We start from the raw sequence: 57,671 nt of genomic DNA, 5'->3' as shown, positions 1-57,671 counted from the left end.
AGCTACACTCTGGGTGAAACCTCGGGAGACCCAGGGGGCTTACCTTATCGCTGGATCATCAAGGCGATGATCCCAGTGTCGTTTATTTGCATGTTTATTAGTGGGATTGGTTTGATATTACACTCTATCAACCGCATTGTTCACCCACACCTCACTCATCACCACAGCAACTTTGGCAAGCAATAAGAGGGCAAGGGAATGATTGGAATTGTGATGTTTTTCGTTGCCCTGTTTGCGCTGTTGCTCGGCTTTCCTGTGGCATTTACCTTTGGTGGCATCGCCCTGATCTTTGGCGTTTGGGCCGAGGGTATGGATATGTTTGCGTTTATGCCCTATCGCATTCAGTCCATCATGGAAAATACGGTGCTGATGGCGGTGCCCTTATTCGTGTTTATGGGCTTGGTATTACAAAAAACGCGCCTTGCTGAGCAGTTATTGGAGTCAATGGGGCGCCTATTTGGCGGTGTGCGCGGAGGCATAGCGGTTTCGACGGTCTTGGTGGGAGCCTTGCTTGCTGCGTCAACTGGGGTGGTGGGGGCATCGGTTGTCGCGATGGGACTGATCTCTTTACCTGTTATGCTTAAGTACAATTATGACAAAGGGTTAGCATGCGGCACCATTTGCGCCTCGGGCACGTTGGGGCAGATTATTCCACCTTCTATCGTCCTGATTTTACTTGGCGATGTGCTAGGGGTGCCTGTAGGGGATTTATTTAAGGCGGCGGTTTGGCCAGGGCTGGCTTTGGTTGCGGCTTACGTTATCTACATACTGATCTATGCCAAGTTCTACCCTGAGTCCGCTCGAGCACTAGAGCGTGACCCATCAATCAGTCGCAAACAAGAGGTGATTAATGCGCTTAAGGCCGTTATCCCGCCATTAGTGTTGATTGTATTGGTATTAGGTTCGATATTTGCCGGTATCGCGACACCAACCGAATCTGCTGCCTTGGGCGGTGCGGGTGCTATCTTGCTTGCCTTAATTTATCGCCAGTTTAGCTGGGCTATGGTCTATGACTCCGCCAAAGAAACCGTCAAAGTCACCGCGATGGTGTTTGCGATTTTGCTTGGCGCGACCGCCTTCTCAATGGCGTTTACCTACACAGGCGGTGACTACTTGGTCGAGGAGTGGATGCTGCAGATCCCGGGTGAAAAATGGGGCTTTTTGATCATCACCATGCTGGTGATCTTGCTGCTGGGCTTCTTTATCGATTTTGTTGAGATCTGTTTTATTATCGTACCAATCATTGCACCGGTTGCTGAGTTGATGGGGCTCAATATGACTTGGTTCGCCATTCTTATCGCAATGAACCTGCAAACCTCATTTCTGACGCCGCCGTTTGGTTTTAGCTTGTTCTATCTAAAAGGCGTCACACCTCAAGGGGTGACCACTGGTGATATCTATCGTGGTGTGGTGCCGTTTATCCTGATTCAAATCGTTGTACTCGTCTCTTTGCTAGTGTTTCCGCAGCTGTATGGGATGGCATAAAGCAGTTTGATGGATCTATCAAAATATGACCTACATAACCTCATGATTTAATGATATACCCAAGTGACCTCAAGATGCAGACTTCAGAGTCAATATACGGGCTCATATCAAGGAAAATGGCTGCAGAAATGGTTATCCCTTTCAAAGTCATTTGACGCGGAGATGAGCCCGTATATTGACTCCCTTTGGGCGAGTTTGCTTGGCTGGCCGCCCGCGGCTCGCAGCCTGCGTTGGTCACTTTCGATTTAGCACCACTAAATCTTCAAGTGACCGCCTTGGCTGCAAACCAAGCAAGTCTCGCTGAAACTGTATCTTGAGGTCACTTGGGTATAACTGCTAAATTTAAATTGCCTAGCTTGCTAGGCAATTTTTGATTGGAGGAGGTCTATGCCGTTAAAAGCTAAGCTGATCTTGTTAACTCTTATCCCTTTGGTACTGGTCACCTTGAGTGTCGGTTGGATATCGATTCATCAGACCAAACGCCTTGGACAAAAAGAGGTTGAGATCTTTCGCGACAGTTTAATCAAATCGCGTGAAAGCGCACTCAAAGACAGTCTCGACCTAGCCTTTGATGCGATAGCTCACGTCTATAACGACCCGAATCAAGACGAAAGTGAGGCCAAAGCCGAGGTCAAAGCGATCTTGACTGGGCTGCGTTACGGCGCTGATGGTTACTTCTTTGCTTACGACCAAAACGGTGTCAATCTGGTTCACCCTGTTATGCCAGAGTTGGTGGGGCAAAACCTGCTTAGCTTAACCGACTCAAACGGTGACTCCCTGATCGAGGCCTTGTTGTTTCAGGCGCAATCGGGTGGTGGCTTTCATCAGTATTTGTGGCAAAAGCCCTCGACTGGAGAGACAGTGCCTAAACTCAGCTATGCCGCGTGGTTGGATAAGTGGGACTGGATGGTGGGTACCGGGCTGTATATTGAAGATGTCAGTCAGGAAGTTGAGACAATGCATGCGGCGATTAATCGCAATATAGAGACGACCTTCTTTTCGGTGATGGTGATTTTGATTGTTACGGTAGCGGTGATCATCGTTTTGACCCTGGCGATTAACCTACATGAGCATCGCCTTGCAGATCGTAACCTCAAGGAGTTAGCGTTTAAAACCGTGATGTTTCAAGAGGATGAAAAGAAACATTTAGCCCGAGAGCTGCATGATGGGATTAATCAACTCTTGGTTTCAAGCAAATGCCACCTAGAATTATTCAAAGATAGTATCAACGAAACGGGTCATTTTGATCATCTGTCAAAAGCTCAGCATTCGCTGTTGATGGCGATTAACGAAGTACGACATATCTCGCATCAGCTTAGGCCTAGTGCGTTGGATGACATTGGTCTTGAGGCCGCACTGAGCACCTTGCTTGAAGACTTTCAATCTCATTCGGGCATCGAAGTGCAGGTGTCACTGGATACCCAAGCAGCACGATTAAGCTCGGAAATTGTGACCACCTTGTATCGTGTGGTTCAGGAGTCACTGAACAATGTCGAGAAACACTCAGGAGCAAGCCGCGTGACAGTGATGCTGTCTAAAATTGGCCCTCGTCTACAATTAATGGTTCGCGATGATGGGGTTGGTTTTAATACCAGTATAGGGCTTAGCCGAGGGGGGATTGGTTTGCGCAATATGCGAGAGCGTGTCGAGTTTATTGGTGGTGAATTTGAATTGCATAGCGAGGTGGGCCTAGGGACTGAGGTTACGGTTTTGATCGGTATAGAGGAGGCGAGATGAGTGACAAGATTCGTGTAGTGATTGTTGATGACCATCAAGTGGTCCTCGATGGGTTTGTTGCGCGTCTAGAACATGAGCCTGAGATCGATGTGATTGGCAGTGCAAGTAATGGTCTTGAGGGGGTCGAACTGGTCGGGCAGCTGCGCCCTGATGTCGTGCTGATGGACGTGAGTATGCCGATCATGAATGGCATTGATGCGACGCGACTTATCTGCGAGCAGTATCCACAAATCAAGGTGTTGATGCTCACTATGCATGATAACCGTGAGTACATTATGAAGGTGATGCAAGCCGGGGCGGTGGGCTATATGCTCAAGGAGATCTGCGCTAATAAAATGGTTCAGGCAATAAAAACAGTCAACCAAGGCTCGACCTATTTTTGTGAATCTGTGACGCAAACCCTGTTTACCCAAGAGGTGGTGCCTGCCGCGCAAAGGGTGAACCCATTAAGTCGTAGGGAAGAAGCTGTGCTCAAGCTGGTTGCTGAGGGGCATAGCAGCAAGAAAGTAGCAATGTTACTTGGGATAAGCTATCGAACGGTTGAGACACACCGACAAAACATCAAGCACAAACTGGATCTTCACTCGACGGCCGAGCTGGCCAAGTATGCGTTTGAACGAGGACTCGTCAGCTAGGTTAAAAAACGCAGTCTACGTAGCTTTGGGTCTGGTTGCGCCCAAGGCGTTTGGCGCGATAGAGGGCTTCGTCAGCGCAGTTTAGCCAGTCGACATGGCTGTTAAAGCGGGGATGGAAAGTACATATACCCAGACTGATGGTAAAGGTGACCGGCTGACCATCATGCATAACGATGCTCTGTGCCGCTTTCTTTCTTAATCGCTCCGAGAAAAACATCGCCTGACTGCTGTCGGTATCGGGCAACAGAACCGTAAACTCCTCTCCGCCATAGCGTCCACAGATATCTTTGCTGCGGACGGATTTGGCTAAGGTTGTCGCGAGGTTGCGGATCACCTCATCACCGATGTGGTGCCCATAGTTATCGTTGATCGATTTGAAGCGATCAATATCGAGCATCACTAAGGTGCAGGGCTGCTCGGTGCGGGTCATGCGCTCAAACTGCTCAGCAAACGCCTGCTCCCAATAAACCCGATTAAATAGATTGGTTAAGCCATCTCTTCGATTGAGCTCTTCGAGTTGTTGATTAGTCTCATCCAGATAAATTTTATTGTGTGCGGTCTCTGACACGTCATTGATCTGAATCGCGATGTGACTGACCTCGCCTGTCAGTGACTTGAGCGGTGTCAGCACAATATCCTGGTACATAAACTGACTGCCATGGGACGCGGGAGAGAAATTTTTAAATTTAAATAAGTACGAGCGGTTCTCCCAACTTGAGAAACAGCGGGTTTCAAGCAATGTCGCGTTGGTGATTTTCGCCTCAAGCCAGGCTTTGGGTAGCTCCTGGAAGCATTCAAACAGGTTTTTCCCCAGAATCGATTGAGAGGGGACACCACTGTAGGATTGCATAAAGCTGTTCCAGATAACGACGCGATTCTTTCGGTCGAGTACCACTAGACCCGAGTCCATATTGTCGAGGATCTGCATCATCCAATGAAACTCTTTCATTTCGATAGTGATAGCCGACATTATATGTTCTCCATGATATCGAAAATGATCGCCACCGACGGCTGATCAACCATAAACAGGACCTCACATTCAAAGTCCATGTCCTCAGCAAAACAGGTGTACTCGATTGCAAACAGTGGTTGATTGGGTTTGAGCTGATTAAAATGACTCGCCGAACGTGACAGCAGTGCAGGTTGACGGAGTGAGAAAGGGCGATCGAGTAACTCGCCGAAAGAGAGTAAAAATGATGAGACTAATAGGTTGGCAATATTCTGGAATACCTCGTTTTCATCGGTAAGTTGTGAATGATAGCCAAGCTTGATGCCTATGTCCAAAACATCCTCACCGCGCAGACAGACCAGCGCTTCTCCGTGGATGCCACCACCAACAAATCTTTGCGTCACGGCCGTTGCATGGGGTTGGTTGAGGACATCTGCCATTGCCATGCTCACTTCGCCATAGGTGAGATAGCCAACATGGGGAATGGGCAATTCAATAAAATGATTAAGGTGGTTAGCCATAATCGCAGCCCCTTTGCCCAGTGCAATATTGACTGTCTCGTTTAATTTTTGCTGAGGTGTATAATGATTCGCTAGTTCGGAATTTTTATTCTGCTCAGTATTGGTATATGGAATGGACAACTGATTATAAATTGGGATCAGTTCAGCGTGTTCAAAAGGTTTAGAAATGAAAAAATGTGCTCCTTGGTTACGACAACGTGTTTTTGCTTGCTGCTGTACATCAGCTGAATAAACCACGATAGTGGTTGGATGGCTATTGACTGGCAGGGTATTAAGCACTTCAAATCCATCCATTACTGGCATGGTAAGATCAAGAAATAGTGCATCGATATTTTTGCTTTTCAATAAGCTAATCGCTTGAACACCATCATCTGCCTCATATATCTTGATATGTGGCTGAGGTTCTATTGAGCGAATAATGGACTTTCTAGCGACGATTGAGTCATCACAAACAAGAATATTCATCTACCAACTTTGGAAGCAAGATCAAATTATTATAGTAATACCTGTAATTTAAGCACACTAGTAGAAATAAGCAAAAGTATTAATTACATACAGATGCATTTCACAAAATGACATAAATAATAATTGCGATTAAGTATTGAGAATATTATCACTACTTGATGCACTAATTGCTAGTTAACTCGTCTGTAGCTCGGTAGATTAGTGGCTTACCTTTCCAGGAGATATTATTGACCAATTAATCAATAATAAGCTGATTGAATTTATCAATAATACTTGTAGAAAAATCATTAATTTATTCTAAATTGCTTAGATCTCAGTGAAAAATAAGCACCTAAGATCTGACTGTAGTTTAAGGGTATAGCATGCGGCGAGTTGCGAAAAGTATTTTTAGCTCTTCACTATTGGGCAGAATGCAAAAAGTATTCGTGCCTATCACCTGTATGTTGTTTGTTGTGCTTGGCACCTGTCTCTATCTGTATACCTCGAGCCAGCTTAAACAAGCGTTTGCCACTCGCTGGGCAGTTCAGGTGGAGTTGATGATGCAACAAGTTCCACGAGCCATCCGCAGAGTGGATGCGCATATCGATGCGGCGCTGCTACAAGAGAAGCAGCTTACCCGACTGTTACCAGACAGAGACAGCCGCCAGGTATTGCGTTCGTTTACCATGCATCTTCAACAGCTATTTGTGCCCGAGGATGTGTCGAGTCAGGCACAATTTACACTCGCCTTGATTGATGCCTCTGGAAATATCATTACTGAAAATCAGTATACCCAGCCAAGCTTACTGTCAGTGTTGCTGGCGGAGGCGCAAAAGACCCAGCTGAGCCTCAACCGGCGTTATCATCGTCTGATGCAGCAAGGTGATGATCTGCTGTTGATCACGTCGATTACCTTACCGACGCAGCAGCTATTGTTGGTCATTCATCCACTGACGATATTCTCCGACCTCACCCGCCAGTTGCAGCGAGAGTTTGGTCCGCTGCAGCAGTATAAAGTCAGTTTGGCAGCGAAGCCTGTCGAGCAATATGAGGGGGTGTTGCTTGGTCCTATGTGGGAGCATTCAGCATCTGAACGACTCATCACGGCAGGAGAAGAGTATCAAATAGAGCATACTTCGCCTTGGTTTGGACATCAGATTAACCTGTCTGTCAGTGGGCCTCTATTCAATCTGTCTGTTGAACTCGACAGTGAGGTCTTGGCGACAGAGTTAACCTATCAGCGTTTTGGTATTGTCGGTATCATGCTCGGGCTCACCTTACTCATTTTGGCTATTTTCTACGCTTTGGTGATCAAGTTTGTCATTGCTCCACTCGATAAATACGCCCAGCAACTGGATGCCAAAGAAGGTGTGGTGCACGCGTCAGATATTGAGATTTCTGAGCTACGCGACTCCTATCTTATGATGCGTAAAAACATGCGTTCTTTGGTCGAGAAAGACGAGCTCACCGGCCTGCAAAGTCGGCGTTACTTTGTTGCCGAGCTCAAGCGTTTGATTGTTCTTCAACAGGGAAGCGTGCCCGCTTATCTGGTTTACCTTGATATCGATAACTTCAAATGGCTTAACGATCACATCAGTAGAGCGGCAGCCGATCGGTTTTTGGTTGAATTTGCCGCTAAGCTACGTCGATTGGTCACGGAGTATGTCGAATCATCGAGCCATGTTGCGATTGCACGTTTGACATCGGATCAATTTGGCCTTTACGTCGATGGAACGGGCAGTTTTTCGCGTTTATTGCAACTTGTGAATGCGATCCAGGAGCTGTTTTCTAACGGCTATCAATTCGAATTTCATGCGTTGCCACTGTCTGTTAGCCTCGGGATCGTTGAGATAGAACAGACGGGCTCGACGGTCGGCATTGAGGCGTTACAGACACAGGCGGAAAGGGCGCTAGAAGCTGCCAAGCAGGTCGATGGTAATCATTACCAATTTTACAATGTGGATATCGCGCAGCAGATAAGAAGCAGTGAGATCGTAGAGAGAGCCCTAGTTTCGTCGCTTATTCATGATGGATTTAGGCTGATGTTTATGCCGATTGTTGAGGCAAAAAATCAACATACCCGAGGTTATGAAGTCTTGCTGCGTTGCCCTGAGCTTGAAGAGCAAGGGTTCTCAGCAGAAGAGTACGTGACGCAAGCGGAAAAATTGGGTTTGATAGAAGACGTTGACCTCTGGGTGCTGCGCAATAGCTTTACCATGATCAAGCGCATCAGCCAAAGTCAAAGCACGGTGCCGATTTTTTCAATTAACATTTCAGCACTCGAGTTGTCCAACGAGCGATTTGTGAGTCAAGTAACGACACTGGTTGAGCAGTATCAGATTGACACATCAAAAGTGGAGCTCGAAATCACAGAAACCGCCTTTGTTCCCAATCAAGACGATGGTGGTGTTACGCTCAATGCCCTGAAAGACCTCGGTTTCCGCTTGGCACTGGATGATTTCGGCTCAGGCTATACCTCATTTTACCAATTGGCGCATTACCCCTTTGATGTCTTGAAGATTGATAAAGTGTTTATTGAGATGCTCAATGATGCGATTGGAGCTGAGCCTTCAATGGCAAAAGTTATCTATTCACTGGCGAAAACGCATAACTTGGAATTGGTCGCAGAGGGGGTAGAGAATGCCTCGCAGGTTGATTATCTAACCCAGTTGGGCTGCGAGATGCTACAAGGCTACTATTTTTCAAAGCCCATCTCGCAAGAGCAAGCTTATTCGGCAATCATCAGGCAGCCTCTTTCGGCAAATTCCCATCTGTCATTGGTCACCAAAAACGCCCTCTAAGCGTCAGTTTACAGTGTGAATTGCTGCAATGCTGGGCCGCAATTGGCCTGATGCAGCCGGTTGCTTTGACTCAGGTTAATAAGCATGGCTTGATCCTGACCAGCGAAATCGATAAGTTGATGTTAATTTTTGCTATTCACGGAAGAGCTACAGAGCTATGAGCAGTATTTTAGAGTGCATTCGTACAGTAGGACGCGGAGAACGGGGTCGAAAGCCGCTTGATTTTGACCAGGCCTATCGGGTAATGGATGAATACCTTGACGGGCAAGTTGGTGACGATCAGATGGCGATGTTGCTTATGTTGATCCGAGTACAGAATGAGACTAAGCAGGAGATTGCGGGTTTTGTCAGTGCATTTCAATCGCGGATGCCGGAGATTGGCGCCGATATAGATTGGCCATGCTACGCCGGTAAGCGTCATGCTGCAGGACCACCGTGGCAACTGCTAGCCGCGAAAATCCTTGCAAGCAATGGTTACAAAGTCGTACTACACGGGTTTAAAGACCCGACTTTAGATCGCCTCCATGTTGAAGATTATCTCGATAAAGTGGGAGTGCCGATTGCTCAAGATGCGATTGAGGCGCAGAAGTTGATTGAAGAGCAGGGAATTGTTTATCTGCCACTAGCTAACTTCGCCCCTCAAGCAGAAAAAATGATCGCTTGGAAGCAGCGCTATGGGCTAAGGACACCAATCAATACCGTGGTTCGAGCGTTAAATCCAGGCAAGGCCCGTTTAGGGCTTCGAGGCAGTTTTCACCCAGGCTTTCAACAGCTGCATGCCGAGGTTGAACATGAGATTGGCTTATCCTCAGCGATTATCTCATTTAAGGGACAATCAGGGGAGTCAGAATACAACCCAAGGGTGAGTCAGACCGTCTGGCTCAGCACCGAACAAGGCGTTGAATCTCACTACTGGGCGGAGCGTCAATTAGAGCAAGTCGACCAGAAATTCGTCTGCCCCCTTGGCACACCAAGAGAGCTGCGCCACTTAATGGTCAACACGGTGATAGAGACCATGGCTTCAATACTATTTACCGAAAGCGGAGATCGAGAACGCGCGATCGCGATCGCTGATCGGTATTGGCATGAATATATTAAATAAAGGTGCGGGGTTCGAGTACGGGCTTTGCCCTACGGGGAGCGGGGTGTCTGTCGCTCGCTGAAGATTGTTCGTGTTCTAAAATGAGACGTCCTTGCGGCACGAAACGAAGTGTCCTGTATTTTTTCGCGAGGAGCTTGTCACACGCAGTGAACTACTCGCTCCTCGCAGTGAAACGTCCTCGCTCCTCGGAACGAAGTGTCCCTTATTTATTTTTTACCTTGCGTCGAAGCCTTGTCTTCTTCGGTTAGTTCGCGGATGCGGCGGCTGATGTCGCGGCGCGCTTTTGAGATCTCTGCGCTTTTGATGATGTGGTCGTCAACGCGATCTTCGTAGTCTGCCTTCATGTTTTTCACGATGGCGATCACTTCTTCTGTTGGCATGTCTGGGCGGATGTAGTCCAGCAGGTTTTCTAGCAGATCGACACGCTTGCGGTTGTCGCGGATTTTCTTTTCATTGTCTAGCAGCTCACGCTTCAGTTTGTTTTTACGACGAGCTTGGCTAACGATTTCAAATACGCTACTCATAACTTTTTCCCCAAAATCTATTCTAAAATGGCGCCGCACAAAGTGTGCAGCAACTGGCAGTGATTAAAGCACAGTTCACTCGAGGTGCTCAAGGTGTTCTCGACTACCGTGCGGGCAGAGTTTGCAGCACTTAACATAAATGTGAGTTAAAAAGGTCTTGGCAAAGCACGAGTTTGTCCGCGAGCTTGTGACTTCAGATCAAATAAATATTAATTATTAACCCTACTTTGTGTCTAAATATTGACTTTTTATTCTGAATGTATGACATTTCATGCTCTTTTTGATTTCACACTTTAGCCAAAGTTAAACTAGCCATGTCGCACACAGATATTGAGTCACCTGCAGTGACCACAGAGAACAAAACCTGGCAGATGCCAGACACCCTAATCCTGATTTTTGTTGTCGGTATTCTTGCCAGTATCCTGACCTATTTTGTCCCAGCAGGTCAGTTTGATAGCCAGCAAGTTTCTTACATCGCTGATGGTGTCGAGAAGAGCCGCACGGTGATCGATCCGACGTCTTTTAGCTATGCGACCGACGAGAATGGTGACCTTCAGTATAACAAGGTCGGCCTGTTTGCTTCTGGTGGCGGCATTGGTCTGATGAACTTCCCGTTTGAAGGACTGGTTTCGGGCTCTAAGTGGGGCAGTGCGATCGGCGTGATTATGTTTATGCTGGTGATCGGTGGTGCCTTTGGTGTTGTGATGCGCACCGGTACCATCGATAACGGTATTTTGCGCCTAATTGACAAAACCAAGGGCAGTGAATCGCTGTTTATTCCGGTTCTATTTGTGTTGTTCTCGCTTGGCGGCGCCGTATTCGGTATGGGCGAAGAGGCTGTGGCGTTTGCGATCATCATCGCGCCTTTGATGGTGCGCCTTGGTTACGATGGTATTACCACCGTGATGGTGACCTACGTGGCGACACAAATCGGCTTTGCCACCTCATGGATGAACCCATTCTCAGTCGCTATTGCCCAGGGTATTGCCGGCGTTCCAGTTCTTTCAGGTATGCAGATGCGTATGGTGATGTGGGTGGTGTTTACCCTGATCGGTATTGCGTTCACCATGCTGTATGCGGCTAAGATCAAAGCCAAGCCAACCTTGTCATACAGCTACCAAAGTGACGCGCATTTCCGTGCACAAGAAGCGGGTGACCAAGAGTCTCGCTGGAATCTAGGTGATACTCTGGTGATCCTGACGGTGACGGCAACCACAGTTTGGGTGGTTTGGGGAGTGGTCGCACACGCTTGGTATATCCCGGAAATCGCATCGCAATTTTTCACTATGGGCTTTGTTGCCGGTATCATTGGCGTTGTGTTCCGTCTTAACGGCATGACAATGAACGATGTCGCGGCCTCGTTCAAAGAAGGCGCGAGCGTGATGCTAGCTCCAGCGTTGCTAGTAGGTTGCGCCAAAGGTGTGCTGCTTATTTTGGGTGGCGGCTCAACCGATGAAGCAAGCGTACTTAACTCGATTCTTAATAGCGCGGGCGGTGTGATCAGTGGTCTTCCTGAAGCTGGCGCAGCGTGGTTGATGTATGTCTTCCAGTCGGTGTTCAACTTCTTCGTCACCTCGGGCTCTGGCCAAGCAGCCTTGACTATGCCGCTACTGGCTCCTCTGGCCGATATTGCTGGCGTAACTCGTCAAGTAGCCGTACTTGCATTCCAGTTAGGTGATGGCTTTACCAACATTATTGTACCTACTTCGGCTTCACTGATGGCAACTCTGGGCGTATGTCGTATCGATTGGGGCAACTGGGCTAAATTCTGCTGGCGTTTCATCGTATTGTTGTTCACACTATCGAGCATTGTCGTGGTCGGAGCACATCTGATGGGCTTTGCGTAAAACACACAAACATAAATGTTTTAGGGGGCGGGGAGCGAGTTACACTTCGTTCCGAGGTGCGAGGACTTCCAGTGTGTTGGTATGTCTTCGCTACTTTAGGGGCAGTACCCGTCCACTAAATCGCCCAATTTACTTTGGGTGTCAGTCACATATCTTTCCGAGGCACGAGCAACTCACCAAGAGTGTTAAACTCCTCGCACCCCGTAGGGCAACGCCCGTCCCCGTCCCTCGAACCTTTGTTACTCGAACCTGTTTATTAAGAGAGAAATATTATGCCAACGGTACACCTTGCCGATGTTATTCAAGGGACCGCTGTGATTGAGCAGCTTGATGTGAAAGACCTTGCCCCCGGGCATCATCAATTTTGGTTTCAAGCTGGAACGAATGCGCTTGCTCAGCCGCAACTGCTGCCGGTCAGTGTGCTTAAAGGAGACATTCCTGGCCCGCGGGTGATGATCACAGCAGGCGTTCATGGCGATGAGTTGAATGGGGTGTTAGCTGCTCATGAGATGATTCGAAGCCTGGAGGCAAAAAGTATCAAAGGGACCATTACGGTCGTTTCGATGATCAATATCACGGGCATGTTACGTCATAGTCGTGACTTCTTTAGCTCAGACCCTGATGCATCACCGGCCAACCTGAATCGCTTCTTCCCAGGTAACCCACAGGGTGATGCCGCGCATCGCTTTATTGATTGTGTCTGGACTAAGTTACTTAGACCGAATGCAGATTGTGCGATTGACCTGCACACGCAAACCAGTGGCGCAGTCTATCCACTGTATGTCTTTGCAGATTTCCGTTTGCCAGAAGCGCTGCAAATGGCGCGCTTGATGAATGCAGATTGCATTCTTGACGATCCAGGTGATGCTGGTGTGCTGGAAACGGTGTGGAACAATAGCGGTATTCCGAGTATCACCGTTGAGGTTGGTATGGGTAAAATCACCCAGCCAGATCTGATCAGTCGAGCGGTTGAAGGGATGCAAAATATCCTCAAGTTCGTCGGTATGCTGGAGGGTGAACCACAGGCAGCGAGTGCCGAGTGTATGGAAGGCCACTCTGTTGTGAGTATCCGTGCTCGCCAAGGCGGTTTAGTGCTGCCACAAGTCGAGCTGCTAACTGAAGTCACAGAGGGGACGGTTGTGGCTAAACAATACAATGCCTTTGGTGATCTTATCGATACTTACACTGCACCACAAGCTGGTAAAGTATTGAGTTATAACGTGGATGCCATGCGCGAACCAGGAGCTCTCGTGGTTCGGTTATTGTGTAAATAGCCGTAACAATGTTGTTGATAGGCGCAAAGCACAGCTTGAGCGCCTATTTTTTTATCGAGATGTTGGATCTTTAGGCAACTGTTATCATGACCGTTGTCGCTAAGGACTTCTCTAGCTATGATGAGGGCAAGATTGGATTCGATACCGTTTGCTTATGCTAATTACCAAACACTTAAAACACCAAATCGAATACACAGTGCCACAGTCTACATCGGCACCAGTAGAGCCAAGTGCAACCAATAAAGGGGACTGCCTTAAGCTCGGCCAAGCCTATCAAGGGGCTCGTAAGTATATCGAGGCCACAGAGGTTGAGTTACAGCGCTCGCGCATCATGATGATGGATGCCGAGGGTAACTTACGTCCACTCAATCTCTACCCAGAACACTAGAAAAGGATAACTACAATGACAATCGTACTCTCACCTATTGAAGCTCGGATTATTGGTTGCTTGATTGAGAAAGAGGTCACCACGCCAGACTATTACCCTTTAACACTCAATAGCCTGACCTCTGCGTGCAATCAAAAAAGCAACCGAGAGCCTGTGATGTCACTTACTGCAGAAGAGGTAAAGTCTGCGGTGGATGGCTTGATTGCCAAGCGCTTGGTCAGTGATGAGAGTGGTTTTAACAGCCGAGCTAACAAGTACCAACACCGCTTCTGTAATACCGAGTTTGGTGATTTGCAGTTAAGCGCGCAGGAGAAAGGCATCGCATGTTGTATGTTGCTGCGCGGCGCGCAGACACCTGGGGAGTTGCGCACTCGTACCAGTCGCTTGTGTGAGTTTGGCGATGTGAAAGAGGTAGAGCAACTACTCACTGCCATGTCACAGCGTGAGAGTGGCGCTTTGGTGGTTAAGCTGCCACGTGAAGCCGGTAAACGCGAGTCTCGCTACCAGCACCTGTTCTGTGGTGAGGTGGACATCAGTGCACTTGAAGCTGCCGCGCCAACCATGGCCAGCAGTAAAGATGCTCGTATCGCGGAGCTTGAACAAGAGGTGGCCGCTCTTAAGGCCAAGATTGCCGAGCTAGAGTCTCAGCGCAGTTAAGTCAATAAAGGATTTTTTGGTGCTATCTTGTTGGTTTATTTATCTTATTCGAACTAAAGATAATGCTCTATACTGTGGAGTAACGACCGATGTTACGCGTCGCTTTGAGCAGCATAGGACCGGCAAGGGTGCCAAAGCATTAAGAGGCAAGGGACCGCTGATATTGGTTTGGTCCTCCCCGGCAGGAAAGAGCCGGAGCGAGGCCCAGCAATGGGAACACAAGCTAAAAAAGCTGCCTAAATCGCGCAAAGAGTCGTTGATCAAAGGGGAATGGTGTCTTGAACAGATGTAGTCGCTACAGGCACCTGCTGCAATCAAGGACTAAAAAAGACCATAACATGAAAAATTTACTACCCTCCATTGCGCTATGCCTCACCGCCTTTTGTGCATCGGCGTTAGAAGACCCTCATTCTCACCAAGTGCTCGCTGAATACTGGAAATACGATGAGTTTCTCAATGCGTTTCCTGAGCAACGCAGTCTGACCAAGCAGTTGTCTGATACTGTGCAAAGTCCGGCAATCCCCTTAAGCGCAGAGCAGGTGGAGCCTGTGACTATTTCGGTGGTGTATCCTGGTCAACAGGTGTCTGACTATTGGGTGCGTAATATCAGTGCCTTCGAGCGACGCATGGACGAGCTTGGGATTGATTATGAGATTAACCAAGTGTTTACTCGGCCGAATGTTGATTTAAGGCAGCAGAGTTTATCCTTGATGGAAGCACTCAAGAATAAGTCGGATTATTTAGTCTTTACCCTCGACACAACCCGCCATCGCAAGTTTATCGAGCATGTGCTTAGCAGTGCTCAAACCAAGATTATTTTGCAAAATATCACTACCCCGCTGCGAGATTGGGGAGAGCGTCAGCCTTTTATGTATGTCGGCTTTGACCATATTAAGGGGACAGAGTTGTTGGTCGATCATTTTAAGAAGACCTTCCCCCAACCTGATGTGAACTATTCAGTGATTTACTTTTCAGAGGGCTATGTGAGTGAGGCTCGTGGCACCACCTTTATCGACAAGATGACGAATCATGACAATTACCGCCTAGCCTCGTCATTCTACACCGATGCCAGTCGTGCCTCGGGCTATCAAGCGGCCAAGAATATTCTGCGCCAAGAGCCAGATATCGACTTTATCTATGCGTGTTCGACCGATGTTGCACTGGGTGCAGTCGATGCCCTTAGAGAGGCTGGGCGTGAAGATATCTTTATCAATGGCTGGGGCGGTGGAACGGCTGAGCTTAATGCCCTTGCCAATCAAGAGCTGGATGTCACTGTGATGCGGATGAATGACGACACGGGCATCGCCATGGCTGAAGCCATCAAGTGGGATCTGGAAGGAAAAGCGGTACCGACTGTGTATTCCGGCAGCTTTCAAGTATTGACGTCTTTGACAGAGCCGCAAGATGTGCAGGCGTTAAAGCAGCAAGCGTTTCGCTACTCGAACCCTTAATCGTTAACCTTGGTACCCATACCCCATGCATTCGGCTAAGAAGACCAGACGCCCATTAACGACACTGATCACCCACTCGGTGTTTCTGATGATCGCCGTGTTTGCCGCCCTAGTTCTGTTTCAAAACTATTATGTATCCACCCAAATTATTGGTCGAGAGGCCGATAGGGCCAGCGAGCAGACCTCTGCCTTGATCCAGAGTATTTTCAACTATCACCTTGATGCTCTAGAAATACAGCAAGACACCATTGGCCGCAGTGATTCATTGATTTCGACCATCCGTGGCAATCGCTCTGGTGAGCTGGACCGCTTGTTTGCTGGGCTTGATAATATCAATTCGGATATGGTGCCTGATATCCGGATTATTACCCGTGAGAATCAGGTTTATTGGAACGATGGTAACCATGGCTTTTACGGGATCTCTGACCGCTCCTTGCAAAATTTGACCGAGAATCTCACCCTAGGCAAGCATTGGTACCTGGTGCAAACGCCCTCACAATTGGGGACACGATATATCCTGATGCGTCGCTCACCAGTGCTCGATAGCGCTTCTGGTGAGGTGCTAGCGATGCTCAATGTCGGAGTAGTGCTGAACAATAACCTGCCTTTAATGCTCAAGCTTCGTGATGGGAGTAACTCTCAAGATACGATGCTCGCGGTGGGTTCGACCGTGATTGCCTCGAGCTTTTCCCTAAACCCTGAGTACGACCAACTTGATATTCTGTTGGAGCATTCGAAGAGCCAAAATCACTATAAGCTCACCAGTCATTTGATGGTGCGTAAAACCGACCTGATCTTAAACGACAGTGCGACTTTCCTCAGCATTTACACTATTCGCACTGCCCCCACCTCCTCGTTATTGATTCGTAGCCACATGATAGGCATCGTGGGGCTGTTCTGTATTCTGATCGGGATTACCATTTGGGGGCGTCGTTGGCTAAAGCAAAAGATTGCCATCGAGCTCGAAAGATTGATGAGTTATACCAGTGCACGGGTTGAGCAACGCGACGTGAAAGAGTACACCGGCTCGGCGATTATTGAGTTTGACCGGCTCGGGCATGTGATAGAGAGTGCCTTTTCACGTCTGAGTGAGCAGGAAAAACTGTTTGAGGATTTGTTCAACTTCTCCCTCTCGCCGAGTATTGTTTGGAATGCCAATGGCCAAGTGGTCAGCATGAACCCAGTGGCAAAGCAGCAGTTCGGTAGTGGGATAGAGTCGACCTCGACCTATGCAGAGCTGGTGGAAAGCCTACTCCCTTATGTGCTAAAAGTGGTTGAGGGAGAGGCGGTCGTAGGGATTAATACCGTCGTTGAGGGCAACACCTATCGCTGGAATATCTCTTCTATCTCTTTAGAAAATGGTACTCAGCAAATCATCGCTCAGGCGCAGGACATCTCTTCGCTGGTGGAGGCAGAAAGGCAGACCCAGCGAGCGAAAGAAGCTGCGGAGGAGACCGCGCGTTTGCGGGCCGATTTCCTTGCCAAGATGAGCCACGAGCTTAGAACCCCGCTTAACGGGATCATCGGTGTGTCACAGCTGCTTCACCATGGGCTTAGCCAAGAGCAACATCAAAAGTACGTCGATATCCTTTGTCAAAGCGGTGAGCACCTGCTGGCGGTACTCAACGATATCCTCGATTTCTCCAAGATTGAGCAGGGGCAGTTTACCATTCAGCCGAAGGTGTTTAAGTTGCTTGAAAGCTGCAGGGCGGTAGAGCAGATCTACTCACCATTGTGTGTCGAAAAAGGTGTCGAGCTACACGTACGCATGAATGCGGCGCCGGACTTGAGGATTGTCACCGACCAGGTGCGGCTCAATCAGATCTTGTTTAATTTGGTAAGCAACGCGGTAAAGTTCACTGAACACGGCAGTATCTCGGTAGTGGTTCAGGTGCTCAACCATGATCACATGACCATTGAGGTTCGAGACTCTGGGATCGGGATCTCGGAGTCCGAGCTAGAGATGATCTTTGAGCCGTTTGTTCAGTTGGAGTCCCCTCAAACCCGTCAGCATGGCGGGAGTGGCTTAGGGCTATCGATTGTACGCAGCTTAGTTGACCTGTTGGGGGGCACGATTGATGTTAAAAGTACTAAGGGTCAAGGTACCGACTTTATTTTGACGATACCGATTAAAATCCACAGTAAACATGGCGGTGTTACGCGTTTACCACACACGCCACATAAACCGATTAATTTTGACCATCAAGTGACGGTGCTGCTGGTTGAGGACAATGCCACCAATGCCTTTATTGCTCAGGCGTTTTGTGAGAAGTTTGGCCTCAAGGTTGAGTGGGTGGATGATGGCGCCAAAGCCATTGATGCGATGAAGACCCGTGAATTTGATCTGGTACTGATGGATAATCAGCTGCCAGAGATCAACGGCATCGATGCCACCAAGCTTATCCGCGAGCAACTCAAGCTGACGACACCGATTTTCGCCTGTACCGCCGATGGTCTAGACGAGACGCGCCAAGCTTTCTTGCAGGCTGGGGCAAACTATGTGTTGATCAAGCCCCTTAAAGAGCGCGCGCTGGTTGATGCGCTTAAGTTCTTTCAGCAACACTACTATCAACCGGCTTAATCATGACTCGCTGGTCTGACCGTTTGGGCTCGTTGCTAGCGTGGTAAAACGACTGGCAAGTGTATGCATCTCCGGCATCATGCGATAGATAAGGTGCATCTGCTCGAGTAGCATTCTTGCTGAGCTCTCATCTTCAGTATGCCACTCAGAGAGGCGTCGCTCGATAGAAGCGTCATAGCTTTCACTGCATGTTGTAGACGAAGGCTGCGCAGTCAATTCTGCGCTCACACGCTCTAGCTGTTGATGAATAAAGCGGTGCGCCTCAACCACTAAGCGATGGGTCTCTTCGTTCTCAATCGTCTTGCGATGGGCGCCCATCGCTGAGATGTAGCTGAGCAGGGCATGATTAAGCGTCAGGAAACGATAGCTGTCGTCAATATTCTCTTGATAACGACCGGGCTCGACCAGCATGTTGTTAATGGTGGTGTTGAGTGCCGCGTCTTGGTTGTGCGCTTCACGACGAGAGATGCGATAGTTTAGCGTGTCTCGTTTACCCACACGGTACTGACCGATAACTTGCGTTAAGTAGTCATTGTTCGCATGCAGTGCGTCCGCCATCACCTGAGCCAGTCGCTTAGACTGCCAATCAGGCAGGATAAATCGCACCGCCCCAACGGCGAGTATACAGCCAATTAAGGTATCCGAGAGGCGCGGAAGGACCACAGCGTAGCCCTCACCGAGTTGATGAAAGCTAAACAGCACCAGTAGGGTGATAAACGTGGTGGCGTAGCTGTAATTGTTGATCCGAAAAGCAAAAAACAGCAGCCCGCTGAGTACGATAAACACCAACTGGCTCTCTTGAGAGGGAAACATGGCTAATAGGGGGACACCTATTAGCAGACCTGCAATGGTACCAATCACCCGCGAGGTTAGCTTTTGCCGAGTGGCGCTGTAGTTTGGCTGGCAAACGAACAGCGTGGTGAGCATGATCCAGTAGCCACGCTCTAAATCAAGCAGTTGGATAATCCCATAGCCAAGCGAAAGGGCGACGGAGAGTCGCACCGCGTGACGGAAAAGGATCGAGTCGCGATTCAGATTAGCCTTGAGGCGCTGCCACATCGCTTTGAGCGTATGCGGGTTGGTGTCGTTGAGCTCCTCATCATCTCGCACCTCAGAGCCGCTGTGTTCAATGCTACTAAACTGCTTCTCAACCATCGCTAAGTTGTTGAACAGGTAGCCGAGCTGGGCAAGGGCGATCGGTGAGATACTTGGATGTGGCTGCTTGAGATTGGCATTGCGTAAATACTCAATGGAATTTTGTAGCTCGTCTAACGCGATAACGGACTCGTTAGAGTGTTGATAGCGCGCGTTAAGCTGGATAGCGTCACCCAGTTGGCGACACGCTCGGGCTTGCGTCTCAAGCAGATATTTAAACCGAAACATCACATCTGAGCGCTCAAACTCTTTGGCTAACTCCTGGTAGCGTGAGTGGCTGGAGCTGACTCGCTCATGGATATCTTGTGCTTGGAAATAGATATTGAGTAAGCGCTGATGACGGCGCGGAATATGGCCATGGCGGGTGCGAGAAAGCAGGGTGTTTTTACACTGATTAAGTGCCTCAACTGTGGCAGCATTGAGTTTCGCCTCAGCCAAGCGGTAGGGTTGAGGGGTAAGGTTTGAGACTGGCTGAAATAACTGACTTTTGACCTCGAGATAGTCGGCAAGACAGAAAAACACCTTGGCTGTGCTGTTTTGCACCGGCTGAGAGGGCGCGAGGCCTTGCCACAGGGTAGACATAAGAAAATACCAAGCGGCCCCTGCGAGCAGCCAAGTCGGCTGTGAGCCGAACTCTGGGCTATTGTAGGCACTAAGCATAGTGTAGATCGCCATCAAGATGGAGCCAAAAGCGATACTGGCATAGCGCGGGCCAATCGCCCCTAACATGATGAACATAAAGCAAGAGGTCGCAAGGCCGACAACAAACAGTGGCGGATAGGGAAACAGCCACTCGACGGAGAGGGAAGCCATGCTAAAGCAGATTAGGGTGAGCACAATCGCTCTCATTCGGCGAGAAAAGCGGTCGTCACTGTCTGAGAGCGCGGCGGCGATCACGCCAAGTATCAAAGGGATGGTTAGGTGCCGCTGATCTAGGTACCAGCACGGTAAGACAGCACCCAGCAGGGTGATCAGCATTAAGATACTGTAGTTAAATGTCTTATTCGTCCAACGCCGCTGAAGCTGCTGGGATAAATTAGAGGTTGATGCGGGCACAAGTCATCCGTTGTCTTTGCTCAAGAGGGGGCTATTGTACCGATCATTTTGCGCAGGACTCAACAAAATTACACACTCTTTACCCAATCAAATAGGAGAGATTTTGTTTGTGTAATTACAACGTTATATACTCGGGCTATACCCATTCGATAACCATTATTGCGACCAGCCACCATGCAGCTCAGTGCCAATAAAACCGCGCGATTTTTCGCTCAAAATGAATATCATCATGTTGCTATCTCGGATGCACAGCTGGTGATCTCCTCGCCGATGCTTGAGGAGCGGATCCCTTTTCATGTCTGGAATGGTCAGATAGAGGTCAAGCGCGGTTTTGTTTGGGGGGCGTTGACCTTCTATTCCCATCCAGAGCAGGGTGAGCAGTTGGCTTGGTGCGTTCAGGGGCTGCCTTGGGCGAGCTGCCGTCAATTTGCTCAGCAAGCGGTCACTGTGTACCAAGACTGGCACAATCAGCAATGCGAGCAGTTGAACCAGTGCTTACCCAAGTGGGAAGCGGAGCTACATCGCTTGCGCCATTTACCTGAATTTTTGCCTCATTCACTGGTCGATGACTGGTGTCAACAGGTGACAGCGGATCTGGAAGCGATGAACATGTCATTGCTAGAGGCACAGCATCACAAGGCGCAGCGCATTCAGGCATTGTCGCCATGGCTTCTAGAGTCTGACCCCGAGGTGGCGGCGCGCAATCAGGCTTGGATTGACAAGGAGCGTGACAATTGGGAGGTGCTGTTTAAGCAAATCGAGTCATCGCCACTCAATTTATCGCAGCAGCATGCGGTGCTGCTGAATGACAACCATAATTTGGTTCTTGCGGGAGCAGGGTCGGGCAAGACCAGTGTGCTAACCGCGCGCGTGGCGTATCTACTGCAAAGCCACTTGGCCAGTGCTGAGGATATTTTGCTTATGGCGTTCGGTCGTGATGCGGTCAACGAGATGTCTGAGCGCTTGGGGCAGAAAGTGGGTCTAGCAGCCGATAGTGTCACGGTCAGTACCTTTCATCAGTTGGGCATGCAGATCCTGCGAGAGGTAGAAGGCAAGCCGCCTGAGATCAGCCCAATCGCCACCGATGATAAGTTACGTCAGGCATGGTGTGTCGATTGGTTGAAGAAGCACTGGCTGACAAAAACCAATTTCAAACGTTGGCAAAAACATCTTTCACAGTGGCCGATCGCCTACTTGGCCGGTGATGATGAGCTGGGTTCGAACGTTGAGAACCCACAATTGATCGCTTGGTTGGATAAGCAGCGCAGTCAGCTGGCCGCGATGGCCAAGAGTAAAAAAGATATCCAGCAGTCGTTGGTCTCACATCCAGAGTACTCACGCTTGAACAGCGAGTTAGCACTGGTGTGGCCGTGCTATCAAGCGTGGAAACAGATGCTCAAAGAGACAGGGCAGATTGATTTTAATCTGATGATCAGCCGAGCAACCCAATACGCACAGAAGGGGCGGTTTAAATCCCGTTGGCGACATATCATGGTCGATGAGTATCAAGATACCTCGCCAGAGCGCCTGGCTTTGATTGAGGCACTTTGCCAGTCAAAACACGTTGATGCGGTGCGTCTGTTTGCCGTGGGTGACGATTGGCAGTCGATTTATCAGTTTACTGGCTCAGATGTCAATTTGACTACCGGCTTTGCCGAGCGATTCACCCATTCGACGGTCCACCACCTTGATACCACTTATCGGTTTAACCAAAAGATTGGTGATGTGGCCAATCGCTTTATTCAGGCCAATCCAGCTCAAATTAAGAAGACTCTTAACAGTGCTAAGCAGGTCAAGCGCGCTAGCGTGTTTGTTGCGCCGCAAAGCCGTATTGAGCATCTGCTCGATGAGCTTGACCGTCGCAGCAAGACGCGCAAAAGTGTGCTGCTGCTTGGACGAAACCACTACCATAAACCTGAGCACCTGGACAGTTGGTGTCAAGCCTTCAGCAATCTCGATATTCGCTTTATGACCTGTCACGCCAGTAAGGGTCGAGAAGCTGACTACGTGTTTGTGGTCAATGTCGACAAGGGGCAGTTTCCAACCAAAGATAAGACGGTGCATCTTGATAGTGCGGTATTGCAAGTCGATGACAGCTTTGCCTTTGCAGAAGAGCGGCGTTTGTTCTATGTCGCCTTAACCCGAGCCAAAGAGAAGGTGTGGGTGATGTACAAGACCAGCCCATCGGTGTTTATAGACGAGCTTACCGAGCAGGACTACCCGGTTGAGGTAGTAAAAGGCCGCAATTAAGCGGCCTGTGATTCGTTCAAGGTAGCTAGCTTCAAGGTAATTAGCGTTAAGGTAACTCACTTCAAGCTAACGTTTCTCAAGCCAGTGTCTTAAGGCTGTGCATCGAGGTTATGCATCCACTTAAGACCGATTTCTTGATACTAAGTACGCTTGGCCAGGTAGGCTTCGTAGTCAGGGATCTCGATCACCACCTCTGATTCAAGTAGATTCGATGACACCAAGAAATTGGCCGTAGCGCGGTTGGTGGCCACAGGAATGTTCCAAACACTGGCGATACGCAATAGGGCTTTAACATCTGGGTCGTGCGGAACGGCGTTGAGTGGATCCCAGAAGAAAATCATCATGTCGATCTTGCCCTCAGAGATCAGGGCACCAAGTTGTTGGTCCCCACCCATTGGTCCGCTGATAAAGGTCTTGATCGCGAGCTTTGTTTCTTTGCTTAATAAATGACCAGTCGTGCCTGTCGCGTACAGAAAGTGGCGCTGAAGTTTGTCTTTTTGCTCCGTTACCCAACGAAGCAGCTCTGGTTTGTAGTTGTCGTGTGCAACAAGCGCGATGTGCTTGTGCGCCGGCATGGTGCGAGTGGTTTTTTCCATCGAATTTGACGTCCTAGTTCTTTTTTTGTAGATACCCGATTATGCGCAAAGTCAGTGACATTTTCATTAGCTAAGTTGCATAGATTTGCCAATCAGCTCAAATAGTTGGCAAATTCCAATCAATTGGGATAAACGTCTGTGCTCAAAGAATGACCAGTGCGCCGAATTGGAGTACGAATGGATGGAAAGTGCAGTTACAGTTGCATGGTTGCAGGGGATGAGGGCTAAACGCCCTCAACATAGGATCAGTTTTCTTGCTCTTGGCCTTGGCGATAGTACTGCCATTGCTCAGTCATTTGACCATCTTCTTGTTTGCAATAGGTGACGCGCTTGCCCGCCTCTGATTGGATGACTAATTCACCATTTTGCTCAACACAGTACACAGAAGCTGGGTTTGACACCGCCGTGTACTCACCAACATCGTACTTTTCTTCGAGTTCTGCACAGCCGCTAACCATAAAGCCTACGGCGATTACCATCATGGCCAATTGTGTTTTCATTTATAGGTATCCTCTGTGGTGGACGAGACATGGCTACCATTTAAGTGTAGAAGATGACTGCTAAATCATAGCGATAAACCGTTAGGATATGTTCAGTCGGTCACGTCACTGCATGTTTTTGTCTTCAGCCGGCTAAGTCGCATAGACGATAGGGCTGATAGGGTATTTATTAAATTGGGGGCGAAGCTTAATAAAAGGCGTTGGGATCAATGTCAAAATAGTGCAAGGCAGCGGCTTTGATTTGCAACACAAACGCAGCTCACTGTTAATTTGGGCAAGCGGCTGGAGTTTGATACAATTCGCGCCCTTTAGAGATAATGAGATAGCAGCAGATGAAATTCTCCCAACTAGGCTTAAATGATTTACTGGCACAGCAATTAAGCCAACTTGGCTTTGTCGAGCCGACTGAGGTTCAGCAACAGGCGATACCGCATGTCCTAGCTGGGAAAGATGTACTGGCTGCCGCGCAAACGGGTACTGGCAAAACTGCCGCCTTTGCCTTGCCTATCTTGCATCAGTTACTGGTGTCAGAGCAGGCACTAGAGGAAGGTCGTCAGCCAAGAGTGCTAGTGTTAGTGCCGACTCGAGAGCTTGCCCAGCAGGTATTAGAGAGCATCCAATCGCTGGCGGAGCAAACACACCTTACTTGTGTTGCCCTCTATGGTGGTACCAGCATGGGTGTGCAAACCAATAAGTTAAAAAACGGCTGTGATGTCGTGATTGCGACACCGGGGCGCCTGCTTGATCATCTGTATTGCAAAAACCTCAATCTGAAGTCAATCAGTCATTTTGTCCTCGATGAGGCCGATCGCATGTTGGATATGGGCTTTAAGCCGGATATTCAGCGCCTATTGCGCCTTCTTGGCCAGCAGCCAAGACAGACACTGCTGTTTTCAGCTACCTTCCACCAAGGCATCAAGAATTTTGCCTATCGCCTACTCGATGAGCCTATCGAAGTAGAAGTTTCACCGGCCAACACCACGGCTGAGCTGGTGGAGCAGATTGTTTATCCAGTCGACAAGTCACGCAAAAGTGAGCTACTGGCCTATCTGATTGGCTCCAAAAACTGGCAGCAGGTGTTGGTGTTCACCAAAACCAAACAAGGCAGCGATGCTCTCGCCAAAGAGCTTAAACTGGACGGAATTGAGGCCGTATCGATTAACGGTGATAAGAGCCAGGGTGCCCGTCAGCGCGCACTGGATGAGTTCAAACAGGGCAAGGTGCGAGCACTGATCGCCACGGATGTGGCCGCGCGTGGACTGGATATTCCCCAGCTTGAGCAGGTGGTGAACTACGAGATGCCGTTTAAAGCCGAGGACTATGTACACCGCATCGGCCGCACTGGCAGAGCAGGGCATAAGGGCTTAGCCGTCTCTTTGATGAGCCACGACGAGCAGCGTCTAGTCGATGCAATAGAGCGTCTGCTGGATACCCGCTTGCCACAAGAGTGGCTCGCAGGCTACGAGCCAAAACCTGAGTCAGAGCTCACCCCCGACAAGCCGAAAAAACGCCTAAGCAAAGCCGCGCAGAAAAAAGCCCTCAAAGCACGCCTCGGCTACTCTAACAAACGATAAAAAAGGTGCGAGGAGCGGGTTACACTTCGTTCCGAGGTGCGAGTACTCCCCGTGCGTGGTGAGCTCCGCGCCTCTCGAAGGGCTATGCCCGTACTCGTTTCTCGTAACTGTATTTTAGGTGCGAGTACTCTTCACGCGTTGTGAACCACTCGCTCCTCGAAGGGCAACGCCCGTACCCGCCCCTCGAACCTGTGTTTTAGACCCTGCCTTGCAAAGGGATGATAGTGACAAACTCGCCGGGTTTGACGCTATCGACGCTTGGGGCGACTTCTATCAGACAGTTTGCCTCGCTCATTGAGCGTAAAATTCCTGAGCCTTGAGAGCCGGTAGTGCGCACGGTCAATTGGCCTTGCTGATTAAGCTGGTAGATTCCGCGGCTAAACTCGGTTCTGCCAAGGCGTGAGCGTAGCGATTCGCTTGCAATGGCGGGCACCTTGAGTGGTGTCCAGTCTACCTGACCCTGCATATGGCGAATAGCAGGCTCAACAAAGTTGATAAACGACACCATTACCGCGACCGGGTTGCCGGGCAGACCAAAAAAGGGCTTGTTATTGATTTTGCCAAACGCCAGCGGCCGGCCAGGGCGCATGCTGATGCGCCAAAAATCGATCTGTCCTAGGCGTTTAAGAGCAAGTTTAATGAAGTCGGCATCGCCAACTGAGACACCGCCAGAGGTCAGTACCATATCGGCACTTTGGGCAGCTCCCTCAAGGGCTTGTACCATGAGCGCTTCATCATCCGCGATGATCCCAAGGTCAATCACCTCACAGCCAAGCGTCTGTAAAAGGCCGATCAAGGTAAAGCGATTTGAATCATAGATGGTATTGGTTTTTTGCTCGGAGCCTGGAGCCTGAACCTCATCGCCGGTTGAAAAAATCGCCACTTTCAATTGTCGATGGACTTGGCACTGGTTAAGGCCTAGCGAGGCCAGCATGCCCATCTCGGCAGACTCGATTCGAGTGCCAGCTGAGAACACTTGAGCACCTTGCGCGAGGTCTTCGCCAGCTTGGCGAACATTTTGCCCAGCTTTTATCTTGGCGTTAAACCGCACCTGATCATCGTGCGTTTGTGCTTGCTCACGCATCACCACGGTATCCGCACCTTGTGGTACAGGCGCACCAGTCATGATCTTGACCGCCTCACCCGTTTTCAACGGGAGATCATGGCTATAGCCCGCCATCACCTCAGCGACTACGCGGTAGCTCTCTTGCTCAAGGTCATCGCCGCGGATAGCAAAGCCATCCATCGCTGAATTCGTGTATTGAGGAACATCAATCGGCGAGTGGACGGCTTGGCTCAGTACTCGACCGTAGCTATGCTCAATGTGAATCGCCTCATCACCTGAGATCACGTCAATGGCGTCGAGGATTTTCTCGCGTCCCTCAGTCACTGAGAGAAAGGCAGGCGAGAGTGCATCACAGCTAACTACATTTGATGGCTTGTTTTGAGAGGAGTAGCTTTGTGAGGCGTTGCTTATGTAGTTTTGGACAAATTGACCGATCGCATCAAGGTCGTTGATATCGAGTTGCGGCAGGGGCGAATCTACCTTGGTATCGGCCGCAATGGCGATAATGTTGCTATCGCTTGGGTGTAGCCAGGGTTTGCCGAGCGTCTCGCGGTGAAGCTCGATCTTGGCAAAATCGACCTGTTTGAAGCCCTCGACCAAAATGACATCGAGTTTTTGCGGGTCAAAGCGGCTCAACAGATAGTCAAACTGCGCCTCGCACTCAGGCGTTTCAGTCATTAGGGCGTGGCGATTGCGCGAGGCGACGAGCATCTGTGTTGCCCCAGCCTTGCGCAGGCGATAGCTGTCTTTACCCGGTTTGTCGACATCAAACTCGTGGTGCGCGTGCTTGAGTAGGCCAATGCGCAGTCCTGCTTGGGTTAATTTGGGCAATAGCGCCTCGAGTAAGGTGGTTTTCCCGGTGCCCGAGTAAGCGGCAAACCCCAATATCGGTAGGTTAGGTCTCTGTGTTGTCATTATTTTATGATTCCAAATTGCGCCAATTCCTGTGGCGTATTGAGGTTAACAAAGCAGTTCGGTGAGTCGCTAAAATCGACCGTTTTGGTGTGACACTCTTGGTAGAGGAGGATGATTTTTCGATCGCCCCTTTCAAGAAAGGCCGTCAGTTTTGGCAGTACGCGGCGATGAAACATGGTAAAAACCGGCTGTTGGTGTTCACCGTCATGCGCGACTAAGATATCGCTATCTGGTTCAACGGCTTGGCAAAAGCGTGCAACTATATCGCGATTGATATCGGGGCTGTCACAAGGGACAAAGCCAACCCAATCGGTCTTACTGTTGGATAAACCGGCGTGAATACCGCCTAACGGGCCTGGATAATCAGGGAAGTGATCGCCGACCACCGGAGCAAGCGCAGCATAGCGCTGTTGATTGCGGTTGGCGTTGATGGTGATCCGCTCGGTTTGTGGTTTGAGGCGTTCGATAACAAAGTGAATCAAGGGCTTGCCGTTAAGCTCAATCAGTCCCTTGTCCGTCCCACCCATGCGGCTAGCCTGACCGCCAGCGAGTATTACCCAGCTAGTTTCCTTTGGCTGAAGCATATGTATGGTCCCTTTTTGATTGCTTAACGACTTGCAGTAATGGCGACTCGATTAGGGTGGTGTCCTTTATCCACCACTGTTTGCTGCATAACGCAGTTAGGGCATTGGTTTGGTGACTGGTGATCACCAGACTTGCCCCTCGTTGTAGCAGGTCTTGCGCCATGCTCACCAAGCGGTCGATAGACTCCTTATCCAGAGAGGCACTGGGTTCATCCATCAGTAGGATTGAGGGTTTGAGTATCCAAGCACGCGCCATTGCCACGCGCTGCTTTTCCCCTCCTGACAGCACTGAGATGTGCTCATCGGCGAGGGTTTCTAAACCAACCAGGCGCAGGGCGTGGATCACCTGAGCCCGCTTATCATGTGAGGGCATCGCGTGGAAGCGGATACCGTACACTACGTTTTGATAGACGCTGCCATCAAACAAGTACGGGGACTGGTGAAGGTAGATGATATCGTGAGTACCTGGGCGGCGGCGCAGGCGCTGATACCAACGACTATCACTGCCGTTGATGGTGCCTGTGGTTGGCTTTTGCAGCCCGGATAAGATCTTAAGCAGGGTTGTCTTGCCAACGCCGTTGGCACCTCTCAAATAGACCGCTTCATTGGGACCAATAGACAGCTCAGGAATATGAAACAAAACACGCTCTTTAAAGCGCATCTCGAGTTGCTGTGCAGTTATTTTTATCGTCATACAGCATCCTTAGGTGCGAAGATAGCCACGCCCGCTCATGCTTGAGAGCAGAAAGTTGAGGATTAAGGCGAGCGAGAGTAAAACAATGCCCAAAGCCACCCCTTGAGCAAAGGCGCCTTTGTGGCTCTCCATCGCAATTGCGGTGGGGATATTACGGGTTGAGCCCATAATATTACCCCCGACCATCATCGAGCAACCGACTTCGGTGACGATGCGAGAAAACGCCGCAATCGCAGCGGCAAGCAGTGGGAAGCGATGCTCCCAGACCATGGTGGATGCGATACGCATTGGCGATGCCCCCAGAGTTCTTGCTGTCTCAATAGCGCGTCGATCACTCGATTGCAGCGCGCCATACATCATCGATACCAGTACGGGAAAACAGATCAGCATCTGACCCAGTATCATCGCCTTTTGGGTAAACAGCATCTGCCAATCACCCAAGGGGCCGGCACGTGAAAGCATCATGTAAAGCAGCAAGCCGATCACCACAGTGGGGATCGACTGCATGGTATTAACAATGGACAGTAAAAACCACTTACCCCAAAAGTTGGTATAAGCCAGCACGAACGACAACAGGGTGGCTGGAATGATGACCAACAAGATCGCAGACAGAGAAACGCTGAACGAAACCGCAACAATCTCCCACAGCGGTTGGTCAAAACGGACCAACAGCGCCAGTGCGTCGAGTGTGGTTTGCCAAATATCCATGATCTAATACTAACTACTTTTCTTCTGTTGTCGCAGCGTTTGCCATAAACAGCTGCTGGCCATTAAGCTGGAATGAGTTGATTAACTGCTGACCTCTATCGTTGACCAACCAATCGCTAAAGGCTTTGGCTCCCGTATGGTTCAAATCTGGGTAGCGTTGTGGGTTGACCAAAATAACTTGATAGGGATTAAACAACAGTTTATCACCTTCTAGCACGATAGCTAGGTCAAGGTTGTTATGATACGCCAGCCAAGTGCCGCGATCAGTGAGGGTATAGGCTTGCATCTCAGATGACATGTTAAGGGTAGGTCCCATTCCCTGGCCAACAGAGCGATAGGCAGAAAACTCTGGGGTGACACCGGCAATTGACCAAAGCGTCAGCTCTTTTTTATGTGTGCCAGAGTCGTCACCACGCGAGACAAACAACTCATTACGCTCGGCAATCTGAGCAAAGGCGGTAGTGACCTGCTCGACCTTTTGCAGTTGTGCGGGATCGGTTTTTGGGCCAACGACCACAAAGTCATTGTACATTAGCGCTTTCGGCTCAATGCCATAACCGGCTTCCACGAATGCCTGCTCGGCTTGAGGCGCATGCGTCATCAAGATATCCACATCACCGTTTTCGCCCATTTTTAGCGCTTTGCCAGTCCCTGCTGCAATGACGTCAACATGATAGCCAGTCTCTTTTTTGAACTCTGGTATTAGGTAATCAAGTAGCCCGGAGTGATAGGTGCTGGTGGTAGTCGCAAGGCGAACTCGTGGCAGTTCATCGGCAAAAGTGCTTGGGGCCGTGACGAAAACCAGTGAGGTAACCACTAGCGAGAAAAGCGTGCTCTTCATTGAAATATCCTTTTTCTGCATGTTTTGATTGGTGGGGAAGAAAGTCAAACGGTTAACCGATGCATTCGGTATTGTTTTAACGTCAACAAACAGTTACATCATGATTTGTATGACAATTACTCCATTCTACCTAGGAATTCAAACAACTCAAATTTAAACCTAATTCCTAGTTAAAATTTGAAGTGGGACAAAATGTCGTAGCGCACACGTTAGCCTAAGCGCGTATCGCTGATACACTTTGTCTCATGAGTTAGAAAATACAGCATGGAAGTTATGCCACAATCATTTACGGTTGACTCAAACCCACCTCACAAGTTCGAAGCCTTTTCGGTTTTGGTGGTGGATGACGAGCAAGGAATGCAGGCCATACTGCGTAAAGCGTTGGGAAAATGGTTCTCTAAGGTCGATACTGCCTCCAGTGTCGAACAGGCAGAGGGCTTGCGTGGTGACAATCACTACGACCTTATCATTCTTGATATTAATCTGCCCGGCCGCTCAGGTATTGAGTGGGAAGAGGCGTTCAACGATGAAGGCAAGCGTGCCGATGTGATCTTTATGACCGGGTATGCCGACCTAGAGACCGCAATCTCAGCGCTTAAGTTAGGGGCGAGTGACTTTATCCTCAAGCCCTTTAATCTCAGTCAAATGCTCCAAGCGGTGCAACGTTGCATGGACAAGCGCCTAGAGGAGCGCTATCAATATGCACTCAAGCGTGACCTAGAGCGACGCATCACCTCAGATATCATTGGTCAATCGAGCAGTACTCAAGAGCTGAAACAGCGGATCAGCCAGTTTGCTCCTTCGCGTGCGTCGGTATTGATCGAGGGGGAGTCTGGGGTGGGCAAAGAGCTGGTGGCAAGAGGCATCCACGCTGCCAGTGAACGCGCTGGTCCTTTTGTTCCGGTCAATTGCGGTGCGATCGCCCCAGAGTTGCTAGAGAGTGAGCTGTTTGGGCATACCTCAGGCGCCTTTACCGGGGCCAAGAAAAACCGTGAGGGACTGTTTCGCGTCGCCAATAACGGCACACTATTTCTCGATGAAATTGGTGAAATGCCACTCAATATGCAGACTGCGTTGCTGAGAGTTCTCGAGCAACGCAGTATTCGACCCGTAGGTGGGGAAAAGGAGATTGGAGTTGATGTGCGTGTCGTTGCGGCAACCAATCGCGATCTCAAGCAGCGGGTTGATCAAGGCGAGTTTCGCGCCGACCTCTATTACCGGCTGAATGTGCTGAAGATAGATGTCACGCCACTGCGTGAACGTAAGCAAGACCTGGATGAACTTGTGCCTCACTTCGTCAAGCAATTAGCCAGCGAGCTGGGCGTTCGCGAGCCCAATTGGGCTCATGAGGATATGATGGCATTGCACGCTTATCATTGGCCGGGAAATGTGCGCGAGCTGAAAAATATTATCGAGCGCTGCCTGCTTCTGTCGATGCCTCCAGCGCACCATTGGGACGGGGAAGTGAGGCCGAGCAAACCCGATGAGAGTCGCGTTTGTGAGCAGCGCTCTGAGCCAGAGAACAGCGGGGTGGGCGGCTATCCTAACCAGTGGAGTCTCAAACAGGTCGAGCGGGCACATATTGAGCAGTTGGTTGCTTATCATGCCGGGAATAAGTCGGCGGCGGCACGCTCGCTTGGCGTGGCGCGAAAAACTCTTGAGAGAAAATTCAAAGAGTGGGATTTGGATCAGTATGATGACTAAGTCACCCGAGTCTCATCGTCAAAATCCCATGGCTAAGTGGCTTGCTAAGTGGCGCTTTCACTTTAAAACCATGGTGCGCTATCGGTTGCTGGTGCTGACCTCTGCGCCAATCATTCTTACCCTGATAGCCCTGATTGGTATCACCATCTATTGGTCGATTCACTACACCTGGAACAGTGCGCTGACCGATGTCTCTGAGCGGTTGGGCGCGGCGAGACAAAGCCTTCAGGTCCTGCAAAATGCGCAGAGTCAGCGCTTGGATGCCTTTACCCACTCCTATGCGTTTCAAACCAAGCTTCGTGAGTCTCAATCTCAGCAGCAACTGGCACAATGGGTGACAGAGCAACAGCGTGACTATCCACTTGATTATCTGCGCTACTATCCTGCGTTAAATGCCACTGGGTTGCACGCTCAGGCTGAGGCGCGCGATGACGGGGCATTTTTTGACCTGCTCTCAAGTGAGCAACTGACCGCCATCGATCCTCAACTTGCACTTAGGGCGAGGATAAAATCGATAGAGGGCGAGGTCATTGAAACGCGCGGCTTAGTCAGTCGTGTTGTTCAAACCGTGTATAGGCCGGGTAGTACTGAAGTGATTGGCGTGCTTGAGGCAGGTTTGCTGCTCAACAACAGCACCCAATTGGTTGATCAACTGCGCAGTGTTCTTTATCCGCTTCAATCTGAGCAGGGGCGTCCACTGGGTACTCTGACCCTGTTTCTTGAGGATCTTCGGGTTAGCACCAATGTGCCTTTGGATAGTGAGCGTCAAGTAGGGCGTGCGATTGGTACTGAGGTGTCTGAGCAGGTTAGGCAAGCGGTGCTGATCAATGGTGAAAGCTGGGTGGATCGCGCTTTTGTCTATGATGCATGGTATATCAGTGCCTATCAGCCTATTTTCGACCAAGATCGCCAAGTAGTCGGGATGCTCTATACCGGTTATCTGTTGTGGCCGTTTGTCAAAACCTATTTCACCACTCTGGTTGAGATAGGGCTTGTCACTCTGTTGCTACTGCTAGGTTCTGGCTTTTTAGTCTACCGTGGTTCGCGCGATCTATTTCGCCCTATCGAGCGCATCCATCGCGTGGTTAAGCTTGTTCAGTTGGGCAAGATTAAACGCATTGGTGAGTTGGGGTTAGACCCACGCCACGAACTGGCACAATTAGCCAAACAGTTCGATAACATGCTTGATTTGCTTGAAAAACGTCAGGCACAGATTGAGGCCGCGGCGCAGGGCTTAGAAGAGAAGGTGATGCAGCGCACCGCCAGTCTCAAAGAAAAAACCGAGCAGCTAGAATTTCATATCGCCCTGCTGAACCAAACTCGAGACAAGCTGGTGACCAGTGAAAAACTCGCTGCGCTCGGTGGACTGACGGCAGGGATCGCCCATGAGATCAATAATCCGACCGCGGTGATCCTCGGCAATGTGGAGCTGATCAAGTTTGAGTTGGGAGACGATGCTAAGCAGATAGATGAAGAGATCTCAGCGATCATGTTGCAGATAGATAGGATCCGCAACATCACCAAAAGTCTGCTGCAGTATAGTCGTCAGGGGGGTATCCAAGATGAGATAACCTGGCAGTACGTCAACCCAATCATCGATGAGAGTATCACCTTAGTCAAGGCGGGGGCTAAGCGCAAAGATATTGTGTTTGTGCGCCAACTGGAGGCACAGGCATCGGTGGAGGTGAATCGCCACCAGTTACTGCAGGTGCTGGTTAACTTGCAGGTCAATGCGATTCATGCGATGCAAGGCAAGGGGCAATTGACGATTCGCAGTCGCGATTGGCAAGAGGGTGGTCAAGCACTCGGTGCGATTATCGATATCGAGGATCAAGGCTGCGGGATCAAACCGGAGCAACTCAAGCGAATCTTTGACCCCTTTTACACCACCAAACGCGAGGGCACAGGGCTGGGCTTATCGGTTTCACAGAGTATTTTAAGCCAGACTGGGGGTGAGATCCGCGTCAGCTCAGAGTTTGGCGTGGGAAGCTGTTTTAGCGTCTATTTGCCAAAGAAATCCGGCGCGGAGCTCGCGGTTAACTTGCTTGAGTAAGCCAATTAATAAAGCGTATTTCTACGGTTTCTTGAGTAGTTGGCGTGGATTAAATCCAGTCACCATCATGGTTCCGGATAAGATTAGAATAGTACCGGCAATGGTGTTAAACCCAATAGGCTCGTCGAGAAATAGATAGCCCCATAAGATGCCGAAAATGGGGATCAAGAAGGTTACCGAGAGTGCTGAAGCCGGCCCCTCGTCACTGACCAAGCGGAAAAACAGCAGATACGCATAACCCGTGCAGATGATGCCAAGCAGAGTCACAGAGGTCCACTCGATTGGGCTTGGCGCTCCACGCATTGGCATAAACAGTAGCAGTGGCAGCATCCAAAAGGTGGCGGCCCACATGCTGCCATGCGCATTACTGAACGACTCAATCGTCGGGGCTTTCTTGGTATAGTTGGTGGCAAGTCCATAGCTAAAGGCAGCCATGACACCGGCCATAATCGGTATAATTGACTCTGAGCCAATCCGAGCGCCATCAACCCCGACTAAGATAGCCACCCCGCTGATACCAAGCAGTAAGCCAATCATACCTTGCTTATGAATTTTTGCCCCAAACCAGAAAAAGGCGATGATCGCCCCCCAAATGGCGGCGGTTGAGTTGAGAATTGACAGTGTCGAGGCATTAAGGGTCTGTGCAGCATAGGCAAACAGAGTAAACGGCAGGGCGGTATTTAATAGTCCCAAGGTGAAAAAGTGTCTGCGATGTTGCTTAAAGGCCAGTTGCTTTTTCAAGCAGCGCGCGGCAATGATCAGAAACAGCAGGCCAAAGCCAACCCGGAATTCGATGAGAAACGCCGGACCAAACGTATTGGCCGCAATACGCGTAAACAAAAACGAGCCACCCCAAATAGCCGCTAGTAACACCAACCTCAGAAAGCTATTGATTGACATAATAATCCCAACACTCTGATTAAAAAGACGAAATATACCCAAGTTCACTTTAAATGTCATTGAGTGAAATGGAGTGGCCTGAAACGAAAAAAGCACGCCAGTCGACTGGCGTGCTTTTGAGTTCAAGATTGAGCTAGTTCAATTACAGCTTCTTAGAGAACAACGCTGCAATGGCAATGATCACTAGGCCAACCACCATGATAGCACCTTTGCCATCATCGAAGCCGCTCATGACACCTGCAATCGCTACGATAGCAATCGCTACAGGGATAACGAACTTAACTAGATTGTACCACAGACCAAATAGTGGGAATGATACCTCACCGTCGTTAGTGATCTCTTTCTCTAGGTCTTCACGGTTTAGTCTCCAGCCCGCGAAGATACAGATGAACATACCGCCAACCGCTAGGAAGATCTTATCAGTCAGTAGGTCGAAGATGTCGAACGCACCCGTGTCGAATAGTGTTGGACCTACACCACCTAGTGATAGTGACGCGAACACACATAGGAACGCCATTACCGCTGACGCTGATACTACCGCTGTTGAGCGTTTTAGACCCTTCTCATCGATTAGGTAAGAAACCACAACCTCAAGTAGAGACACTGAAGAGGTCAGTGCAGCAACACTTAGGCCAACAAAGAACAGTAGCGCAAGCAATAGACCAACGATGCCACCCATTTCAGCAAATAGCTGAGGGACAACCACGAAGACTAGACCTGGGCCTGCAGCAGGCTCCATACCGAAGGCAAACATGGCAGGGAACATTGCAACACCTGCTAGGATAGCAACACCAGTATCCATCGCAGTAACCATTGCGGTGTTTTGTACTAGGTTTTCTTTCTTCTTCAGGTAAGAGCCGTAAGTGATCATCGCACCCATACCAAGGCTGAGTGAGAAGAACGCTTGGCCAAGCGCCGCTAGAACAACGTTGCTGTCAACTTTTGAGAAGTCAGGGTTGAATAGGAATTTCAGACCTTCACTTGAGCCTGGTAGTGTCAGACCTTTCACCGAAACGATGATCAATACGAAGAATAGCAGTGGCATCAGAACTTTACCTGCTTTCTCGATACCGCCAGAAATACCACGGATAACGATCAGAATGTTCAGGAATAGGTAAACAGCCATCCACATTAGTGGTTGAATTGGGTTTGAGATAAAGCCACCAAAGCTATCACCAATTGCCTCTGGTGCACTTAGTAGACCGCTCGCGATCTTATACACGTAAGCAATGGCCCAGCCGCCAACAACCGGGTAGAAACCCATGATCAATAGGCCGCTAAGCACACCCATGATACCGACGAAACTCCAACGACGGTCAGTCGACTTAAATGCGCCCACAGCCGAAAGACCCGTCTTACGACCGATCGCGAACTCAGTCAGCATCACACTGAAACCGATGACGATTACGAAGAATAGATAGATGGCAACAAATGCACCACCACCGCTTTCGCCGGCGGTGTAAGGAAACTTCCAGATGTTACCAAGACCAACAGCTGATCCTGCTGCTGCCATAATAAAGCCTAATCGTGAGCCCCAGGCGTCACGTGGCTTTGCGTTTGTATTGTTCACCACTAGTTCTCCAAAATTTAGTGTTCTTGCAATCAAAGAGCGCCTAAAAATAGTGTGTAATTTTGTGTACACAGCAAGAAAAAGAGTTATTCGCGCTTCTTATTGACTAAGTAAACCAGCTTGTGGCTTGTCAATAAACCTTTTTTTGACCTTTTTCGCACTTTTCTTTGTTTTTTGCTGTCAACTGCGGTTTTTTTAAACATAAAAAGTGTTTCTTAACGCATTTTTTACTTTTTAATTGAAAAAAATACACACAAAGAGGCCAGTGCTGGTCGAAATAAATTTACTCATTTTGACTCGACATAAATAGTTACACCTCAGGGAAAGAGGGAAAGTAAAGGCTAAAAAATAGGCATTTTTGGCGTGATTATCAGCCTCTGGATGTTACCCAGCATCAAATTTGGCAACAAAGTGTGCCTATCAAGCCTGAAAGGAAATGCTAGAAATTGCTGAGGCGACTGGTGTTTTTGTAGTGCCTAGTGCTGCGAATTGAATGTTTTGCAGTGATATGTGTTGGTTAAATCTCTTATTGCCAACTCATGCACTGCCTAATGTGTATTATGTAACTTATACTACTGATGCGATAAGCAAGGCCATCTATTACCACTAAAGTTGTACACATATATGTACACTTTTATTGACCTTTACGGTTCTCTCTGCTGCCCGACACTTTGGACTCAACTCTCCCCCTCAATTCAACGTGGTGAAGTTAGACGATAACTATTTAAATTCAACATCTACGCATGAATATTCCATCAGTGGCATTTTTGTACAACTTTCGCACAGTGATAAGTGTGAACATTAGCGTATTTTAATCATGCATTTGCGCTAAATGTTTATTCAGGATAACGTAATTGCAACATGTAGCTGAGTGATTACTTTATAAATGTTAATGTTATTATAAAAAATAACTTGATTTTTTTTTGAAATGTACTAAACAATAATAAAAGAGCAATGATTATATAAATCAATAACTTATAATGATAAATCTCATTGGTCTTACCTTCTGCGGTAAGCCTAAAAGTGTTTTGACTTGTAAATCGAATTGTATTCTAATTGTAACATTGCTTGGGTAACTTGAATTTGTAGTTTGTTATTGGTTTTTTGAAAGTGTGCTTGAATGATTATCCATCGGTTAGGCTGTACTTTGGACTACCAAGGAGTTGGGCAAGCACACACTTTGCTGTGTAGAAATGGAGTTCAATTATGACGAAAATCGCTTTGATCACCGGATCAAAAGGGGGCATCGGCTCAGCTATTTCAACCAAGTTGGTTGAGGATGGCTTCCGAGTTATCGCTGCATACTTTACGGGTAATCACGAATGTGCCCTTGAGTGGTTCAATGAGCGAGGCTTTACCGAGGAGCAAGTACGCTTGTTCGAGCTTGACGTAACAAACACCCAAGAGTGTTCTGAGCGTCTGGCTAAGCTTCTCGAAGAGGAAGGTACGATTGACGTCATCGTGAACAACGCAGGTATTACTCGTGATGGTCAATTCAAGAAAATGACGGCAGATGCTTGGTTCTCAGTTATTGAAACCAACCTCAACAGCTGTTTCAACGTCACTCAACCTCTGTTCGCCGCGATGTGCGAAAAAGGTGGTGGTCGCGTGGTCAACATCTCATCTGTGAATGGCCTTAAAGGTCAGTTCGGTCAAACTAACTACTCTGCAGCGAAAGCGGGCATGATTGGTTTCACTAAAGCTTTAGCATTTGAAGGTGCGCGCTCTGGCGTAACGGCAAACGTTGTCGCACCAGGCTACACTGGCACGCCAATGGTTGAGCAAATGAAACCTGAAGTACTCGACGCTATCAAATCAACGATTCCTATGCAGCGCCTAGCGACTCCTGAAGAGATCGCTGAGTCTGTGAGCTTCTTAGTCAGTGACGCTGGTGCCTATATCACAGGGGAAACACTCTCTGTGAACGGCGGCTTGTACATGAACTAAGGAGAAAGTAGTAATGGAAAAGGTATTTGTAGTTGCGGCAAAACGTACGCCGTTAGGTAGCTTCTGTGGTTCTCTTAAAGATCAATCAGCAGGCAAATTAGGTGCAGTAGCGATTAAAGGTGCGCTTGAGGCATCGGGTCTGGCTGGCGATCAGGTTGATGAAGTGATTGTCGGTAACGTTGTGGGCGCAGGTCAGGGAATGAGTGTTGGTCGTCAGGCTGCAGTGTTCGCCGGCGTCCCTGAGAGTGTACCTGCTTACACCCTCAACATGGTGTGTGGTAGTGGCATGAAAACAGTCATGGATGCAGTTTCTCACATCCGTGCTGGTGATGCTCGAGTTGTTATCGCTGCTGGCGTTGAAGTCATGTCGCAAATTCCTTTTGCACTTCCTGGTTCAATTCGTACCGGCGCAAGAATGGGTGATGTTGCGGCCAAGGATCTGCTAGTAAGCGATGGTCTAACGGATGTTTTCAACCAGTACCACATGGGCGTGACTGCTGAAAATGTTGCCAAAAAATACGAGTTAACTCGTGAGCAGCAAGACAGCTATGCATTGGCAAGCCAACAAAAAGCCGTTGCAGCAATCGAAGCGGGCAAATTCAGCGATGAGATTGTACCGGTCGAGGTTAAGCAGCGTCGCGAAACGGTGGTTTTCGATACGGATGAGTATCCAAAAGCGAACGCAACGCTTGAAGGCTTGGCGAAACTGCGTCCGGCATTTGATCGCGAAGGTACCGTCACTGCAGGTAATGCATCCGGCATCAACGATGGTGCGAGTGCCATTATCCTTGCCTCTGAAAGTGCGGTTGCAGAGTACGGTTTAACGCCGCTTGCTGAAGTTGCCTCATACGCGCAATCTGGTCTTGATCCAAAAATCATGGGTTTAGGTCCAGTTGAGTCTGTGACCAAGGCACTGGCTAAAGCTGAGCTGTCTATCGATGACGTTGATGTTTTCGAACTTAACGAAGCATTTGCAGCACAGGCACTTGGCGTTATTCACGGTCTGGCTGATGAGCACAAAGTGTCAGTTGACAGCATCAAAGATAAAGCGAATTTCAATGGCGGCGCAATTGCGCTCGGCCACCCGCTTGGTGCATCGGGTAACCGCATCTTAGTTACTTTGATCCACGAGCTTAAGAAACAGAACGGTCAATTTGGCGTGGCTTCTCTCTGCGTAGGCGGTGGAATGGGCACGGCTGTGATTGTAAAAGCAGTGTAGTAAAAAACGGATAAATCAAAACCTCGTAAAGGAGAATTACCATGTATACAGATCTATTTAAGACTTTCACAGATCAAACTGAAAAAACGCTAGAACCTTACTTCAAGTTCAACCAGCTAATGACTAAGAACGTTGAAGTAGTGACTGAGCTTCAGCTAAATGCAGTACGTGCATACAGCGATCTGGGTCTAGAGCAAATGAAAGCTGCAGCAAACGTGAAAGACGTTGCTTCTCTGACTGCATTCAGCAGCCAACAGCTTACAACGCTAACTAAGTTCTCTCAGCAACTGATGGATGACAGCGCTAAGCTGCAATCTATCGCGAAAGAATTTAAAGAAGACGTAGAAAAACTAACTTCTGAAAATCTTAAGACAGTAACGCCTGCTTAAGTTGTTCATCCTGTGCCGCCGTCCAGGCAGTGCTGGTTGTATTGACCATTAAGTTGCTTTCAGTTTATGAGAGCAGAGAGTGGGGGCAACCCCACTCTGAATCGTTTGTAACGACAGGTTAATGAGGTCACACAATCTATTGCATATGACTGTTTTGAGGCGGACTTTTATCCGAACATAGGAGTTATAACATGTTTCCACATCTCCTTTCGGACTACCTTGTGAAGCTTCAAGAAACCAATCAGCAGTGGTGGGAAGACTTTGAACAAAACAAGGCAGCCGTACAATCACCGCTAAATAAAGCGCTGCAACAAGTGAACTTCGAGGACTCGACTAAGCTCTTCGAACAAGCGGTTAATCAGCCAGCGTCAATGCTTCAGCTTCAGTCAGAGTGGTGGGAACAACAACTGCAGATCTGGCAAAATGTTGTTCTAGGGAATGGAACTGAAGTAGTCCAAGCTGAGAGAGGCGACAAGCGTTTCTCAGATCCTTCATGGCAAAACGAAGCCATGTTTAATTTCATCAAGCAGTCGTATCTACTGTTTAGCAAAACGTACCTTGATACCATCGAGTCGATTGAAGGCTTAGATGAAAAATCAAAAGAGCGTATTGCCTTTTTCTCACGCCAAGCGATCAACGCGCTATCACCCTCGAACTTCATTGCAACCAACCCAGAGCTGCTCAAGCTTACACTGGAATCAAATGGTGAAAACCTGATTTCTGGTATGAATCAGTTGCAAGAAGACCTCGAGTCCAGTGCCGACGTGTTGAAAGTACGCATGACCAATAACAACGCATTCCGTGTTGGTGAAGATGTTGCGGTTACCGAAGGCGATGTGGTGTTTAAAAATGAGTTGTTCGAACTGATCCAATACCGTCCGTTAACTGAGCAGGTTAACTCGACGCCGTTGCTGATCGTTCCTCCTTTCATCAACAAATACTACATTCTTGACCTAACAGCACGTAACTCTTTGGTTAAGTGGCTACTTGAGCAAGGGCATAGTGTGTTCTTGATGTCATGGCGCAACCCGGGTAAAGAGCAAGCTCAGGTTGAGTTTGGCGATTACGTCACGGAAGGTGTTGCCAAAGCGGTGACTGCAATTGAAGACATTACCGGTCAAGAGCAGATCAATGCTGCGGGCTATTGTATAGGTGGTACTGTACTGGCGACAACGATTGCGTACTACGCTGCTAAGCGTATGAAAAAGCGCATTAAGTCAGCAACATTCTTCACCACCTTACTCGACTTCTCACAACCTGGTGAAGTAGGTGCCTACATCAATGATCCGGTTGTCACGGCCGTTGAGGCTCAAAACAACGCCAGAGGATACATGGATGGTCGCTCAATCAGTGTGACGTTCAGCTTGCTACGTGAAAACAGCCTGTACTGGAATTACTACGTTGATAACTACCTCAAAGGTGGCGCTCCAGTCGACTTCGATTTGTTGTATTGGAACAGCGACAGTACCAACGTTTCTGCCGCGACACACAACTTCTTGTTGCGTGAGCTTTACCTAGAGAACAAGTTGGTGCAAGACAAGGGTGTCAAGGTTGGTGGTGTGTGGATCGATCTGAATAAGATTAAGATCCCGACTTACTTTATCTCGACTAAAGACGACCACATTGCTCTCTGGCAAGGGACTTACCGCGGTGCACTAAACACCGGTGGTAATAAGACCTTCGTTTTGGGTGAATCAGGTCACATCGCAGGTATCGTCAACCATCCGGCGAAGAACAAATACGGTTTCTACGTCAATGACAACCTCGATGATTCTGCCGATGAGTGGTTCAGTAATGCCGACCGTAAAGAGGGGTCATGGTGGCCTCACTGGGATAACTGGCTGAAGCAGTTCAACGCAGAAGAAAAAGTCGCTCCATTCAAAGTGGGCTCAGAGAACTTCCCAGTTCTAGGCAATGCACCTGGCGATTACGTCAAGCAAACCCTCCCGATCGTTGAGTAATGCGATTTAATTTACCGAAAGTGAAAAAGTGGCGAAAGCCACTTTTTTTTTTACGCGCTGATCTAGGTTCGAGGAGCTGGTTACACTTCGTTCCGAGGAGCGAGGAATTTGACGCGTGCGTTGACCTCCTCGAACCCCGAAGGGCAGCGCCCGTACCCGAGCCTCGTTACTGTGTTTAGGTTCGAGGAGCGGGTTTCACTTCGTTCCGAGGAGCGAGGAGTCAGCCGCGCGCGTTGAACTCCTCGGACCCCGGAGGGCAACGCCCGTACTCGCTCCTCGCAGGGCAAAGCCCGTCCTTAAATTTCTTTGTCTTTGCCCAGTGATAGTACCCAAAGTGAAACGGCTGCTACGCCGGCAAAGCCAGCCAGGATAATAAATGGCATTGCACTGTAGCCGAGGATATGCCAGATAACGGATTCAAGTGTACTCAAAGTTTGTCTCCTTATTGCCAGCCTTCAACCCCTTCCATATCTGGAAGGCGATGAGAGATGCCTTTGTGGCAGTCAACACAGGTTTTTTCACCTGAGGCCAGTGCGGTAGAGTGCTGTGAGGCACCGCGACTACCCTGCTCAGAAAAGTCCATAAAATCAAACTCATGGCAGTTACGGCACTCTAATGAGTCATTCTTTTGCAGTCGAGCCCATTCCCGCTCGGCCAGGTAACCGCGGCGAGCTTGGAACTTCTCAGGTGTGTCGATGGTCTTTAGCACAAAGTGGGCGTACAGCTCTTTAGAAGCCTGAACCTTACGCACAATTTTGTCCGTCCACTCATGGGGCACATGGCAGTCGGAGCAGATTGCGCGCACGCCTGAGCGGTTAGAGTAGTGAATGGTCTCTTGGATCTCTGCCACGATTGGGGCATGACAACCAGAACAAAACTCCTCGGTATTGGTTGCTTCCATGCCAGTATTGAACGCGCCCCAGAACAGAAGACCGCCAGCAAAACCAAGGAACAACACAACACCTGCTGCCGCCTTACTTGGGCTTGCTAACCTCTTCCAAAACGCTTTAAGTATTTTCATAATTTGCCTCTCTCGTTGTCGCTAGTCACGACTAACGTAGTGATTCCACTCGCTCGAAATCGTTGTCGACCAAAGGTTTGGCTTGAACCTGAGGTACATGACACTGCAAACAGAAATAGCGACGAGGTGACATATCTGCGAGCACCGCTTCTTGGCGATTCACGTAGTGGGTCACACTGATCTTGGTGGCGCCCATCGCTGGCGCATTTTTCCAGCTATGGCAAGATAGACATTTGTTTGCATTGAGTGAAACTTCATAGTTACGAATAGTATGAGGAACCAGTGGTGGCTGAAACACATAGTCACTCTCAAGTGCTTGCTCCTTTGGATAGTCCTTGAAACCGTCAGCCGGACGCGTTTCTTCAAGTCGCGTGTCACCACGCAATGAGCTGAGACCACCGACACCGCCAGGGTTGTCGAGTTCGGCGTACGCAATGCCAGTCGCCGCAGCACAAACAGAAAATAGTGCGATAATGAATTTTTTCATTTTTCTATCTCCGCCCGAAGGCTCATATGGTCGGCGCGCCACGAGAGCGTGACCGCCGAGCAGGGATGCACTAGGCTACCTTAGTCACTTTAACCGGACATTTTTTGTAGTCGGTTTGTTTCGACAGTGGATCGGTAGCATCGAGGATCAACTTGTTGATCAGAATGCGTGCATCAAAGAATGGGACAAACACCAAGCCTTGTGGTGGACGATTTCTTCCTCGCGTTTCGACTCGAACTCGAACCTCACCACGTGGGTTGGAGATCACCACCTCATCGCCGCGACGCAAATCCCTCGCTTTGGCATCGTCTGGGTGCATGTAGCAGACTGCATCTGCAACAGCGCGGTACAGTTCTGGTACGCGACGGGTCATGGTACCGGTATGCCAGTGCTCCAATACACGACCAGTACACAGCCACATATCGAACTCATCATTGGGCTCTTCTGGTGGCGCCTCGTAAGGGGCTGAGATAATACGTGCCTTGCCATCTTCATGGCCATAGAAATCCCAGCCTGAGCCCTCTTTAGCATAAGGGTCATAGCCTTCTTTAAAGCGCCATAATGTCTCTTCGCCATCAACGACTGGCCAGCGCAAACCACGTACTTGGTGGTAGACCTCATAGTCGGCCAAGTCGTGGGCTTTACCACGGCCGAACTGAGCGTACTCTTCGAAGATGCCTTTTTGCACGTAATAGCCAAAGTGGTGGGCGTCGTCGTTGAGCTCACGGGCTTGCTCTATCGGGAACGCATCAATCTGGCCATTTGCGAACAGCATGTCGTACATGGTTTTGTCGCGATATTCAGGAGCCTTGGCGAGTAACTCTTCCGGCCATACCTCCTCCATTTTGAAGCGTTTTGAGAACTCCATCAGTTGCCACAGGTCAGACTTAGCTTCACCCACTGTCTCTACTTGTTGATACCAGGCTTGAGTGCGGCGCTCTGCATTACCGTAGGCGCCTTCTTTCTCAATCCACATTGCGGTTGGCAGAATCAAGTCGGCCGCTTGCGCGGTGGCAGTCGGATAAGCATCCGACACAACAATAAAGTTTTCCGGATTACGATAGCCCGGAAGCCGCTCAGTATTGATGTTTGGTCCCGCTTGCATGTTGTTATTGCACTGCACCCAGTAGGCGTTGAGCTGGCCATCTTTGAGCATGCGGTCTTGCAGCACCGCGTGGAAGCCTGGTTTAGGCGGAATGGTGCCTTCAGGGAGCTTCCAGATCTTCTCGGCTTTCTCACGGTGTTTAGGGTTGGCGACCACCATATCGGCGGGAAGGCGGTGCGCAAAGGTTCCGACCTCACGAGCCGTACCACAGGCAGAGGGTTGTCCTGTGAGTGAGAACGGGCTGTTGCCTGGAGTAGAGATCTTACCGGTGAGAAGGTGGATATTGTAAATCAGGCTATTCATCCAAACCCCTCGGGTATGCTGATTCACCCCCATGGTCCAGAGGGACATCACCTTGGTATCTGGGTCGGCATATTGCTTGGCGAGTTCGACAAGCTTTTCTTTTTCTACCCCAGAGATCTCATGGGCGCGCTCGAGCGTATAGGGTGCTACCGACTCTTTATACTCCTCAAAGGAAATCATGCTGATATCACCCGAATTAGGATTCGCCGCCGCCTTTTGCAGAGGATCATCATCGCGGAGTCCATATCCAATATCAGTAGTTGCTTGGGTAAAATTGGTGTGTTTGTTGACAAAATCCCAATTAACCGCATCATTTTCAATGATGTAATTGGCAATATAGTTGGCGATGGCCAAATCCGATTGGGGTTTGAAAATATAGCCTGTGTCAGCCAGCTCGAAGGAGCGGTGATAATAGGTGGAGAGGACGTTAACACGTACATGAGGGTAGCTCAGGCGTCGGTCAGTGATGCGGGTCCATAAAACCGGGTGCATCTCGGCCATGTTTGAGCCCCAGAGGACGAAGGCGTCTGCGTGTTCGAAATCATCGTAACAGCCCATCGGCTCATCAATACCAAATGAACGCATAAAGCCCACTACGGCCGATGCCATGCAATGGCGAGCGTTCGGGTCGATGTTATTAGAGCGAAAGCCTGCCTTCATTAGCTTGGAGGCAGCATAACCCTCCATGACTGTCCATTGACCGGAGCCAAACATGCCCACACTGGTTGGCCCTTTGTTAGCGAGCGCGGCCTTCCACTTCTCGGCCATGGTATCGAGAGCCACATCCCAAGACACCTCGGTAAATTCTCCGTCTTTGTTATACTGACCGTCCTTCATGCGTAACAAGGGTTTGGTCAAACGGTCGGTACCGTACATAATTTTGGAGAGAAAGTAGCCTTTTACGCAGTTTAAGCCCTTGTTGACTGGGGACTCAGGGTCACCCTGAGTCGCGACCACCTTGCCATTTTGTGTGCCTACCAGAACTGAGCAGCCGGTACCACAAAAGCGGCAGGGTGCCTTGTCCCAAGTGATTTTAGTTTGTTCGGAGCTGGCAATCAGATTGGTCGCACTCGCCGGCAAGGTAATACCGGCAACGGCGGCGGCTGATGCAGCTGCGTTTGCCTTAACAAACGCACGTCGTGTCATTTTCATGCTTCACCCTCGATTTGGGAATGCTCGATTCCAGTGTCTTCGTTCGGCTGTTCTGCTCTGTCAGTGTCAATTTGGCCGTCAGCGTCAATTTGGTGATAGACCAACACTGTACTCAATACATTGGGTAGATGGCTGATGGTATCGATCGTCTCGGTGATAAAACCTTGGCTGTCGGTTTCTAGCACCACCACGATTTTGCCAGCAGGGCTGTCGCCGTAGACCTCAGCACCATCAAGCTCTTCAATCTGTGCCTTGACAACGGCCAAGTGAAGAGGCTCACAATGCACGACAAGGCTGGAGATATGCACTTCATTTAATTGCATGGATTCATCCATTTGTTGTTTTAATTGCTCACAGTTATCGCATTGCTCGGGCAGCTGGCAACACACGCACCACAGCCGTTACATTGCTCTAGATTGAGTATCGGTTGGGCGACACGACCAATCTGGGGCTTAAATTGAATCGCCATCGGCTCGCACATATCGCTGCAACTACGACACTCGATATTCTTTTTGGCCAAACATCCCTCATTAATCCTGGCCTTAATCTCCCATGGACTGTCATGTCGTGGTTTGAACAGTGTCTCCTCGCACGCCTCAGCGCAGTGGTAACAAAATACACATTCGCCCTTACTGAAGTCGACGCTGGGAAAGCCGCCATCGCCTTTGACGATGATCTGAGTTTCACAGGCGCTGATACACTGGCCACATTGCGTACAGTCTTTGTAGAGAGATTGCAGGGAGGTAAGCCAAGGAAGCTGGTGTGAGACGGAGGGAGAAGTCCGACTCCGCAATAAGGCCCGCTTGGATAAATCGACCACGCACATCTCCCGTTAGATTGTTGCATTAATGTTAAAAGTATAGTCAAGCTCCGCCAGAAGCATTCACAATTCAACACATAAAGTGTAGGTTTGGTCATGTTTGGTTAAATACCTACTAAGAGGTAATTGGTAATTGAGGTTGTTTTAGATCAATAATTGCTCAGGAGAGAGATCACAAATGAGTAAACTGAGTACCTAAATGAATGTTGTACAAGTAATAAAAGGACGCTTAAGGCAAATATCCGCCCAAGATAAATCGGTGACCAAGAACATCGTTTACGCGATGGTGGTGATTGTGCTGTTGTCGCTTGGAACAACGACGTTTGCGATCTATAACTTATCCTCTAGCCTCAATGACGCTGAGGCGGTTAACGTCTCTGGTTCAATGCGAATGCAGAGCTATCGGTTGGCGCATGATATACAGATAAACTCCACCGATTTTACTTTCCACATTGAGCAGTTTGAGCAGTCAATAAACTCCACCTCTATGCGGGCTCTGGATGATTGGCGGGTGCCGAAGCACATCTCGAACGACTATTTTCAGTTAGTAATGCGCTGGCAAGAGCTTAAGCAAGTCCTTGAGGGAGAGGCTCCCCAGCAATACTTGCCGTTAGTCGCGAGCTTTGTTGCCCAAATTGATGATTTTGTACTTAAGCTTCAACTTCACTCGGAGCGCAAATTGTCCAATCTTACGGTGATCGGCGGGCTAGGTCTGGGTGGGATCTTGCTATCCAGTATCTACGTGGTTGTGTACATTCGCCGCGAGGTCGTTTCCCCCCTAGCGGCGCTGGTCACGGCCAGTAAGCAGGTTCAAAATCGCAGCTTTGATGTGAAATTGGAGCAAAACCGCCGGACAGAGATCGGTGAGTTAAGCCGCACCTTCTCTAATATGGCGTTTGAGCTCGGCAAACTGTATCGTGGTTTGGAGCAGGTGGTCGATGAGAAAACGCATGAACTGCAAGGGGCCAACCACTCATTGCAGGTGTTGTACCGCTCATCGCAAGAGCTGGCCGGTGCGCGGATTAACATTGACAACTTTCAAGCCATTTTGCGCCATATCGTCAGCATCGAATCGATAGAGCAGGTTCAGCTCGATATTGATGATGTGGATGATAATCATATCTCGCTTGTCGAGGGATCTCAGGTGAATGGAGATAAAATTGCTCCTGAATCGGTGATTTATCGAGACCTAGTCATTGATGGCGAACATCTGGGAGCGCTGCATTTTTACTGTCAACAGACCCATCCGGAAGCGAGCTTGATCGATAACTTTACTCAGATCCTATCGCGTGCCATTTTCTATAATCGTGCTCAGCGTCAAGCGGAGCAATTGCTCCTTGCTGAAGAGCGAGCAACCATCGCCCGTGAACTACATGATTCGCTGGCACAATCTTTGTCTTACCTAAAAATACAGATGACACTACTCAAGCGGCATATGGCTGAGGACTCAAGCAACAAACCGCTTAGTATCACGATTTCAGAGTTAGATTCTGGCATTTCAGAGGCTTATACCCAACTTCGCGAGCTATTGACGACTTTTCGACTTACAATTAAACAGGGTGATTTTGGTGTGGCGTTACGCGAGATGTTAGCGCAGCTCAATGAGCAATCCGACACCGAGGTTACGCTGGAAAATGGTTTGTCTTCTGTTGAGTTGGATGCCCATCAGCAAGTGCACTTGCTACAGTTGATACGAGAGGCGACGATCAACGCCATGAAGCACGCTAGAGCCACTAAGATTGCGGTGCGCTGTATTGAAGATCATGGTGATGTGTGCGTCACGATCAATGACGATGGCATTGGGTTTGATAGCAGTGAAGATAAGCTCAATCATTATGGTATGAGTATCATGCGCGAGCGAGCTGACCGCCTGCATGGTCGCTTGACAGTGCAATCTCGACAAATGAGGGGCACTGAGGTGAGCTTGGTATTTTCTTTGGTATAGGGAGATGAAGGTGACAGTAAACAGAGTACTGCTGGTGGACGATCACCCTTTGATGCGCAGAGGGATCAATCAACTGCTTAGCTTCGAAAGTGATTTTGAGGTGGTGGCAGAGGCCAGTAATGGAGCGGATGCCGTTGCCCAGGCAAACCTAACCAGCCCAGATCTTATTCTACTCGACCTCAATATGAAGGGCATGTCGGGTTTAGATACCCTCAAGGCTTTGCGTGCGGATAATATTGATGCAACGGTGGTGATCCTAACCGTGTCAGACAGTCCCTCAGATATCGATTGGCTGGTAAAAGCGGGCGCGGACGGTTATCTACTCAAAGATACCGAGCCCGATGAGATGGTGCGATTGATCCGTGAGTCGCTCAATGGTCAGCCAGCGTACAGTGAGGTGGTGGCTGAATATCTGCGCAACCGTGGCCAGACTCAAGATAACTTTGATCAATTGACCGAACGAGAGATGCAGATTTTGCAGGAGGTCGCGCAAGGGTTTCGCAATAAACAGATTGCTGACCGGCTGTTTATCTCAGAGTCCACGGTGAAGGTGCACATGAAAAGCTTGCTCAAAAAGCTCCAAGTAGCCTCTCGAACGGCAGCGACGATTTTGTATCTTGAGCGCTATGGTGAGATTAAAAGCTAGCGCTCCCACTCAATGACCGCATAGAGCTGGACATATTTGCGCACTAATGCCTCACTATCCACGCGTTTGAGAGGGTGGGCTATCTTGAGGTAGTGGGGCGTCATTGCAAAGTGATGCTCGAAGGTTTGGCGCAACTGCGAGTCACACTCGTACAAGCTGATCCCCTGAGACTGATAGGCACCAATCTCATCAGGTAGCATCCCCATCCACCAGTGGATCAGTTCTCGACTACTTTGGCTGCGTGTCAGCCAGTGATCTGCCACCACCATTAACAAGTCATTGGGCTGGATAGCATAGCCAAACTCGCTACGCCACTGTACGATATCGTGGATCAGCTTATCGCGGTAGATACCACTGGCGTTGACCATATGTTGGGTGATCACCCAGACGCTGCCAAGCTCACAACTGACCCGGTAGTGGTGGGGTAGATCGCGCTTGGGCAACAATTCTAAGGGCACCACCTCGCTAACGTGGCCAAATTCGTTAAGCGTCCTTACTAAGCGACGGGTAAAGGCCAACCCCATATGGTGCTCCGTCATTCCTTTATTGTGGATCGCAGGGTAGTTGCGCTCACATAGCTTCAAACAGTCGTGCTGAAACTGATTAATACTTTGAACCAAAATATCCGATAGCAAGGCGTTGGGTGCTCCATGTTACACGAGACTGTTTCTATCTGGCCCTATTTCTGCGAGGCCCTTTCCTGAGAGAAGTTGTCGAGCTGAATATACAATTGCTTGGGTATCAAACCATAGCATAGGTATAGACCTAAATTTATGACATACAAATAGTTTTGCTCTGTTGTTCAAATATTTTGAATGATTTCATCAAATCTCGCTACTTTTCTAAACCCAGTTGATCACAAATACTGTTTGTATGGATTTTGCTCACATCCATCGATGACTATCGCTGGTTGGAGAGGTATTTACGGATTAGCTATGAAAGCAGTAACGCAATACAACCTAGTTTCTAGACTGTTGCACTGGGTCAGTGCGATCGTTTTTATCGGCATGTTCGCGGTCGGATTATGGATGGTGGACTTGAGTTATTACAGTGAGTGGTACCGCACAGCCCCTCATTGGCACAAGTCAATCGGTGTACTGATTGTCACCTTGACCCTGATTCGTTTTCTCTGGAACCGACTCCTACCGACGCCTGAAATTGACGGCAGTCCTTTGATCAAAACTGCAGCCCACCTTGGTCACCTTGCGCTCTATGGCCTAGTCTTGGTTATTGGCACCTCGGGGTATTTGATCTCTACAGAGGATGGCCGAGGCATAGAGGTATTTAATTGGTTTAAAGTCCCCGGTATTGGTAAGTTGTTCGAAGGGCAGGCTGACTTGGCTGGAGAGATCCATTTTTATGCGGCTTGGGCACTAATCATCATGGCGAGTGGTCATGCACTGGCTGCGATCAAACATCATGTGATAGATAAAGACAATACCTTACGCAAAATGATAGGAGGCGCAAAATGAATAAATTGGGAATCATTGCCGGATTGGCAGCAGCATTGGCGTTGCCAATGGCGGTGAGCGCGGCGGATTATGTCATTGATACCAAAGGTGCACATGCATCGGTTAACTTCAAGGTCAGCCATCTCGGTTATAGCTTTATTAAGGGCCGTTTTAACAGTTTTGAGGGTGACTTCTCTTATGACCCTGAGGATGTTGGCGCATCTAAAGTCAACGTAGTGGTAGATACACGCAGCCTCGATTCGAACCACGCCGAGCGTGATAAGCATATCCGCAGTGGCGATTTTATCGACGCCTCAAAATACTCAAGCGCCACCTTTACCAGCACAAGCGTCACTGACAAAGGCGATGGTATGCTGGACATCAGCGGTGATCTCACTTTACACGGTGTGACCAAACCTATCGTGATCAATGCCGAGTTTATCGGTGCAGGCACAGACCCGTGGGGCGGCGAACGCGCCGGTTTCCTAGGCACAACGCGACTCGAGCTGGAGGACTTTAATATCCCGGTCATGGGCACATCCAGCTACGTAGACATGGAGCTGCACGTCGAAGGCATCAAGAAGTAACCTTCGTCTTAAGTACCCATCGCCTCTCGCAGCAAAGCGATCTCGACTCTCGCCTCTTTCCCGTAGGGAAAAAAAAGGTGGCCATAAAGGCCACCTTTTGATCTTATTTCCCAAGAATAATCTTAAAAATGTTTCTCTCTAGCGCTAAAAGGCTCGGCTAGATAGTTGAGTTGCTTGGTACAAAGCTTGGCGTGCCTGAAAGAGGCATTGCCTGTGGCTTGTCCAAAGCACCCATTTTATAAATGCGACACAGCTCAGCCACAACGCGTTTTCTGGTTAAGATACCGATAAAGACCCCATTTTCCAGTACAGGCAGTGTGCTTGGCTTGCTCACATGCATGACTTGCGCACGCTGATACTCTGGCAAAGCGACAGTCGGTGCGGCAATATCCAAATCTTCGTTTGAATACAGCTGGGTTTTATCGACACACAGATACTCGATCACATCCACCAGGTGATCGCTTGCGTTGACCGCTACCACATTCCGACTCATTACGTCGGCGACTTTGGTGTCCTTACTTGGCAGGTAATCATGACACCAATAATCCACCATCACATCATGCAGTGACAGGAAACCCTCCAAGCGGCCATTAACATCACAAACTGGCGCACCTGGTACTTGGCTATCCAACATCATATCGACGGCTTCTGGCAAAAGCGTATCTGCATTCAATGTCAGTGGACTGGTTTCGGTAAGGCTTCTGACGACAACATCAGAGGGTTTGGTTGCCGTAGGCGCCGTCGCGATAGTTATTGTTCCCACGGAACTTGTATTTGCTTTTAACTGTGGTCGGCGATAGATAGACCAGTTAGCCAGTCCAACTAATACCGAACCACCAAAAATATTACCCAGCGTGACTGGCAGCAAGTTGGCCAACAAAAACGTCGAGACGGTTAAGTCACTGTATTGTTGCGGGTCAACGGCGACCATCTGCCAGAAGCTCTCAGGTGCGAAGCTATGAATTGCGATTCCAAGTGGAACCATAAACATATTCGCCACCGAGTGTTCGAATCCACTGGAAACAAACATTGCCACCGGCAGGATCATCAGCAGGGCTTTTGTTAAGGCATTGGCTGAGCTAAACGTCATCCAGATGGCTAGGCATACCAACAGATTACAAAGCACACCCAAAGCAAAAGCCTGAACTGGTGTATGGTGAATTTTATGCTGAGCGATATTCAGTGCGTTTAAGCCCCATTGACCATCGTGCAAAAGGAGCAGTCCTCCTGCAGAGATCATCAAGAGCATAAACATGGCTCCGACAAAATTACCGATGTATACCTTTGCCCACAGCGAGAGCATTTTCTTCAGAGTGATTTGTCGATTTGCCCAAGAGATACTGGACAGTACTGAACTGGTAAACAGCTCACCACCACACAAAACGATCAAAATCAGCCCCATGCTAAAGACTAAACCACCAGTCAGGCGACTGATGCCCCAACCTGCTGCGGCGCTTCCTGTTGTCACTGTAATATAGAAGACAAACGCAAGCCCGATAAACGCACCGGCCATCACCGCAAGGCTCAGCGTCATACTGCTGGTCTTTTTGGCTTTGCTCAGTGCAAACTTTTCGGCTTCCGCCATCATTTCTGCAGGTGAGAAAAGGAGATTGTTGCTGGAATCGTGATTATTCATAACTTACCCAAGCGATACATCTTTATTTAATCGGTAAACCGATGCTGTTTTTGGCCTCTTGCCACAACAACACCACAACTATATCAAGCCGCGCTATGATAAGTAAAATTGATTAAATTTAAAAGCTGTATCACATTTTCTTATATGTAATATTTGTTTCCACCTGACAGGACTAGAAGTCCGTCCACTTTAGTTGCGGTGAGGCAAGGCTAAGACGATGAAAAAAGAACTCTGATAAAGGTTATCAGTATTTTCGCAGATTTCATTTGCACCAAATGTGATTAATATCATGTGGTTATGACTTTGGTGACACTTGATGACCATTCTGGTTAACAGGTGTAATTGCACGGTTCAAAAAAGTTGATGGGTCACTTAAGGTACGTTGGCCGCCAATTTAGGACAGGTGTTGCTGTCAACATTCAGATGTTGTTAGTCCTGGGTATTATCTTTCGCGTCAAGTATTACCATTGGCCATCGTCACGACCCGTTTGAGTGTCCAACGTAGGAGGAGGGGGATACAGTCTGCACCGCGATGCTCGCAGTGACCGACGATCGCTAGGGCGAGATCGGGCTTAGCTTTCTTTTTGAGTACCTTGTGCACCACTTTTTTAGCCGGAATAGGATGGTCTGGCGGGATTTTTACCATCTCGCGGAAAAACGGCTCAAAGCCATTTTGATAAAGAAAGTGTTCGATATCTCGCTCTGGTAACTCGGTTAATCGGTGTCGCTCTTGCTCATCACCGAGCATGGCCCTGACGGCAGCGGCGTACTTCTTCCCGGCTTGGTCACCGTCGGTGACGACATGCCAGTCAATGTCGAGCGCCTTGGCAACTTTGATCAGAGATTTAAGGCCGGATTGAGCAAACTCAATAATCTGCACGCCCTCCGCTGCAAGGTTGTAGCCACAGATATTGGCGATTTCATTAAATAGCCAAACCTCCGTTTCCCCCTCGACCAACAGCCAGCAGCGCGCAAACATGGCACCGGAGCGATGAAAGCGAATATGAAAACCAATTCGCCGAAGTTCGTCTTGACTTAAGTGTCTATCCTTGACGCAGCGCGCGACGGTGCGATCAGATTGACGCACCAAGCGCCGGATTGAGAACAGCGAGACTTGGCGCAGTAGCTCAGCGCTGTTAGTGGTGAGGATTTTTTGCATTGGTAACAGCCGAAGTAGGCCCCATGCCCTAGCCAAATGGGTCGGATGCAGGCGGCCTTCTGGGTCTTCGATCAGCAAAATTGGGCGAGCGCAGCGTCTGAGGTTACTGGGCCCTTTCGCTTGCAGGTAAGCGTTAAGCAGGCCGAGCATTAAGAGGCGGGTTTGCTTACTGCTTGATTCACCGATACTTTGTGCCAAAGTCTGGTCATGCGTGGTGGCGTGGAACAGCCCATCACGTTTTTGACGCGGATTATGATTTGCCTTCGCCTTGAAAGAGAAGTAGTGTTCAACAAGTTCATTCATTGTGTTGAGACTGCTTTTTATCTCGCCTTTGTTGACATGCCCCGGGGTGGCAAGCAAGCGTCGATAGGTGTTTTGGATACGCTTTTCGGCTCGGGTATTGATATCCTGGCCATTGGCATAGTCGGTATAGCGGCGTGAGTCGCGCAGACGGATCACGGGATGCAGCGACATCAACTCTTGAGCGAGCTTTTCGCTGTGGTGCAGTTTCAGTGGCAGGCCATTCGCATCGAGAAAGGCGTAGTGAGTCGTGATATCATAGCCATTGCGTGTGGCACTGAGGCGATAATAGATGCGACGTTTACCGTCATCATCGAGTGTCCAAATCGGCTTTATTTTGCGATATCGCCCTGCACGCACTTCGAGTTCATCGCTAGCAATGAAAGATAAGATAATCTGCAGGTGCTGTGTTTGTGGATGCGCGATGGCGTAATCGACATGGAAATCGGTCATTTCGAACTCATACAACTCCCCTGACGTGGGCAACGCGATGCAAAGTGCATCCAAAAGGGATGACTTGCCCCAAGTATTTTCACCGATAAGGGTGGTGAGTTCATCAAACTGCAAGGAAAGGCGGCGAATACCGCGAAAACCAGAAATCTCAATCCTGTCTAGCTGCATCTTGTCTCCTTAGTGAGAGACTCTGTGTTTCTAGAGTATAGCAGGTAGAAAAAAATCACTGGCAGTTCCCTCACAAAAACAAAGACTTGTAAATAATTCGTTAAAACAAGCTATTGCGGTTAATTAATCTGTCATCTGCCTTGCGCTAGGATAACGATAAGTACAAACAAGAGAAAATTCTATGAGCGAGAAGCGCCATAAGGCCGTCAGAATGACGGTTGCCCACATTAATGATACCCACTCTTACTTTGAGCCCACCTCGTTGCAGTTGCACCTAACCGAGCTTGACCCCATTGTTGAGCCTTACGTCAGTGCAGGGGGCTTTGCTCGGGTCGCCACGCGTAGCAAGCAACTCCGTGCCCAAGCTGCACGTGATAATCGTGGCTTTGCTTTTTTACACGCTGGTGACTGTTTCCAAGGTACCCTGTATTTCTCCCTATTTAAGGGGCGAGCCAACGCCGCGATGCTTAACGCACTGGATTTAGATGCTATGGCTTTGGGAAATCACGAGCTCGACCTTGGTAACGAGCCCGTGGCAGATTTTGCCCAGCGAATCCAGTTTCCACTCCTAGCAGGCAACTGGGATCTGTCGAATGAGGCAGCGCACAAGCGTAACAAGATTAGCAGTAATCAAAATGTCTATGCCTACCACAATGAGCAGCAAGTGGCGCGCTGGGTGGTTCAGCAGGTCGATGGAGAGCCGGTGGCCATCTTTGGTCTGTCGCTAGACAAAATGACCGATATTGCCAACCCAGATCCAGATACCCCGTTTATAAACTCTCTCGACGTGGCGCTGCGCACGGTGAAGGCTATTCGCGCCAGTGGTGTGAACAAGATTATTTTGCTCAGCCATCTTGGCTATGAGCAAGACAAAGCGCTTGCTGAGCAGGTGGAAGGGATTGGCCTGATTGTCGGTGGTCACAGTCATCGCCTGCAAGGCGATTTTTCATCGCTGGGGTTTGCCGCTGATGAGAGTTATGGCCAGTTGGTTAATGGCTGTTATGTCGTGCAAGCGGGTTATCATGCGTTATCCATCGGCCATTGTCATATCGACTTTGATCGTGATGGCAAGGTGGTTCGATTTGAGGGTCAAAATGAGCTGCTGTTTGGCCGTCGAGTGTTTCTCGATGCCAGTCTAAATCAGCCGCGCAGTGATGCGCAGTATCAAGCGGCGTGTGAATGGATTCGCCAGCACCCAAATGTCGTGGTGTGTAAGAAAGATCCCGAGGTGCAGGGTTTACTGCGTGACAACTATATGCCTTGCGTTAAGCAACTCGCAGAGCAAGTCGTCACTGTCCTCGAAAGGCCACTTCGCCATGTTCGCATTCCTGACGAGCAGGGCGCTAGTGAGGTAGCGCCGCTTGTCACGGACTCGTTTTTGTTCGCAATGAGAAATCGAGGCCACGATATCCAGTTTGCACTGCATAATGCTGGTGGGGTGCGTAACTCACTCCATGCCGGTGAGATCTCGGTTGCCGATATTGCCGGAAAATTATTGCCATTTGCCGTGCCGATTGGTGTTTATCGTCTCTCGGGAGAGGCACTTCGCCTGACACTCGAAGGGGCAATCAATAATGCGCTCAATAATGGAGTCGAGGGCACGGGCTCAGGTTCATACCCTTACACCAGTCGTCTGCGCTTTGATTATCAGCCGGATAACCCACCGGGCGAGCGCATTGAACACCTGCAGGTCTGCGATGACCAGGGACTTTGGCAAGACGTTGATCCAGAGGCGATCTATTGTGGTACCTCATCGGCTTATACCATGAAGGGTAAAGAGGGTTATGACGCGATACTGAACCAGCTCCCAGGTTCAATAGTGACTACCGTCTCGATGGCCGATTGTTTCGTCGAATACCTGCAAGCGCGACCAGAAAGCCAAGCAATATCACAAAAAGCGGTCATTTGAACGAGATGTAATCATTTTGGCGTGTAATTTGCTAAACATTGTAACTAATTGACAACATTGGGGAAGGTTCCCCAATCACAGAGAATGAGGTTAACAATGTCGCGCAAAGGATGGTTCGATGCTGCTGTGGTGATGATATGGGTTGGGGCTTGGGGGGCTTTGGCTTATTGGCTCCCTTTGTAAAAAAGGTTCGAGGGGCGGGGAGCGAGTGCGGGCTTTGCCCTACGAGGGGAGAGCGCTTTTATGACGGGGCTCACCAGAAGCTGACTAAGTGGTGAAAGCTGAGCATTAATTGTTAGGCTTGACAGCCTATCAACCCATTGACACGATTTTGCTCGAACCTCGAACCTCGAACCTCGAACCTCGAACCTCGAACCTCGAACCTCGAACCTCGAACCTCGAACCTCGAACCTCGAACCTCGAACCTCGAACCTCGAACCTCGAACCTCGA

At 49.2% G+C, this 57,671-nt stretch carries 48 protein-coding genes (1 of these 48 running past the window's edge); 26 read left to right on the top strand and 22 right to left on the bottom strand.

The annotated features are described in order from the left end of the window. The 4 genes from ACSTTG_RS21460 to ACSTTG_RS21445 all read left to right on the top strand — a co-directional run. Positions 1 to 186, top strand: the 3' end of a protein-coding gene (locus ACSTTG_RS21460) for a TRAP transporter small permease subunit (RefSeq protein ID WP_438461009.1). 357 nt of this gene lie to the left of the window's left edge; the window shows 186 of its 543 coding nt (coding positions 358–543); the start codon falls outside the window, past its left edge; it ends in the stop codon at positions 184 to 186. Between the two features lie 12 nt (positions 187 to 198). After that, positions 199 to 1,485, top strand: coding sequence for a TRAP transporter large permease (locus ACSTTG_RS21455; protein ID WP_438476233.1), 1,287 nt, complete (start codon positions 199 to 201; stop codon positions 1,483 to 1,485). A gap of 387 nt (positions 1,486 to 1,872) precedes the next feature. After that, positions 1,873 to 3,222 (top strand): cache domain-containing protein, encoded by a 1,350-nt coding sequence (locus tag ACSTTG_RS21450; protein ID WP_438476231.1) that lies wholly within the window; start codon positions 1,873 to 1,875, stop codon positions 3,220 to 3,222. Continuing rightward, positions 3,219 to 3,857 carry a response regulator gene (locus tag ACSTTG_RS21445; RefSeq protein ID WP_438461012.1) on the top strand — a complete coding sequence of 213 codons (639 nt, stop codon included), beginning with the start codon at positions 3,219 to 3,221 and terminating at the stop codon, positions 3,855 to 3,857. Before ACSTTG_RS21450 ends, ACSTTG_RS21445 begins: the two co-directional genes overlap by 4 nt. A 1-nt stretch (position 3,858) precedes the next feature. Here ACSTTG_RS21445 and ACSTTG_RS21440 read toward each other — a convergent pair whose 3' ends face one another. After that, complete coding sequence (locus ACSTTG_RS21440) at positions 3,859 to 4,827, bottom strand: GGDEF domain-containing protein (protein ID WP_438476230.1); 969 nt, start codon at positions 4,825 to 4,827, stop codon at positions 3,859 to 3,861. Continuing rightward, positions 4,827 to 5,792: a response regulator gene (locus ACSTTG_RS21435; protein WP_438476228.1), complete on the bottom strand. Its 966-nt coding sequence runs from the start codon at positions 5,790 to 5,792 to the stop codon at positions 4,827 to 4,829. Before ACSTTG_RS21435 ends, ACSTTG_RS21440 begins: the two co-directional genes overlap by 1 nt. 410 nt (positions 5,793 to 6,202) lie before the next feature. Between ACSTTG_RS21435 and ACSTTG_RS21430 the strand changes: the two genes are divergently transcribed. Both ACSTTG_RS21430 and ACSTTG_RS21425 read left to right on the top strand, forming a co-directional pair. Further along, on the top strand, positions 6,203 to 8,572 hold the full coding sequence (locus tag ACSTTG_RS21430) for a putative bifunctional diguanylate cyclase/phosphodiesterase (protein ID WP_438476227.1): 2,370 nt from the start codon (positions 6,203 to 6,205) through the stop codon (positions 8,570 to 8,572). A 157-nt stretch (positions 8,573 to 8,729) separates the two neighbouring features. Then, entirely contained in the window at positions 8,730 to 9,674 is a 945-nt protein-coding gene (locus tag ACSTTG_RS21425) for a glycosyl transferase family protein (protein WP_438476225.1), read from the top strand. A 206-nt stretch (positions 9,675 to 9,880) separates the two neighbouring features. On the opposite strand, the gene ACSTTG_RS21420 is transcribed toward ACSTTG_RS21425, so the two are convergent. Next, the gene (locus ACSTTG_RS21420; protein ID WP_438461017.1) at positions 9,881 to 10,198 is read right to left on the bottom strand and encodes a DUF496 family protein; all 318 of its coding nucleotides are present in this window, start codon (positions 10,196 to 10,198) and stop codon (positions 9,881 to 9,883) included. Between the two features lie 371 nt (positions 10,199 to 10,569). On the opposite strand from ACSTTG_RS21420, the gene yfcC reads away from it, so the two are divergent. From yfcC to ACSTTG_RS21385, 7 genes are all read left to right on the top strand, one after another. Next, positions 10,570 to 12,045, top strand: a complete 1,476-nt coding sequence (yfcC, locus tag ACSTTG_RS21415) for a putative basic amino acid antiporter YfcC (RefSeq protein WP_438476247.1) — start codon at positions 10,570 to 10,572, stop codon at positions 12,043 to 12,045. Positions 12,046 to 12,317: 272 nt separating this feature from the next. Further along, entirely contained in the window at positions 12,318 to 13,319 is a 1,002-nt protein-coding gene (locus ACSTTG_RS21410) for a succinylglutamate desuccinylase/aspartoacylase family protein (protein WP_438476224.1), read from the top strand. 196 nt (positions 13,320 to 13,515) lie between these two features. Then, positions 13,516 to 13,707, top strand: a complete 192-nt coding sequence (locus ACSTTG_RS21405; protein WP_438461019.1) for a hypothetical protein — start codon at positions 13,516 to 13,518, stop codon at positions 13,705 to 13,707. Positions 13,708 to 13,722: 15 nt separating this feature from the next. Continuing rightward, positions 13,723 to 14,364, top strand: coding sequence for a YceH family protein (locus ACSTTG_RS21400; protein ID WP_438461020.1), 642 nt, complete (start codon positions 13,723 to 13,725; stop codon positions 14,362 to 14,364). A 4-nt stretch (positions 14,365 to 14,368) separates the two neighbouring features. Continuing rightward, positions 14,369 to 14,656 (top strand): GIY-YIG nuclease family protein, encoded by a 288-nt coding sequence (locus ACSTTG_RS21395; RefSeq protein ID WP_438461056.1) that lies wholly within the window; start codon positions 14,369 to 14,371, stop codon positions 14,654 to 14,656. A gap of 46 nt (positions 14,657 to 14,702) precedes the next feature. Next, positions 14,703 to 15,815, top strand: coding sequence for an autoinducer 2-binding periplasmic protein LuxP (locus ACSTTG_RS21390; RefSeq protein WP_438476222.1), 1,113 nt, complete (start codon positions 14,703 to 14,705; stop codon positions 15,813 to 15,815). Positions 15,816 to 15,840: 25 nt separating this feature from the next. After that, complete coding sequence (locus ACSTTG_RS21385; RefSeq protein WP_438476220.1) at positions 15,841 to 18,396, top strand: LuxQ periplasmic sensor domain-containing protein; 2,556 nt, start codon at positions 15,841 to 15,843, stop codon at positions 18,394 to 18,396. Here ACSTTG_RS21385 and yccS read toward each other — a convergent pair whose 3' ends face one another. Further along, positions 18,397 to 20,607 (bottom strand): YccS family putative transporter, encoded by a 2,211-nt coding sequence (gene yccS / locus ACSTTG_RS21380; RefSeq protein ID WP_438476218.1) that lies wholly within the window; start codon positions 20,605 to 20,607, stop codon positions 18,397 to 18,399. It lies immediately after the preceding gene. Positions 20,608 to 20,781: 174 nt separating this feature from the next. On the opposite strand from yccS, the gene helD reads away from it, so the two are divergent. Beyond that, positions 20,782 to 22,857, top strand: a complete 2,076-nt coding sequence (gene helD / locus ACSTTG_RS21375; protein ID WP_438476246.1) for a DNA helicase IV — start codon at positions 20,782 to 20,784, stop codon at positions 22,855 to 22,857. 140 nt (positions 22,858 to 22,997) lie between these two features. Here the strand turns inward: helD and ACSTTG_RS21370 are convergent, their stop codons facing one another. Further along, a complete protein-coding gene (locus ACSTTG_RS21370; RefSeq protein ID WP_438461025.1) occupies positions 22,998 to 23,453 on the bottom strand; it encodes a methylglyoxal synthase in 456 nt (151 codons plus the stop codon). Positions 23,454 to 23,698: 245 nt separating this feature from the next. Continuing rightward, complete coding sequence (locus tag ACSTTG_RS21365; protein WP_438461026.1) at positions 23,699 to 23,953, bottom strand: putative hemolysin; 255 nt, start codon at positions 23,951 to 23,953, stop codon at positions 23,699 to 23,701. Positions 23,954 to 24,285: 332 nt separating this feature from the next. On the opposite strand from ACSTTG_RS21365, the gene ACSTTG_RS21360 reads away from it, so the two are divergent. After that, positions 24,286 to 25,527 (top strand): DEAD/DEAH box helicase, encoded by a 1,242-nt coding sequence (locus ACSTTG_RS21360; RefSeq protein WP_438476216.1) that lies wholly within the window; start codon positions 24,286 to 24,288, stop codon positions 25,525 to 25,527. Between the two features lie 196 nt (positions 25,528 to 25,723). Here ACSTTG_RS21360 and ACSTTG_RS21355 read toward each other — a convergent pair whose 3' ends face one another. From ACSTTG_RS21355 to ACSTTG_RS21335, 5 genes are read right to left on the bottom strand one after another with little or no spacing between them, the layout of a single operon-like run. Then, the gene (locus ACSTTG_RS21355) at positions 25,724 to 27,508 is read right to left on the bottom strand and encodes a bifunctional molybdopterin-guanine dinucleotide biosynthesis adaptor protein MobB/molybdopterin molybdotransferase MoeA (RefSeq protein ID WP_438476215.1); all 1,785 of its coding nucleotides are present in this window, start codon (positions 27,506 to 27,508) and stop codon (positions 25,724 to 25,726) included. Further along, positions 27,508 to 28,092 (bottom strand): molybdenum cofactor guanylyltransferase MobA, encoded by a 585-nt coding sequence (mobA, locus tag ACSTTG_RS21350; RefSeq protein ID WP_438476213.1) that lies wholly within the window; start codon positions 28,090 to 28,092, stop codon positions 27,508 to 27,510. The genes ACSTTG_RS21355 and mobA overlap by 1 nt, the downstream gene beginning before the upstream one ends. Then, positions 28,070 to 28,786, bottom strand: a complete 717-nt coding sequence (locus ACSTTG_RS21345; protein ID WP_438476212.1) for an energy-coupling factor ABC transporter ATP-binding protein — start codon at positions 28,784 to 28,786, stop codon at positions 28,070 to 28,072. The genes mobA and ACSTTG_RS21345 overlap by 23 nt, the downstream gene beginning before the upstream one ends. A 9-nt stretch (positions 28,787 to 28,795) precedes the next feature. Next, the gene (locus tag ACSTTG_RS21340; protein ID WP_438461032.1) at positions 28,796 to 29,494 is read right to left on the bottom strand and encodes an ABC transporter permease; all 699 of its coding nucleotides are present in this window, start codon (positions 29,492 to 29,494) and stop codon (positions 28,796 to 28,798) included. A gap of 13 nt (positions 29,495 to 29,507) precedes the next feature. After that, entirely contained in the window at positions 29,508 to 30,335 is an 828-nt protein-coding gene (locus ACSTTG_RS21335; RefSeq protein WP_438476210.1) for an ABC transporter substrate-binding protein, read from the bottom strand. Between the two features lie 273 nt (positions 30,336 to 30,608). Here ACSTTG_RS21335 and ACSTTG_RS21330 point away from each other — a divergent pair, with 273 nt between their 5' ends. Continuing rightward, positions 30,609 to 32,039 carry a sigma-54-dependent transcriptional regulator gene (locus ACSTTG_RS21330; protein ID WP_438476209.1) on the top strand — a complete coding sequence of 477 codons (1,431 nt, stop codon included), beginning with the start codon at positions 30,609 to 30,611 and terminating at the stop codon, positions 32,037 to 32,039. Positions 32,040 to 32,067: 28 nt separating this feature from the next. Beyond that, positions 32,068 to 34,092, top strand: a complete 2,025-nt coding sequence (locus tag ACSTTG_RS21325) for a sensor histidine kinase (RefSeq protein ID WP_438476244.1) — start codon at positions 32,068 to 32,070, stop codon at positions 34,090 to 34,092. A 21-nt stretch (positions 34,093 to 34,113) separates the two neighbouring features. Here the strand turns inward: ACSTTG_RS21325 and ACSTTG_RS21320 are convergent, their stop codons facing one another. Both ACSTTG_RS21320 and ACSTTG_RS21315 read right to left on the bottom strand, forming a co-directional pair. Then, positions 34,114 to 34,992 (bottom strand): DMT family transporter, encoded by an 879-nt coding sequence (locus ACSTTG_RS21320; protein WP_438476208.1) that lies wholly within the window; start codon positions 34,990 to 34,992, stop codon positions 34,114 to 34,116. Positions 34,993 to 35,134: 142 nt separating this feature from the next. Then, complete coding sequence (locus ACSTTG_RS21315; RefSeq protein ID WP_438461059.1) at positions 35,135 to 36,505, bottom strand: sodium-dependent transporter; 1,371 nt, start codon at positions 36,503 to 36,505, stop codon at positions 35,135 to 35,137. A 1,263-nt stretch (positions 36,506 to 37,768) separates the two neighbouring features. Between ACSTTG_RS21315 and ACSTTG_RS21310 the strand changes: the two genes are divergently transcribed. The 4 genes from ACSTTG_RS21310 to phaC all read left to right on the top strand — a co-directional run bounded on the left by ACSTTG_RS21310 (position 37,769) and on the right by phaC (position 42,078). Next, on the top strand, positions 37,769 to 38,509 hold the full coding sequence (locus ACSTTG_RS21310) for an SDR family oxidoreductase (protein ID WP_438461036.1): 741 nt from the start codon (positions 37,769 to 37,771) through the stop codon (positions 38,507 to 38,509). Positions 38,510 to 38,522: 13 nt separating this feature from the next. Beyond that, complete coding sequence (locus ACSTTG_RS21305; RefSeq protein WP_438461037.1) at positions 38,523 to 39,728, top strand: acetyl-CoA C-acetyltransferase; 1,206 nt, start codon at positions 38,523 to 38,525, stop codon at positions 39,726 to 39,728. A 41-nt stretch (positions 39,729 to 39,769) separates the two neighbouring features. Beyond that, on the top strand, positions 39,770 to 40,117 hold the full coding sequence (locus ACSTTG_RS21300; protein ID WP_438461038.1) for a phasin family protein: 348 nt from the start codon (positions 39,770 to 39,772) through the stop codon (positions 40,115 to 40,117). Positions 40,118 to 40,308: 191 nt separating this feature from the next. After that, the gene (gene phaC, locus ACSTTG_RS21295) at positions 40,309 to 42,078 is read left to right on the top strand and encodes a class I poly(R)-hydroxyalkanoic acid synthase (protein WP_438476207.1); all 1,770 of its coding nucleotides are present in this window, start codon (positions 40,309 to 40,311) and stop codon (positions 42,076 to 42,078) included. A 296-nt stretch (positions 42,079 to 42,374) separates the two neighbouring features. Here phaC and ACSTTG_RS21290 read toward each other — a convergent pair whose 3' ends face one another. The 6 genes from ACSTTG_RS21290 to napF form a co-directional block, all read right to left on the bottom strand. Then, positions 42,375 to 42,509: a TIGR02808 family protein gene (locus ACSTTG_RS21290; RefSeq protein ID WP_438476206.1), complete on the bottom strand. Its 135-nt coding sequence runs from the start codon at positions 42,507 to 42,509 to the stop codon at positions 42,375 to 42,377. An 11-nt stretch (positions 42,510 to 42,520) separates the two neighbouring features. Further along, positions 42,521 to 43,099, bottom strand: coding sequence for a NapC/NirT family cytochrome c (locus ACSTTG_RS21285; RefSeq protein WP_438461041.1), 579 nt, complete (start codon positions 43,097 to 43,099; stop codon positions 42,521 to 42,523). Positions 43,100 to 43,130: 31 nt separating this feature from the next. Beyond that, positions 43,131 to 43,586: a nitrate reductase cytochrome c-type subunit gene (locus ACSTTG_RS21280; protein WP_438461042.1), complete on the bottom strand. Its 456-nt coding sequence runs from the start codon at positions 43,584 to 43,586 to the stop codon at positions 43,131 to 43,133. 70 nt (positions 43,587 to 43,656) lie between these two features. Next, the gene (napA, locus tag ACSTTG_RS21275) at positions 43,657 to 46,146 is read right to left on the bottom strand and encodes a periplasmic nitrate reductase subunit alpha (RefSeq protein ID WP_438476205.1); all 2,490 of its coding nucleotides are present in this window, start codon (positions 46,144 to 46,146) and stop codon (positions 43,657 to 43,659) included. Beyond that, positions 46,143 to 46,469, bottom strand: a complete 327-nt coding sequence (locus ACSTTG_RS21270; protein WP_438461044.1) for a chaperone NapD — start codon at positions 46,467 to 46,469, stop codon at positions 46,143 to 46,145. Before ACSTTG_RS21270 ends, napA begins: the two co-directional genes overlap by 4 nt. Before the next feature lie 20 nt (positions 46,470 to 46,489). Further along, entirely contained in the window at positions 46,490 to 46,966 is a 477-nt protein-coding gene (napF, locus tag ACSTTG_RS21265; protein ID WP_438461045.1) for a ferredoxin-type protein NapF, read from the bottom strand. Positions 46,967 to 47,165: 199 nt separating this feature from the next. Between napF and narQ the strand changes: the two genes are divergently transcribed. Together narQ and ACSTTG_RS21255 are read left to right on the top strand one after the other, a co-directional pair. Then, a complete protein-coding gene (narQ, locus tag ACSTTG_RS21260; RefSeq protein ID WP_438476204.1) occupies positions 47,166 to 48,911 on the top strand; it encodes a nitrate/nitrite two-component system sensor histidine kinase NarQ in 1,746 nt (581 codons plus the stop codon). Between the two features lie 10 nt (positions 48,912 to 48,921). Next, positions 48,922 to 49,557, top strand: coding sequence for a response regulator (locus ACSTTG_RS21255; RefSeq protein ID WP_438461047.1), 636 nt, complete (start codon positions 48,922 to 48,924; stop codon positions 49,555 to 49,557). On the opposite strand, the gene ACSTTG_RS21250 is transcribed toward ACSTTG_RS21255, so the two are convergent. After that, complete coding sequence (locus ACSTTG_RS21250) at positions 49,554 to 50,192, bottom strand: hypothetical protein (RefSeq protein WP_438476203.1); 639 nt, start codon at positions 50,190 to 50,192, stop codon at positions 49,554 to 49,556. The two genes, ACSTTG_RS21255 and ACSTTG_RS21250, sit on opposite strands and share 4 nt — an antisense overlap. Positions 50,193 to 50,492: 300 nt before the next feature. On the opposite strand from ACSTTG_RS21250, the gene ACSTTG_RS21245 reads away from it, so the two are divergent. Then, positions 50,493 to 51,029 (top strand): cytochrome b, encoded by a 537-nt coding sequence (locus ACSTTG_RS21245; RefSeq protein WP_438476201.1) that lies wholly within the window; start codon positions 50,493 to 50,495, stop codon positions 51,027 to 51,029. After that, positions 51,026 to 51,595 (top strand): YceI family protein, encoded by a 570-nt coding sequence (locus ACSTTG_RS21240; RefSeq protein ID WP_438476200.1) that lies wholly within the window; start codon positions 51,026 to 51,028, stop codon positions 51,593 to 51,595. The genes ACSTTG_RS21245 and ACSTTG_RS21240 overlap by 4 nt, the downstream gene beginning before the upstream one ends. 157 nt (positions 51,596 to 51,752) lie before the next feature. On the opposite strand, the gene focA is transcribed toward ACSTTG_RS21240, so the two are convergent. Together focA and ACSTTG_RS21230 are read right to left on the bottom strand one after the other, a co-directional pair. Beyond that, on the bottom strand, positions 51,753 to 53,231 hold the full coding sequence (gene focA / locus ACSTTG_RS21235) for a formate transporter FocA (protein ID WP_438461051.1): 1,479 nt from the start codon (positions 53,229 to 53,231) through the stop codon (positions 51,753 to 51,755). Positions 53,232 to 53,685: 454 nt separating this feature from the next. After that, the gene (locus ACSTTG_RS21230; protein ID WP_438461052.1) at positions 53,686 to 55,311 is read right to left on the bottom strand and encodes a DUF2813 domain-containing protein; all 1,626 of its coding nucleotides are present in this window, start codon (positions 55,309 to 55,311) and stop codon (positions 53,686 to 53,688) included. 181 nt (positions 55,312 to 55,492) lie between these two features. Here ACSTTG_RS21230 and ACSTTG_RS21225 point away from each other — a divergent pair, with 181 nt between their 5' ends. Next, complete coding sequence (locus ACSTTG_RS21225) at positions 55,493 to 57,220, top strand: bifunctional metallophosphatase/5'-nucleotidase (protein ID WP_438476198.1); 1,728 nt, start codon at positions 55,493 to 55,495, stop codon at positions 57,218 to 57,220. Positions 57,221 to 57,671 lie beyond the last annotated feature (451 nt).

The organism is Vibrio glycogenivorans (assembly GCF_051660965.1).
GTDB lineage: Bacteria > Pseudomonadota > Gammaproteobacteria > Enterobacterales > Vibrionaceae > Vibrio.
Note: the sequence above shows the minus strand (reverse complement) of the source record. Positions and strands in the feature narration are given on the sequence as shown.

What these genes read in the sequence shown, in the direction of transcription:
- ACSTTG_RS21455 (WP_438476233.1), top strand. Translation starts at nt 199, where the DNA reads ATGATTGGAATTGTGATGTTTTTCGTTGCCCTGTTTGCGCTGTTGCTC.
- ACSTTG_RS21450 (WP_438476231.1), top strand. Translation starts at nt 1,873, where the DNA reads ATGCCGTTAAAAGCTAAGCTGATCTTGTTAACTCTTATCCCTTTGGTA.
- ACSTTG_RS21445 (WP_438461012.1), top strand. Translation starts at nt 3,219, where the DNA reads ATGAGTGACAAGATTCGTGTAGTGATTGTTGATGACCATCAAGTGGTC.
- ACSTTG_RS21440 (WP_438476230.1), bottom strand. Translation starts at nt 4,827, where the DNA reads ATGTCGGCTATCACTATCGAAATGAAAGAGTTTCATTGGATGATGCAG.
- ACSTTG_RS21435 (WP_438476228.1), bottom strand. Translation starts at nt 5,792, where the DNA reads ATGAATATTCTTGTTTGTGATGACTCAATCGTCGCTAGAAAGTCCATT.
- ACSTTG_RS21430 (WP_438476227.1), top strand. Translation starts at nt 6,203, where the DNA reads ATGCAAAAAGTATTCGTGCCTATCACCTGTATGTTGTTTGTTGTGCTT.
- ACSTTG_RS21425 (WP_438476225.1), top strand. Translation starts at nt 8,730, where the DNA reads ATGAGCAGTATTTTAGAGTGCATTCGTACAGTAGGACGCGGAGAACGG.
- ACSTTG_RS21420 (WP_438461017.1), bottom strand. Translation starts at nt 10,198, where the DNA reads ATGAGTAGCGTATTTGAAATCGTTAGCCAAGCTCGTCGTAAAAACAAA.
- yfcC (WP_438476247.1), top strand. Translation starts at nt 10,570, where the DNA reads ATGCCAGACACCCTAATCCTGATTTTTGTTGTCGGTATTCTTGCCAGT.
- ACSTTG_RS21410 (WP_438476224.1), top strand. Translation starts at nt 12,318, where the DNA reads ATGCCAACGGTACACCTTGCCGATGTTATTCAAGGGACCGCTGTGATT.
- ACSTTG_RS21400 (WP_438461020.1), top strand. Translation starts at nt 13,723, where the DNA reads ATGACAATCGTACTCTCACCTATTGAAGCTCGGATTATTGGTTGCTTG.
- ACSTTG_RS21390 (WP_438476222.1), top strand. Translation starts at nt 14,703, where the DNA reads ATGAAAAATTTACTACCCTCCATTGCGCTATGCCTCACCGCCTTTTGT.
- ACSTTG_RS21385 (WP_438476220.1), top strand. Translation starts at nt 15,841, where the DNA reads ATGCATTCGGCTAAGAAGACCAGACGCCCATTAACGACACTGATCACC.
- helD (WP_438476246.1), top strand. Translation starts at nt 20,782, where the DNA reads ATGCAGCTCAGTGCCAATAAAACCGCGCGATTTTTCGCTCAAAATGAA.
- ACSTTG_RS21370 (WP_438461025.1), bottom strand. Translation starts at nt 23,453, where the DNA reads ATGGAAAAAACCACTCGCACCATGCCGGCGCACAAGCACATCGCGCTT.
- ACSTTG_RS21365 (WP_438461026.1), bottom strand. Translation starts at nt 23,953, where the DNA reads ATGAAAACACAATTGGCCATGATGGTAATCGCCGTAGGCTTTATGGTT.
- ACSTTG_RS21360 (WP_438476216.1), top strand. Translation starts at nt 24,286, where the DNA reads ATGAAATTCTCCCAACTAGGCTTAAATGATTTACTGGCACAGCAATTA.
- ACSTTG_RS21355 (WP_438476215.1), bottom strand. Translation starts at nt 27,508, where the DNA reads ATGACAACACAGAGACCTAACCTACCGATATTGGGGTTTGCCGCTTAC.
- mobA (WP_438476213.1), bottom strand. Translation starts at nt 28,092, where the DNA reads ATGCTTCAGCCAAAGGAAACTAGCTGGGTAATACTCGCTGGCGGTCAG.
- ACSTTG_RS21345 (WP_438476212.1), bottom strand. Translation starts at nt 28,786, where the DNA reads ATGACGATAAAAATAACTGCACAGCAACTCGAGATGCGCTTTAAAGAG.
- ACSTTG_RS21340 (WP_438461032.1), bottom strand. Translation starts at nt 29,494, where the DNA reads ATGGATATTTGGCAAACCACACTCGACGCACTGGCGCTGTTGGTCCGT.
- ACSTTG_RS21335 (WP_438476210.1), bottom strand. Translation starts at nt 30,335, where the DNA reads ATGAAGAGCACGCTTTTCTCGCTAGTGGTTACCTCACTGGTTTTCGTC.
- ACSTTG_RS21330 (WP_438476209.1), top strand. Translation starts at nt 30,609, where the DNA reads ATGCCACAATCATTTACGGTTGACTCAAACCCACCTCACAAGTTCGAA.
- ACSTTG_RS21325 (WP_438476244.1), top strand. Translation starts at nt 32,068, where the DNA reads ATGGCTAAGTGGCTTGCTAAGTGGCGCTTTCACTTTAAAACCATGGTG.
- ACSTTG_RS21320 (WP_438476208.1), bottom strand. Translation starts at nt 34,992, where the DNA reads ATGTCAATCAATAGCTTTCTGAGGTTGGTGTTACTAGCGGCTATTTGG.
- ACSTTG_RS21315 (WP_438461059.1), bottom strand. Translation starts at nt 36,505, where the DNA reads ATGGCAGCAGCAGGATCAGCTGTTGGTCTTGGTAACATCTGGAAGTTT.
- ACSTTG_RS21310 (WP_438461036.1), top strand. Translation starts at nt 37,769, where the DNA reads ATGACGAAAATCGCTTTGATCACCGGATCAAAAGGGGGCATCGGCTCA.
- ACSTTG_RS21305 (WP_438461037.1), top strand. Translation starts at nt 38,523, where the DNA reads ATGGAAAAGGTATTTGTAGTTGCGGCAAAACGTACGCCGTTAGGTAGC.
- ACSTTG_RS21300 (WP_438461038.1), top strand. Translation starts at nt 39,770, where the DNA reads ATGTATACAGATCTATTTAAGACTTTCACAGATCAAACTGAAAAAACG.
- phaC (WP_438476207.1), top strand. Translation starts at nt 40,309, where the DNA reads ATGTTTCCACATCTCCTTTCGGACTACCTTGTGAAGCTTCAAGAAACC.
- ACSTTG_RS21285 (WP_438461041.1), bottom strand. Translation starts at nt 43,099, where the DNA reads ATGAAAATACTTAAAGCGTTTTGGAAGAGGTTAGCAAGCCCAAGTAAG.
- ACSTTG_RS21280 (WP_438461042.1), bottom strand. Translation starts at nt 43,586, where the DNA reads ATGAAAAAATTCATTATCGCACTATTTTCTGTTTGTGCTGCGGCGACT.
- napA (WP_438476205.1), bottom strand. Translation starts at nt 46,146, where the DNA reads ATGAAAATGACACGACGTGCGTTTGTTAAGGCAAACGCAGCTGCATCA.
- ACSTTG_RS21270 (WP_438461044.1), bottom strand. Translation starts at nt 46,469, where the DNA reads ATGCAATTAAATGAAGTGCATATCTCCAGCCTTGTCGTGCATTGTGAG.
- narQ (WP_438476204.1), top strand. Translation starts at nt 47,166, where the DNA reads ATGAATGTTGTACAAGTAATAAAAGGACGCTTAAGGCAAATATCCGCC.
- ACSTTG_RS21245 (WP_438476201.1), top strand. Translation starts at nt 50,493, where the DNA reads ATGAAAGCAGTAACGCAATACAACCTAGTTTCTAGACTGTTGCACTGG.
- ACSTTG_RS21240 (WP_438476200.1), top strand. Translation starts at nt 51,026, where the DNA reads ATGAATAAATTGGGAATCATTGCCGGATTGGCAGCAGCATTGGCGTTG.
- focA (WP_438461051.1), bottom strand. Translation starts at nt 53,231, where the DNA reads ATGAATAATCACGATTCCAGCAACAATCTCCTTTTCTCACCTGCAGAA.
- ACSTTG_RS21230 (WP_438461052.1), bottom strand. Translation starts at nt 55,311, where the DNA reads ATGCAGCTAGACAGGATTGAGATTTCTGGTTTTCGCGGTATTCGCCGC.
- ACSTTG_RS21225 (WP_438476198.1), top strand. Translation starts at nt 55,493, where the DNA reads ATGAGCGAGAAGCGCCATAAGGCCGTCAGAATGACGGTTGCCCACATT.